The 48,928-nt window shown below is 62.9% G+C and carries 43 protein-coding genes; 17 read left to right on the top strand and 26 right to left on the bottom strand.

Going from position 1 to position 48,928, the window contains the following annotated elements:
- Positions 1-151: 151 nt before the first annotated feature.
- The 5 genes from M2S36_RS03605 to M2S36_RS03585 all read left to right on the top strand — a co-directional run bounded on the left by M2S36_RS03605 (position 152) and on the right by M2S36_RS03585 (position 3,745).
- Positions 152-1,090, top strand: coding sequence for a 2-hydroxyacid dehydrogenase (locus M2S36_RS03605; RefSeq protein WP_207829942.1), 939 nt, complete (start codon positions 152-154; stop codon positions 1,088-1,090).
- A 51-nt stretch (positions 1,091-1,141) separates the two neighbouring features.
- A complete protein-coding gene (locus M2S36_RS03600; protein WP_233693713.1) occupies positions 1,142-1,930 on the top strand; it encodes a PhzF family phenazine biosynthesis protein in 789 nt (262 codons plus the stop codon).
- Positions 1,931-2,024: 94 nt separating this feature from the next.
- Positions 2,025-2,432 carry a GFA family protein gene (locus tag M2S36_RS03595; RefSeq protein ID WP_207829946.1) on the top strand — a complete coding sequence of 136 codons (408 nt, stop codon included), beginning with the start codon at positions 2,025-2,027 and terminating at the stop codon, positions 2,430-2,432.
- A gap of 74 nt (positions 2,433-2,506) precedes the next feature.
- Positions 2,507-2,845, top strand: coding sequence for an FKBP-type peptidyl-prolyl cis-trans isomerase (locus M2S36_RS03590; protein WP_003254365.1), 339 nt, complete (start codon positions 2,507-2,509; stop codon positions 2,843-2,845).
- Positions 2,846-3,082: 237 nt separating this feature from the next.
- On the top strand, positions 3,083-3,745 hold the full coding sequence (locus M2S36_RS03585; RefSeq protein WP_233687588.1) for a histidine phosphatase family protein: 663 nt from the start codon (positions 3,083-3,085) through the stop codon (positions 3,743-3,745).
- Between the two features lie 154 nt (positions 3,746-3,899).
- Here the strand turns inward: M2S36_RS03585 and M2S36_RS03580 are convergent, their stop codons facing one another.
- The 3 genes from M2S36_RS03580 to M2S36_RS03570 all read right to left on the bottom strand — a co-directional run bounded on the left by M2S36_RS03580 (position 3,900) and on the right by M2S36_RS03570 (position 7,172).
- Positions 3,900-4,628, bottom strand: a complete 729-nt coding sequence (locus M2S36_RS03580) for an aspartate/glutamate racemase family protein (protein WP_207829951.1) — start codon at positions 4,626-4,628, stop codon at positions 3,900-3,902.
- Between the two features lie 16 nt (positions 4,629-4,644).
- On the bottom strand, positions 4,645-6,177 hold the full coding sequence (locus tag M2S36_RS03575; protein ID WP_241105883.1) for an NCS1 family nucleobase:cation symporter-1: 1,533 nt from the start codon (positions 6,175-6,177) through the stop codon (positions 4,645-4,647).
- Positions 6,178-6,734: 557 nt separating this feature from the next.
- Positions 6,735-7,172, bottom strand: coding sequence for an Lrp/AsnC family transcriptional regulator (locus M2S36_RS03570; protein ID WP_085625480.1), 438 nt, complete (start codon positions 7,170-7,172; stop codon positions 6,735-6,737).
- Between the two features lie 134 nt (positions 7,173-7,306).
- Here M2S36_RS03570 and M2S36_RS03565 point away from each other — a divergent pair, with 134 nt between their 5' ends.
- Both M2S36_RS03565 and M2S36_RS03560 read left to right on the top strand, forming a co-directional pair.
- Positions 7,307-8,203 (top strand): DMT family transporter, encoded by an 897-nt coding sequence (locus tag M2S36_RS03565; protein ID WP_333956718.1) that lies wholly within the window; start codon positions 7,307-7,309, stop codon positions 8,201-8,203.
- Positions 8,204-8,348: 145 nt separating this feature from the next.
- Positions 8,349-9,275 carry a class I SAM-dependent methyltransferase gene (locus tag M2S36_RS03560; RefSeq protein WP_087503272.1) on the top strand — a complete coding sequence of 309 codons (927 nt, stop codon included), beginning with the start codon at positions 8,349-8,351 and terminating at the stop codon, positions 9,273-9,275.
- A gap of 124 nt (positions 9,276-9,399) precedes the next feature.
- On the opposite strand, the gene M2S36_RS03555 is transcribed toward M2S36_RS03560, so the two are convergent.
- Both M2S36_RS03555 and M2S36_RS03550 read right to left on the bottom strand, forming a co-directional pair.
- A complete protein-coding gene (locus M2S36_RS03555; protein WP_046615020.1) occupies positions 9,400-10,401 on the bottom strand; it encodes a sulfate ABC transporter substrate-binding protein in 1,002 nt (333 codons plus the stop codon).
- 198 nt (positions 10,402-10,599) lie between these two features.
- Positions 10,600-11,421, bottom strand: coding sequence for an ion transporter (locus tag M2S36_RS03550; RefSeq protein ID WP_207829957.1), 822 nt, complete (start codon positions 11,419-11,421; stop codon positions 10,600-10,602).
- Positions 11,422-11,582: 161 nt separating this feature from the next.
- Between M2S36_RS03550 and M2S36_RS25045 the strand changes: the two genes are divergently transcribed.
- A complete protein-coding gene (locus M2S36_RS25045; RefSeq protein ID WP_207829959.1) occupies positions 11,583-12,353 on the top strand; it encodes an RHS repeat-associated core domain-containing protein in 771 nt (256 codons plus the stop codon).
- A gap of 15 nt (positions 12,354-12,368) precedes the next feature.
- Here M2S36_RS25045 and M2S36_RS03540 read toward each other — a convergent pair whose 3' ends face one another.
- The 6 genes from M2S36_RS03540 to gcl all read right to left on the bottom strand — a co-directional run bounded on the left by M2S36_RS03540 (position 12,369) and on the right by gcl (position 20,045).
- Complete coding sequence (locus M2S36_RS03540; RefSeq protein ID WP_207829962.1) at positions 12,369-13,244, bottom strand: urea transporter; 876 nt, start codon at positions 13,242-13,244, stop codon at positions 12,369-12,371.
- Between the two features lie 187 nt (positions 13,245-13,431).
- Entirely contained in the window at positions 13,432-14,847 is a 1,416-nt protein-coding gene (gene pyk, locus M2S36_RS03535) for a pyruvate kinase (RefSeq protein WP_233686987.1), read from the bottom strand.
- Positions 14,844-16,118 carry a glycerate kinase type-2 family protein gene (locus tag M2S36_RS03530; RefSeq protein ID WP_233686986.1) on the bottom strand — a complete coding sequence of 425 codons (1,275 nt, stop codon included), beginning with the start codon at positions 16,116-16,118 and terminating at the stop codon, positions 14,844-14,846. Before M2S36_RS03530 ends, pyk begins: the two co-directional genes overlap by 4 nt.
- 243 nt (positions 16,119-16,361) lie before the next feature.
- Entirely contained in the window at positions 16,362-17,255 is an 894-nt protein-coding gene (locus tag M2S36_RS03525; RefSeq protein WP_233686985.1) for a 2-hydroxy-3-oxopropionate reductase, read from the bottom strand.
- Between the two features lie 177 nt (positions 17,256-17,432).
- Positions 17,433-18,215 (bottom strand): hydroxypyruvate isomerase, encoded by a 783-nt coding sequence (gene hyi, locus M2S36_RS03520; RefSeq protein ID WP_333956716.1) that lies wholly within the window; start codon positions 18,213-18,215, stop codon positions 17,433-17,435.
- Positions 18,216-18,269: 54 nt separating this feature from the next.
- Entirely contained in the window at positions 18,270-20,045 is a 1,776-nt protein-coding gene (gcl, locus tag M2S36_RS03515) for a glyoxylate carboligase (protein ID WP_207829970.1), read from the bottom strand.
- A 257-nt stretch (positions 20,046-20,302) separates the two neighbouring features.
- Between gcl and M2S36_RS03510 the strand changes: the two genes are divergently transcribed.
- Entirely contained in the window at positions 20,303-20,743 is a 441-nt protein-coding gene (locus M2S36_RS03510) for a GlcG/HbpS family heme-binding protein (protein ID WP_013973539.1), read from the top strand.
- 122 nt (positions 20,744-20,865) lie between these two features.
- Here M2S36_RS03510 and M2S36_RS03505 read toward each other — a convergent pair whose 3' ends face one another.
- Positions 20,866-21,477, bottom strand: a complete 612-nt coding sequence (locus tag M2S36_RS03505; RefSeq protein WP_013973538.1) for a TetR/AcrR family transcriptional regulator — start codon at positions 21,475-21,477, stop codon at positions 20,866-20,868.
- A gap of 132 nt (positions 21,478-21,609) precedes the next feature.
- Here M2S36_RS03505 and M2S36_RS03500 point away from each other — a divergent pair, with 132 nt between their 5' ends.
- The gene (locus M2S36_RS03500; protein ID WP_207829972.1) at positions 21,610-22,524 is read left to right on the top strand and encodes a DUF808 domain-containing protein; all 915 of its coding nucleotides are present in this window, start codon (positions 21,610-21,612) and stop codon (positions 22,522-22,524) included.
- A gap of 156 nt (positions 22,525-22,680) precedes the next feature.
- On the opposite strand, the gene M2S36_RS03495 is transcribed toward M2S36_RS03500, so the two are convergent.
- Positions 22,681-24,624, bottom strand: a complete 1,944-nt coding sequence (locus M2S36_RS03495) for an LTA synthase family protein (protein ID WP_333956712.1) — start codon at positions 24,622-24,624, stop codon at positions 22,681-22,683.
- 149 nt (positions 24,625-24,773) lie between these two features.
- Between M2S36_RS03495 and M2S36_RS03490 the strand changes: the two genes are divergently transcribed.
- Complete coding sequence (locus tag M2S36_RS03490; RefSeq protein ID WP_233686983.1) at positions 24,774-25,088, top strand: hypothetical protein; 315 nt, start codon at positions 24,774-24,776, stop codon at positions 25,086-25,088.
- A gap of 65 nt (positions 25,089-25,153) precedes the next feature.
- On the opposite strand, the gene M2S36_RS03485 is transcribed toward M2S36_RS03490, so the two are convergent.
- From M2S36_RS03485 to puuE, 7 genes are all read right to left on the bottom strand, one after another.
- Positions 25,154-25,936: an outer membrane protein OmpK gene (locus M2S36_RS03485; RefSeq protein ID WP_046615028.1), complete on the bottom strand. Its 783-nt coding sequence runs from the start codon at positions 25,934-25,936 to the stop codon at positions 25,154-25,156.
- A 351-nt stretch (positions 25,937-26,287) separates the two neighbouring features.
- The gene (locus M2S36_RS03480) at positions 26,288-27,073 is read right to left on the bottom strand and encodes an outer membrane protein OmpK (RefSeq protein ID WP_075045891.1); all 786 of its coding nucleotides are present in this window, start codon (positions 27,071-27,073) and stop codon (positions 26,288-26,290) included.
- Positions 27,074-27,210: 137 nt separating this feature from the next.
- Positions 27,211-28,566: a nucleobase:cation symporter-2 family protein gene (locus tag M2S36_RS03475; protein WP_207829976.1), complete on the bottom strand. Its 1,356-nt coding sequence runs from the start codon at positions 28,564-28,566 to the stop codon at positions 27,211-27,213.
- Between the two features lie 210 nt (positions 28,567-28,776).
- Positions 28,777-30,105, bottom strand: a complete 1,329-nt coding sequence (locus M2S36_RS03470; protein WP_207829978.1) for a urate hydroxylase PuuD — start codon at positions 30,103-30,105, stop codon at positions 28,777-28,779.
- 59 nt (positions 30,106-30,164) lie between these two features.
- Positions 30,165-30,668, bottom strand: a complete 504-nt coding sequence (locus M2S36_RS03465; RefSeq protein WP_012315446.1) for an ureidoglycolate lyase — start codon at positions 30,666-30,668, stop codon at positions 30,165-30,167.
- A gap of 49 nt (positions 30,669-30,717) precedes the next feature.
- A complete protein-coding gene (gene uraD / locus M2S36_RS03460; RefSeq protein ID WP_207829980.1) occupies positions 30,718-31,233 on the bottom strand; it encodes a 2-oxo-4-hydroxy-4-carboxy-5-ureidoimidazoline decarboxylase in 516 nt (171 codons plus the stop codon).
- A complete protein-coding gene (puuE, locus tag M2S36_RS03455) occupies positions 31,233-32,159 on the bottom strand; it encodes an allantoinase PuuE (RefSeq protein ID WP_207829982.1) in 927 nt (308 codons plus the stop codon). Before puuE ends, uraD begins: the two co-directional genes overlap by 1 nt.
- A 397-nt stretch (positions 32,160-32,556) precedes the next feature.
- Between puuE and uraH the strand changes: the two genes are divergently transcribed.
- Positions 32,557-32,910 (top strand): hydroxyisourate hydrolase, encoded by a 354-nt coding sequence (gene uraH / locus M2S36_RS03450; protein WP_003259496.1) that lies wholly within the window; start codon positions 32,557-32,559, stop codon positions 32,908-32,910.
- A gap of 60 nt (positions 32,911-32,970) precedes the next feature.
- On the opposite strand, the gene M2S36_RS03445 is transcribed toward uraH, so the two are convergent.
- A complete protein-coding gene (locus M2S36_RS03445; protein ID WP_207829985.1) occupies positions 32,971-33,738 on the bottom strand; it encodes an RHS repeat-associated core domain-containing protein in 768 nt (255 codons plus the stop codon).
- Positions 33,739-33,886: 148 nt separating this feature from the next.
- On the bottom strand, positions 33,887-35,236 hold the full coding sequence (locus tag M2S36_RS03440; RefSeq protein ID WP_207829987.1) for an NCS2 family permease: 1,350 nt from the start codon (positions 35,234-35,236) through the stop codon (positions 33,887-33,889).
- 282 nt (positions 35,237-35,518) lie between these two features.
- On the opposite strand from M2S36_RS03440, the gene M2S36_RS03435 reads away from it, so the two are divergent.
- Both M2S36_RS03435 and aqpZ read left to right on the top strand, forming a co-directional pair.
- The gene (locus tag M2S36_RS03435) at positions 35,519-36,274 is read left to right on the top strand and encodes a GntR family transcriptional regulator (RefSeq protein ID WP_333956705.1); all 756 of its coding nucleotides are present in this window, start codon (positions 35,519-35,521) and stop codon (positions 36,272-36,274) included.
- Between the two features lie 232 nt (positions 36,275-36,506).
- Positions 36,507-37,205, top strand: coding sequence for an aquaporin Z (gene aqpZ / locus M2S36_RS03430; protein ID WP_063912782.1), 699 nt, complete (start codon positions 36,507-36,509; stop codon positions 37,203-37,205).
- On the opposite strand, the gene guaD is transcribed toward aqpZ, so the two are convergent.
- The 4 genes from guaD to xdhA form a co-directional block, all read right to left on the bottom strand.
- Positions 37,202-38,506 (bottom strand): guanine deaminase, encoded by a 1,305-nt coding sequence (guaD, locus tag M2S36_RS03425; RefSeq protein ID WP_233686982.1) that lies wholly within the window; start codon positions 38,504-38,506, stop codon positions 37,202-37,204. The genes aqpZ and guaD overlap by 4 nt on opposite strands.
- Positions 38,507-38,516: 10 nt before the next feature.
- Positions 38,517-39,362 carry a xanthine dehydrogenase accessory protein XdhC gene (gene xdhC / locus M2S36_RS03420; protein WP_063912780.1) on the bottom strand — a complete coding sequence of 282 codons (846 nt, stop codon included), beginning with the start codon at positions 39,360-39,362 and terminating at the stop codon, positions 38,517-38,519.
- A 118-nt stretch (positions 39,363-39,480) separates the two neighbouring features.
- Positions 39,481-41,880 carry a xanthine dehydrogenase molybdopterin binding subunit gene (xdhB, locus tag M2S36_RS03415; protein ID WP_207829993.1) on the bottom strand — a complete coding sequence of 800 codons (2,400 nt, stop codon included), beginning with the start codon at positions 41,878-41,880 and terminating at the stop codon, positions 39,481-39,483.
- Complete coding sequence (gene xdhA, locus M2S36_RS03410; RefSeq protein WP_207829995.1) at positions 41,873-43,327, bottom strand: xanthine dehydrogenase small subunit; 1,455 nt, start codon at positions 43,325-43,327, stop codon at positions 41,873-41,875. Before xdhA ends, xdhB begins: the two co-directional genes overlap by 8 nt.
- A 267-nt stretch (positions 43,328-43,594) precedes the next feature.
- Here xdhA and M2S36_RS03405 point away from each other — a divergent pair, with 267 nt between their 5' ends.
- The 3 genes from M2S36_RS03405 to zipA all read left to right on the top strand — a co-directional run bounded on the left by M2S36_RS03405 (position 43,595) and on the right by zipA (position 48,843).
- Positions 43,595-44,254 (top strand): GntR family transcriptional regulator, encoded by a 660-nt coding sequence (locus M2S36_RS03405; protein WP_063912777.1) that lies wholly within the window; start codon positions 43,595-43,597, stop codon positions 44,252-44,254.
- Positions 44,255-44,257: 3 nt separating this feature from the next.
- Complete coding sequence (gene smc, locus M2S36_RS03400) at positions 44,258-47,746, top strand: chromosome segregation protein SMC (RefSeq protein ID WP_333956704.1); 3,489 nt, start codon at positions 44,258-44,260, stop codon at positions 47,744-47,746.
- A gap of 206 nt (positions 47,747-47,952) precedes the next feature.
- Complete coding sequence (zipA, locus tag M2S36_RS03395; protein WP_063912775.1) at positions 47,953-48,843, top strand: cell division protein ZipA; 891 nt, start codon at positions 47,953-47,955, stop codon at positions 48,841-48,843.
- The last annotated feature ends 85 nt before the right edge of the window (positions 48,844-48,928 follow it).

Genomic DNA, 48,928 nt, shown 5'->3' with positions numbered 1-48,928 from the left:
CAAGAGCAAGAGCAAGAGCAAGAGCAAGAGCAAGAGCAAGAGCAAGAGCATGCGCGGAGCTAAGCAGAACAGTGCAGTTTCACCTCGTTATTTCGGTTGACTGTACTGGCCAGTGACTCCGCATAATGCCACTTCAAGAAAAGGAGGTGGCATGCACAAGACTGTCCTGGTGCTGGTGGAAACCGTCGACGACTACCTGCCCCTGCTGGAGCAGGCCGGCTACCGCTTGATCCGTGCCCCCTCGCCGCAACTTCGGGCCGAGGCCATCCAGCGCCATGCCCATGAAATCGAGGCCGTGCTCACCCGCGGCCCGCTGGGCCTGACTGGCGGCGAAATCGACGCTCTGCCCAAACTGCAGATCATCTGCGTGATCGGTGCCGGCTACGAGCAGGTCGACCTGGCCGCCGCCGCTGCGCGCGGCATCACCGTCACCAACGGCGCCGGGGCCAATGCCGAGGCGGTCGCCGACCACGCCCTTGCCCTGCTGCTGGCGCTGTTGCGCGACATTCCCCGCGCCGATGCCAGTACCCGCCGGGGCGAATGGAACCGGGTGATCAGCCCCTCGGTGAGTGGCAAGCGCCTGGGCATTCTCGGCCTTGGTGCGGTGGGGCTGGCGATCGCCAGGCGCGCCCATCTGGGCTTCGCCATGCCCGTCAGCTACCACAGCCGCACGCCGCGCCAGGATGTGCCCTACACCTGGTACGACAGCCCGCTGCACCTGGCCGATGCCGTTGACATCCTGGTGGTGGCCACCCCCGGCGGTGCCAACACTCGCCACCTGGTCGATACCCAAGTGCTCGAGGCACTGGGGGCCGAGGGCTACCTGGTGAATATCGCCCGTGCCAGCGTGGTCGACACCCAGGCCCTGGTGACCGCGCTGCAGCACGGCCGGCTGGCGGGTGCGGCACTGGATGTGTTCGATGACGAGCCGGCTGTGCCCGATGCCCTCAAGGCGCTCGGCAACACCGTCCTCACGCCCCATGTGGCCGGCCAGTCGCCGGAGGCAGCGCGCGACACGGTGGCCCTGGTGCTGCGCAACCTGCAGGCGTTCTTTGCCGGTGAAGCCGTGTTGACCCCGGTACGCCAATAACCCTTTTTCATACATTTGCCTGGCCGTGATCGGGCAACAAGGAGTGTGTGCATGCAACTCGATATCTTCCAGGTCGATGCGTTTTCCACCGAACCGTTCGGGGGCAACCCGGCGGCAGTGATCCCGCTGCAAAGCTGGCTGCCGGACGATGTGCTGCAGCGCATCGCCGAAGAGAACAACCTGTCGGAAACCGCCTACTTCGTGCGCAACGGCGAAACCTTCGACTTGCGCTGGTTCACCCCGACCGTGGAAGTCGACCTGTGCGGCCATGCCACCCTGGCCTCGGCCTATGTGCTGTTCGAACAACTGGGCGAGCAGGCGCAGGTGCTGCGCTTCAACACCCGCAGTGGCGAGCTGCGTGTCAGCCGCAATGCCGATGGGCTGCTGGCCATGGACTTCCCGGCCAAGCAGCCGGTCGCCGTGGACATCCCGCCGGGCCTGTTGCAGGCGCTGGGCCTTAGCCAGGCACAGGCGCTGTACCGCAGTGACGACTATTTGGTAGTGATCGATGACGCCCTGTTGCTCGACACCCTGAAGCCGGACTTCGTTGCGCTGTCGGCCTTCGACGTGCGCGGTATCGCCGTGACGGCGGCAGGCGGTGGCTTTGATTTCGTCACCCGCTGGTTCGGCCCGCGGGTTGGCGTGAACGAAGACCCGGTGACCGGCTCGGCGCACACCTCGCTGGCGCCGGTATGGGCCGAGCGCCTGGGTAAAAACGCGCTGCGCTGCGAGCAGGGTGGGGCGCGCAAAGGTCAGTTGCAGTGCGAAGTGCCGGGTAATGGCCGGGTGATCATCAGCGGGCGGGCGGCGTTGTACCTGCGCGGTACGGTGTACATCTGATCCCCGGGTAACTGTCTTGTGCTGCCTGTGCCGGCCTCATCGCCGGCACAGGCATCTATACTTGCTGGCCCATCCACCGCTCAAGGAGCCAGCCATGGCCCTGGAAAAACACGGCACCTGCCTGTGCGGCGCCACCCGGCTCAAGGTCACCGTCGACAACACCCATATCAGCGCCTGCCACTGCAGCATGTGCCGCAAATGGACCGGCGGCCCGTTGCTGGTGGTGCACTGCAGCCAGCCACCGGTGATCGAAGGGCGCGCCCCCAGCGTGTACGAGTCCTCCGAGTGGGCTCAGCGCGGCTTCTGCGGCCAATGCGGTACGCACCTGTACTACCGGCTCAAGGCCAATGACTTCCATGCCGTGCCGGTCGGCCTGCTCGACGGCGACCAGGAGTGGGATTTCGACCTGCAGATTTTCGTCGAAGAGAAACCCGCCTGGTACTGCTTTGCCAACCAGACCAAGGAACTGACCGGCCAGGAAGCCTTCGAGCAGCTCGGCTGATCAAGACCGGACTTGCCAAACCGTTGCGTACCTGAGAAAACGGCGGCTTTGTTTCCAGCGTTGGAGTATGCCCCGTGAGCCAAGAACTGCAGATCATCGACCTTGTGGAGGGGGATGGCAAAGCCGCCGTCAAAGGCGCCCTGATCACCACCCAATACACCGGCTGGCTGGCCGACGGCAGCGAGTTCGACTCGTCGTGGTCACGTGGCAAGCCGTTCCAGTGCGTGATCGGCACTGGCCGGGTGATCAAGGGCTGGGACCAGGGCCTGATGGGCATGCGCGTGGGCGGCAAGCGCAAGCTGCTGGTACCTGCGCATCTGGGCTATGGCGAACGCAGCGTCGGGGCGATTCCGCCGAATTCGGATTTGACCTTCGAGATCGAATTGCTGGAAGTGCTGACGCGGGACGATTGACTGGCCTATTGCAACCCGATGTTCTTGCGCCCTACACAATTCAGCAACACCCATCCTCTAGCGTAAGCCTTGCCCAGGGAACGGCATCCACCTCCAGGGAGGAACCAAACGGGTTCAGGGCACTCTCACCCTCACTCGTTGCCAAGGACGGCATTCACTACAAGGATGCCCCGCCGTGCTGTTGGCGGGGTGATGTGGCGGGTCAACCCGATTTTTCTGCCACACGAGCCTGCCTTGATGAAGTTGCCAACATTCTTCCGCCGTCGTCGTCACTGGTTGCTGAGCCTGGTGCTGACAGCCCTCGCCGTACCGCTGGCGCTGGAGGCTGTCGAAAGCCGTGCGCAGCCGGTGGATGGCACCCAGACCCTGGTATTCCTGCGCCACGCCGAGAAACCCGGCGAAGGGTTGGGCCAGTTGAACTGCCAGGGCCTCAACCGTGCGCTGGACCTGGCTAGCGTGCTTCCCGAGCGTTTTGGCAAGGCCGATTACGTGTTCGCTGCCAACCCCTCGCGGCATGTGGAGGAAGGCAGCAAGGACGAGAGCTACAGCTATATCCGCCCGCTGATGACCATCAGCCCCAGTGCCATTCGCCTGGGCTTGCCGGTAAACATCGACTACGGCGCCAACGACACTGACGAACTGGCCGAAGAGCTGCTGCGCGACAAGTACCGTAACGCGACCGTGTACACCGCCTGGTCGCACGGCTATCTCCCCGACCTGATCAATGCCGTGGCTGGCAAGGCCCTGGGTGAAGAGCGGGTGATCACCGAGGACTGGAGCGGCGACGACTTCGATACCCTCTACGTGCTGACCCTGACCTGGCACGACGGCAAGGCCAGCCTGCTTAGCCGCAACGTGCGCCAGGGCCTGAATGATGGTGCACATAGCTGCCCGACCTGATCCGCTGGTACTGCTCTGCCAGGAAGCCTGAATAATGATGCCGGCCTCTTCGCGGGTAAACCCGCTCCCACAGGTACTGCACAAGCCCCGAGAGCAATGCGGTCCCTGTGGGAGCGGGTTTACCCGCGAAGAGGCCAGGTCAGGCGAAAGATGCCTAACGCCCGAACCGCATCGGCCAACCCACCACTTTCTTCGCCCGTGGCGTGGCATAGGTACGTACCTTGGAGGTACTCAAGCCCATGCGCACCAGCGATTCGGCAATGGTCACCGCTGCGCTCACACCATCCACCACCGGCACGCCGGTGCGCTGGCGGATCTGCTCGTCCAGCCCGGCCATGCCGCCGCAACCCAGGCAGATCACCTCGGCCTTGTCCTCACGCACGGCGCGTTCTGCCTGCTCGACAATCGCCTCCACGGCGCGCTGCGGGTCGGCTTCCAGCTCCAGCACCGCCAGCCCGCTGGCCCGTACCGATGCGCAGCGCTCATACAGGCCGGAGAGCTTCAGGCGGTCTTCGATCAGCGGCACGGTGCGGTCCAGGGTGGTTACCACCGAGTAGGCATGGCCCAGGTACATCGCCGTGCTGGCGGCAGCATCGGTAATGTCCACCACTGGCACGTTCAGCAGTTCCTGCAGGCCTTCGCGGCCGTGTTCGCCATAACCCGCCTGGATCACGGCGTCATAGGGGCCCTCATAGGCCAGCACACGGTCCATCACCGCAATGGCGGCCAGGTAACTTTCGAAGTTGCCTTCCACCGACTCGGCACCGAACCACGGGGTGAGGCCGATGATCTCGGTACCGGGTGCGGCCACCGCACGGGCCTGTTCGGCAATGGCTTCGGTGATGGCTTCGGTGGTGTTGACGTTGGCGATCAGAATACGCATGGGCGGTCCTCCCTGACTAATGGCTGCTGTGGTCAACGGCGATGCACTCGCCGCTGACGTCGTGGTATTGGCGTTTGCGTGGTGCGATCAGCAGGTACAGGGCGGCGGCGATGCCGGCACCGATCAGCCAGGAGAATGGCGCCACGCTGTGGAAGTTGGGCACCAGGGCCAGGACGATGGCCAGCAGCGCGGCCGGCACGAAGGCGGCCACCGCGCGCAGGTTGATGCCCTTGGTGTAGTGGTAGGCGCCGGCCGGGTCTTCGCTGTACAGCTGCGGCACGTTGATGCAGCCTTTGCGCAGCAACCAGTAGTCGGACATGATCACCCCGTACAGCGGGCCGAGCAGGGCACCCAGGCCGGACAGGAAGTACACGATCACCAGCGGGCTGTTGTACAGGTTCCACGGCAGGATCAGCACCGCCAGGGTGGCGCTGATCAGCCCGGCGCGGCGGAAGTTCAGGTGGCGTGGTGCCAGGTTGCTGAGCACGAAGGCCGGGGCGACGAAGTTGGCCATGATGTTCACCGCCACGGTGACGATCAGGAAGGCCAGGCAGCCCAGGACCAGGAACGCTGTGCTGGGGATGGCGGCGACGATCTGGGTCGGGCTGTCGATGATCTGGCCGTTGATCCGGAACTGCGCGCCGCACAGCACCACGGTGATCATGGCGAACACCAGGATGTTCACCGGCAGGCCCCAGAAGTTGCCGACGCGGATGGTCTTGCGGCATGGCGAGGAGCGGGCGAAGTCACAGAAGTTCAGCACCAGGGTGCCGTAGATCGCCAGCCACAGTGCGCCGCCGGCAAAGATGTTGCGCCACATCTCGGAGCCGGTCAGCGGTTCGGCCACCGACCAGGCGATGCGGGCGTCGGCCTTGAAGTACATGAACACCGCCAGGGCGGCGACGGTCAGCAAAATCACCGGGCCGGCGAAGGCCTCGTAGCGGCGCACCATCTCCATGCCGTAGGCCAGGATCACCAGTTGCACCAGCCAGATCGACACGAAGCACACCCAGCCCAGGCTCGACAGGCCGAGGATGCTGTCATGGTCGTAGGCTGCCATTTGCGGCCATACGGCGGTGAGCAGCACGCGCAGCACCACCGAAGCCAGGTAAGTCTGGATGCCGAACCAGGCGATGGCGATGACCGCGCGGATCAGCGCCGGGATCTGCGCGCCGTGGATACCGAAGGCGATGCGGCTGATGACCGGGAACGGCACGCCGGTCTTCTGGCCCATGTAGCCGGAGAGGTTCATGAAGAAGTACACCAGCGCCGCGCCGATGGCCAGCGACAGCAGGATCTGCCAGCCACCCAGGCCGAGGGCGAACAAGCCCATGGCGAACGAGTAGTTGGCGATGTTGTGCACATCGTTGGTCCACAGCGCGAAGATGCTGTAGCGGCCCCAGCGACGGCCTTCGACGCGTGTCGGGGCGAGGTCGCGGTTGTGCAGGCGCGGGCTCAGGGCAAGTTCCGGCTGGTGGCCGGCAAGAGGGGAAGCGGGGTGGGTGCTGGCGACGGATAGTTCAGGGGCAAGGTCGAGGCTGGTACTCATTCCGGCGGGCTCCTGATGCACGTGACTGCGATGAGCGGGCATGCGCACGGGCTCGCCATCTCGTCGGTGCAGCGTTGGCATCTCAGGGTTTGGGGCGCGGCGGCCGATGTTGGGTCGGCGTCGCGGGTTCTTGTGTACTTATGTTTTGATTGGTTTGTATACAAAACACGAACACACAAAAGCGAGTTCCATGCCAAGGGAAAAGCAACTTTCAGCTGGTCATGATTTCTAATCTATCTATTTTAAGTATAAGTTAATGAAATAAATGGAATATAAGTTGACCAAGTGAACAGATTTAAATTCCTGGCGGGCTTATTAGTTGATCGATTGGTCAAAATTAGTTGTGGGAAGTGTGTAACGTATTGGGGCGCCATTTTGAAAAGTGCACACAAAAATGGCACCTATGGTGACATTCTTGTGTACAAAAATTAGTCAGCTTTTCCCTGTGCCGGCCGCTTCGCGGGCGCGCCCGCACCCACAGGGACCGCACAGCATCCTGGACTGTGGAGATTCTGTGGGAGCGGGCGTGCCCGCGAAGAGGCCGGCACAGGTGAAACTCAGTCCATCGGCGGCAACCGCCGCTTCACCGGGGTCTTCTTGATGATGGCGGTATTGGTCTCGGCCACCGTATAGAGGCGGTCGAGCAGGGTGTCCAGTTGCTCCATCGAGCGTACATGCAGGCGGGCAATGAAGCAGTCTTCGCCAATAACCTTGTCGCACTCGGTGAATTCGGGAATGGCGATGATCTGCCGCTCCACCTCTTGCAACTGCCCCGGTAGCGGGCGGATGCGCACGATGGCCTGCAACTGGTAGCCAAAGGCGCGCGGGTCTACCTCTACGGTGTAACCGCGCAACACGCCGCGCTCCTCCAGGCGGCGCAGGCGTTCGCTGACGCTGGGCGCCGACAGCCCGCTGATTTGCGCCAGGGCCTTGAGCGAGCGGCGCGAGTCTTCCATCAGCGCGTTGATCAGCAGTTGGTCGATGGCATCGGTCATGGTCACCTCGATAAGGTTATTCGCGTGATTTACCTTGATAGTAAAGGCAAGCACCCAGATCTTCCTTCGTTATCCGCTGGAAGGCCGGCCGGCAACCTTTGCATACTGTGTCCATCGTCAACAGGAGGTGTGAGATGGACAGTTCATTGCGTCGTGGCTCGCTGGAAATGGTTGCCGCCATGCTGATTTCCGGGACCATCGGCTGGTTCGTGCTGGTGTCCGGCCAGCCGGTGCTCGAGGTGGTGTTCTGGCGCTGCGTGTTCGGTGCCGTGACCTTGCTGGCGATTTGCGCGGGGTTCGGCTTCCTGCGGCCAGGCGTGATCAGCCGCACCGCATTCCTGCTGGCGATTGCCAGCGGTGTGGCCATCGTCGGCAACTGGGTGCTGCTGTTCGCCTCCTACTCGCGGGCGTCGATTGCCATCGGCACGGCGGTGTACAACGTGCAGCCGTTCATGCTGGTGGGGCTGGCGGCCGTGTTCCTCGGCGAGAAGATCACCCTGCCCAAGGTTACCTGGCTGAGCGTGGCATTCCTCGGCATGCTGGCGATCGTGAGTGCCCATGGTGCGGGGCAGGGTGGCGGTGAGGATTATTTGCTGGGCATTGCGCTGGCGCTGGGGGCGGCCTTCCTGTATGCCATTGCGGCATTGATCATCAAGCGCCTGAGTGGCACGCCGCCGCACCTGATCGCGCTGATCCAGGTGGCCACGGGTGTGCTGTTGCTGGCGCCGTGGGTGAAGCTGGGCGGGTTGCCGGGTGAAGTGCCGGCGCTGGCCAGCCTGGTGACCTTGGGCATGGTGCACACCGGCTTGATGTATGTGCTGCTGTACAGCGCCATCCAGCGCCTGCCCACGGCGTTGACCGGGGCGCTGTCGTTCATTTATCCGATTGCGGCGATTCTGGTGGACTGGGTGGCGTTCGGGCACCGGCTGGCGCCGCTGCAGTGGCTGGGGGTGGCGTTGATCCTGTTGGCGGCAGCGGGGATGCAGCAGGGGTGGTGGTTCCGGCCAGCGCGGGTTGTGGCCGAGGAATGAGGTGGTCTTGCCGGCCTTTTCGCGGGTAAACCCGCTCCCACAGGTGCTGCACATGCTTCGGGCCTGTGGTGATCCTGTGGGAGCGGGTTTACCCGCGAAAGGGCTCGCAAGGTAGAATGCCGCTTTTGCCTGCCTGCGACCCATGATGACTTCGCCGATCCAGACTCTGGAGCAACACCTGCTCGCCGCCCTCGACCCTGCCCCGCAGGAAACCCGCCGCCTGTTCCACGGCCGTGGTCGCTGCTGGGCGGGCCTGGAGCAGGTCACTGTCGACTGGTTGCAAGGGGTGCTGTCGGTCGCCCTGTTCCGCGAGCCGCCTGAAGGCCAGCTGGCCGAACTGGAGGCCATGCTGCGCACGCTCGCCGAGCGCCCGCAGTGGGCTGGCCAGGCCATCCTTGTCCAGCATCGCTACCTGCCCGACAGCCCGGGCCAGTGGCTGCTGGGCGAGCCGTGCCAGCAGCGCGAGGTGGTCGAGGACGGCCTGACCTACCTGCTGGACCTGGGCGTGCGGCAGAACAATGGCCTGTTCCTCGACATGCGCTATGGCCGGCGCTGGGTGCGCGAGCAGGCGGCAGGCAAGCGCGTGCTGAACCTGTTCGCCTACACCTGCGGTTTCTCGGTGGCGGCGATTGCCGGTGGCGCCGAGCAGGTGGTGAACCTGGACATGGCCAAGTCGGCGTTGTCCCGGGGCCGCGACAACCACCGCCTGAATGGCCACGATGCGTCGCGGGTGGCGTACCTGGGGCACGAGCTGTTCAAGTCGTGGGGCAAGGTGCGCAAGTACGGGCCTTACGACCTGATCATCATCGACCCGCCGACCTTCCAGCGCGGTAGTTTTGTGCTGACCCAGGATTACGCGAAGATCCTGCGGCGCTTGCCGGAGCTGTTGAGCGAGGGAGGGACGGTGCTGGCGTGCGTGAACGACCCGGGCATCGGGCCGGAGTTCCTGATCGAGGGAATGGCGGAGCAGGCGCCTTCGCTGGCATTCGTCGAGCGGCTGGAGAACCCGCCGGAATTTCCTGACGTGGACCCGGCGGGCGGCTTGAAGGCCCTGGTATTCCGCCAGGTTTGATGTTGCCCTTGCCGGCCTCTTCGCGGGCACGCCCGCTCCCACCGGTACCGTGCAAAACCTGAGGGCTGTGGGGTACCTGTGGGAGCGGCTTTAGCCGCGAAGAGGCCGGTAAGGCTTACATCAATTACTGATTGTTGGTGTAGATCTGGTCAAACACCCCACCATCATTGAAGTGGGTCTTCTGCACGGTGCGCCAGTCACCAAAGGTCTTCTCCACCGACAGGAAGTCCACTTTCGGGAAGCGGTCGGTGTACTTGGCCAGTACCGTCGCATCACGCGGGCGCAGGTAGTTCTGTGCGGCGATTTCCTGGGCGGCTGGCGACCACAGGTACTTCAGGTATTCCTCGGCCGCGGCCTGGGTGCCTTTCTTCGCCACCACCTTGTCGACCACGCTGACCGGCGGTTCGGCTTCGGCGGAAACGCTCGGGTAGACCACTTCGAACTGGTCGCGGCCAAACTCGCGGGCGATCATCTCGGCTTCGTTCTCGAAGGTCACCAGCACGTCGCCGATCTGGTTGGTCATGAACGTAGTGGTGGCGGCACGGCCACCAGTGTCCAGCACCGGCGCCTGCTTGAACAGCTTGCCGACGAAGTCCTTGGCCTTGTTTTCATCACCGCCTTGCTTGAGCACATAGCCCCAGGCCGACAGGTAGGTGTAGCGGCCGTTACCCGAGGTCTTGGGGTTGGGCACGATCACCTGTACGCCATCCTTGAGCAGGTCGGGCCAGTCTTTCAGCGCCTTGGGGTTACCCTTGCGCACGATGAACACAGTGGCCGAGGTGAACGGCGCGCTGTTGTTCGGCAGGCGGCTTACCCAGTTGTCCGGCACCAGCTTGCCGTTGTCGGCCAGGGCGTTGATGTCGGTGGCCATGTTCATGGTGATGACATCGGCCGGCAGGCCATCGATCACCGCTCGCGCCTGTTTGCTCGAACCGCCGAAGGACATCTGCACGTTGACCTTCTCGTTGTGCTCGGCTTCCCAGTGTTTCTGGAAGGCCGGGTTGTAGTCCTTGTAGAAGTCGCGCATCACGTCGTAGGACACGTTCAGCAGGGTGGGGGCAGCCTGGGCGAAATTGCCCAGGGCAAGGCCTGCGGCGAGCAGCGAGGCGGTGAAGAGTTTTTTCACGTTGCTTCCTTGTTATCGAGAAGGTGTTGGCAGTTTGCCTGCGACTATAGCGGGTGGGTTTGTAGGGTTTAAAGAACAAAAAACACTTTGGTTATGCCACTGCCAGTGCCGGCTTCTTCCGGGTGAACCCGCTCCCACAGGGACCGCACACCACCTGTGGGAGCGGGTTTACCCGTGAAAGGGCCGGTCCGGGCAACATCATTGCTTGGGAAACAGCACATTCCCACATCGGGAACAGAACGCCGCGCCATGCTCATGGTTCTTCTTGCTGCAGGTCGGGCAATCATGCTGCAGCTGCTCCCCGCGCATGGCGTTGGCCAGCTCGGCGGTAAAGATCCCGGTTGGCACGGCAATGATCGAATAACCGGTAATCATCACCAGCGATGACAGCACCTGCCCCAGCGGTGTCTTCGGCACGATGTCGCCAAAGCCCACGGTGGTGAGGGTAACGATGGCCCAGTAGATGCCCTTGGGGATGCTGGTAAAGCCATGCTCAGGCCCCTCGATCACATACATCAAGGTGCCGAACACCGTCACCAGGGTCGATACCGTCACCAGGAACACGATGATCTTCTGCTTGCTGCCGCGCAGTGCCTCCATCAGGTAATGGGCCTGCTTGAGGTACGGGCTGAGCTTGAGCACACGGAAAATCCGCAGCATCCGTATCACGCGGATGATCAGCAGGTACTGGGCGTCGCTGTAGTACAGCGCGATGATCCCCGGCAGGATCGCCAGCAAATCCACCAGGCCATAAAAGCTGAAGGCATAGCGCAGCGGTTTGGGCGAGCAGTACAGGCGGGTGAGGTACTCGGCCAGGAAGATAGCGGTAAAGCCCCACTCGATGCCGGCCAGCAGGCCGGCATAGCCCTGATGCACTTCGTCGATGCTGTCGAGGATGACGGTGACCAGGCTGGCCAGGATGATCAGCAGGAGGATCTTGTCGAAGCGGCGGCCGGCTACGGTGTCGGTCTGGAAGACCATGATGTAGAGGCGTTCGCGCAGGGATTGCGGGGTGGGCATGTGAAGAAGATTCCGGTGGCGTGAAAGTCAAGCCTAGAAGGTCTTTGCCTAGGCTAGCAACGTAACGAAGATCGGAGCCAACCTGGTAGAAATGCCAGTTTCGTTTATCTGCCCTGCGATACAGCATAAGCGTATAGGTGGCGCCGCTTTTGGAGAAGGGAATGAATGATAGGACCGGCTCGGCCCAAAGGACAATCAAGTCATCAGCCTATTCAGTCTATGGCTACTTGGGTAAAGGCATACGTGGTCATCGACTGGGTTACAACGGGCAGTTACTGGATTGCGTAGTGCAGGGGTATCTGCTAGGGAACGGGAATCGAATATACAGCCCGGTTCTGATGCGTTTCTGCAGTCCGGATGTATTGAGCCCTTTCAAGGCCGGAGGGGTAAATGCTTATGCATATTGTGGAGGCGATCCGGTCAATTTCATTGATCCCAAAGGTAGCAACCGATTTGCCAAGAACTGGACGGCTTTCGAACCGGTTTTTAAAAAAATCAACAACACGAAGTTTCGAGTTCAGGGTTTCTCCTATAACCCGGCAGCCCCTGAAGGCAAACGCATCCAGCCGTTTAGGGCAAAGTCGGTGAATGGGATTACTTGGGATCGTCCGGATCCGGATGCAGAGCTCAGTGGACAATTCTATGTAGATAAGGATCGAAGCCTGTTCATCAGTGAGAATTTTGTTCTTGCTGACGATGTTGGTACGAAACCATTGGTACCCACCGAAGAATTAATCAATCAGGGATTCACTCTGCTGGACGTCAATCCCACTCACATAGCACTACGGAAAAATGGCCAAGTGAAACCTGGCTCCAACGTGATTTTCATTAACAGCTCAGGCATGACTGATTACTCGAAACAAGACCTGACCATGCCTGGGCTGGCAGCTGCCATCCGCAAGGGGCGCCCCGGGACACCACCTCTTAGCTAGCAGCCAGCATAATGTTCAGTTGGGGATGCCTTTGCTATTGCGTCGTTCGCCAAACGGTTTGAGGTGGCAGCCCAAGTGCATCAGCCAGCAGGCGGCGACGAAGGGCGCGGTCAGGCCGGGCACCGGTAGCAGCTTGAACAGCGGTTGCAGCAGCAGGGCCAGGGCGATGGCCAGCAGCGTCAGCCACGGCTTTTCACCTTGCCTGCTGAACGCCAGCGCCGCCAGTGCTGCGTTGAAGCCATACAGGCCCAGCCAGGCAGCTTGCGTCTGGTCGGCAAGCAGTGCCACGCCGCCGCCGATGGCCGAACCGATCACTGCCCACATTGCGGCATAGGGGTTGGCGATGAACATGCCGCCGATGATCAGCAAACCGGCCAGGGGCTGGTCGAGCAGGAAGATCTGGCCCACGCCACGCGCCAGGGCATACAGCGGGTCGGCTTCGACGAAGCCGCTGGGCGAGGGGCTGGCGATCAGCAGGGTGGCCCAGCCCAGCAGCACGAAGGGTGCGGTGTAGGCGACCAGCAGTTTGCCGCCGCGCTTGCGCCACTGGTGGGTGATGATGCTGGACAGGCCGCCGGCGGCGATGATCAGTGGCGGCAGGATGGCCGACCAGGGCAGCACGGCGCTGATCAGGATGCCGATCAGCACGCCGTTGTAGCAGTACAGCCCGGCCTGGCGGTCGGCACGGTCGTAGCCGCGTGCCTGGGCGGTGAGCAGGCCGGCCAGGGCGCCGAGCAGGGCGCCGCCGACCAGGTTGGGCGCGGTCAGCAGGATGGCCAGCAGGCAGCACAGGCCGCACAGGGGATTACGCAGCAGCAGCACCTGGCTGAAGCCGTTGAGTAACGCCGTGGCCCAGTCGGGGCACGGGTTGACGAAATTTTTGGTGTACATCGGGGCAGTCAGTGAGGTTGATGGGGCGCGGTGGGCCTCTTTGGGCCTCGGGTTTTCCGCAGTTGGGTGCTACACCACCTACCCTGTGGAAGCGGGCGTGCCCGCGAATGCGTCAGCTCAGGCAACATCGTTGTCCCTGCTGGCCTCTTCGCGGGCACGCCCGCTCCCACAGGCGAGATGCGGTGATTTAGATCAAGGTCTCGATCCGCAGCGTGTTAGTCGAACCTGGCTTGCCGAAAGGCACACCGGCGGTGATCAGCAGGGTGTCGCCGCGGCTGGCCATACCTTGTGCCTGGGCAATCTCCAGCGCGGTGGAAACCACCTCGTCCACCTGGCGCAGGCGGTCGTTGACCACCGAGTGCACGCCCCACGCCACGCTCAGGCGGCGCGCGGTGGCCAGGTTCGGCGTCAGGTTGAGGATCGGTGCCCGTGGCCGCTCGCGTGCCGCGCGCAGGGTCGAGGCGCCCGACTCGCTGTAGTTGACCAGCACCGCCACCGGCAGGATTCCGCTGATACGGCGGATGGCGCAGCTGATGGCGTCCGACACGGTGGCCTCGGCCTTTGGCCGGCCAACATCGAGCTGGGCCTGGTAGTCCGGGCCGTTCTCCACCTGGCGGATGATCTTGCTCATCATCTGCACGGCTTCCAGCGGGTAGTCACCCGAGGCGGTCTCGGCCGACAGCATCACCGCATCGGCACCTTCGGCCACGGCGTTGGCCACGTCGGTGACTTCGGCGCGGGTCGGCGCCGGCGAGAAGCGCATGGATTCGAGCATCTGCGTGGCCACCACCACCGGTTTGCCCAGCTGGCGGCAAGTGCCGATGATGCGTTTCTGGATCTGCGGCACGCTTTCAGCCGGCACTTCCACGCCCAGGTCGCCACGGGCCACCATGATCGCATCCGCAAGTTCCGCGATGGCTTGCAGTTGCTCCACCGCCGATGGCTTCTCGATCTTGGCCATCAGGTAGGCACGGTCACCGATCAGCTGGCGTGCTTCAACAATGTCTTCAGGGCGCTGCACGAACGACAGGGCCACCCAGTCCACGCCCAGCTCCAGGCCGAAGGCCAGGTCGCGGCGGTCCTTTTCGGTGAGCGGGGAGAGGTCGAGCACCGCTTGCGGTACGTTGACGCCCTTGCGGTCGGACAGCTCGCCACCGTTGAGTACTTCGGTGTCGATCGCGTCGCTGTGCTTGGCGGTGACGCGCAGGCGCAGCTTGCCGTCGTCCAGCAGCAGGTCCATGCCCGGCTCGAGGGCGGCGATGATCTCAGGGTGCGGCAGGTTGACCCGGCGGCTGTCGCCCGGGGCCTTGTCCAGATCCAGGCGCAGGGCCTGGCCGCGTTGCAGCTGCACCTTGCCGTCGGCAAAGCGGCCGACGCGCAGCTTCGGCCCCTGCAGGTCCATGAGGATGCCCAGCGGGTAGTTCAGCTGCTGCTCGACTTCGCGGATCCACTGGTAGCGCAGGGCATGGTCGGCATGCTCGCCATGGCTGAAGTTGAGGCGGAAGATGTTCACCCCGGCTTCGACCAGTTGGCGGATGTCGTCGATGCCTTTGATCGCAGGGCCAAGGGTGGCGAGGATTTTGACTTTTTTATCAGGCGTCATGATTGGGCAGTCTCGAGGATCAGGATGGCGCGGAAGTCGTTGACGTTGGTGCGGGTCGGCTCGGTGACGATCAGCGCATCCAGCGCGGCGAAGTAGCCGTAGCCGTTGTTGTTGTCCAGCTCGTCGCTGGCCGACAGGCCCAGGGCTTCGGCGCGGGCGTAGCTGGCCGGGGTCATGAAGGCGCCGGCGTTTTCTTCCGAGCCATCGATGCCGTCGGTGTCACCGGCCAGGGCGTACACGCCCGGCAGGCCCTTGAGGCTTTCGGTGAGGCTGAGCAGGAACTCGGCGTTGCGCCCGCCACGGCCGTTGCCGCGCACGGTCACGGTGGTTTCGCCGCCAGACAGGATCACGCAGGGCGCTTTCAGCGGCTGGCCGTGCTGGACGATCTGCCGGGCGATACCGGCGTGCACTTTGGCCACTTCGCGCGATTCGCCTTCCAGGTCGCCGAGGATCAGTGGGCTGAACCCGGCCTGGCGGGCTTTGACTGCGGCGGCTTCAAGCGATTGCTGAGGTTTGGCGATCAGCTGGAAGTGGCTGCGGGCCAGTGCCGGGTCGTCGGCCTTGACGGTTTCCGAGGCTGGGTTGTTGAGCCAGTCGATAACGGCCTTGGGCGCTTCGATGTTGTAGCGCTTGAGGATGGCCAGGGCATCGGCCGAGGTGCTCGGGTCGGCCACGGTAGGGCCGGATGCGATCACCGTGGCGAGGTCGCCCGGCACATCGGAAATGGCATAGGTGTACACCGTGGCCGGCCAGCAGGCCTTGGCCAGGCGGCCGCCCTTGATCGCCGAGAGGTGCTTGCGCACGCAATTCATCTCGCCGATGGTGGCGCCGGATTTCAGCAGCGCCTTGTTGATCTGCTGCTTGTCGGCCAGGGTCAGGCCTTCGGCGGGCAGGGCCAGCAGCGCCGAGCCACCGCCGGACAGCAGGAAGATGACGCGGTCGTCTTCACTGAGGTTGCTGACCAGTTCCAGCACGCGCTTGGCCACGGCCAGGCCGGCGGCGTCGGGGACCGGGTGGGCGGCTTCGACCACCTCGATCTTCTGGCAGTTGGCGCCATGGCCGTAACGGGTTACGACCAGGCCAGAGACTTCGCCCTGCCAGTTTTTCTCGACCACTTCGGCCATGGCGGCTGCGGCCTTGCCGGCGCCGATGACGATGACCCGGCCGCTGCGGTCGGCGGGCAGGTAGGGTTCGAGGACTTGACGGGGGTGGGCGGCGGCGATGGCTGTGTCGAACAGCTCGCGGAGAATTTTTTGCGGATCGACCGACATGGCAGGCTCCCAATTATTGTTGTTCTGCAGAATCAAAAACGCCCCTGGAACTGCCTCCGTGCAGGCCGAACCAGGGGCGGGTGTTGCTCGGTACCACCTTTGAACCTGTGGTCGCAGGTTCAAAGGTGTTGGCTTCTTCGCGGGTAAACCCGCTCCCACAGGGGCCTCACAGAGGCTGAAGACGGCGTAAAACCTGTGGGAGCGGGTTCACCCGCGAAGAGGCCGGTGAAGGCTAAAAATTACTTACTTGTCGTCGCGGATCGAGAAGTTGGCCATGTGCTCCAGGCCTTTGATCAGCGCCGAGTGGTCCCAGTTGCCGCCACCCAGGGCCTGGCAGGTGTTGAACACTTGCTGGGCATTGGAGGTGTTGGGCAGGTTGATGCCCAGTTCCTTGGCACCTTGCAGGGCCAGGTTCAGGTCCTTCTGGTGCAGGTTGATGCGGAACCCTGGGTCGAAGGTGCCCTTGATCATGCGCTCGGCGTGCACTTCAAGGATTTTCGACGAGGCGAAGCCGCCCATCAGTGCTTCACGTACCTTGGCCGGGTCGGCGCCGTTCCTGGCGGCGAACAGCAGGGCTTCGGCAACGGCCTGGATGTTCAGGGCAACGATGATCTGGTTGGCCACCTTGGCGGTCTGGCCGTCGCCATTGCCACCGACGCGGGTGATGTTCTTGCCCATGGCTTCGAACAGCGGCAGGGTGCGCTCGAAGGCTTTCGGGCAGCCACCGACCATGATGCTCAGGGTCGCAGCCTTGGCGCCGACTTCGCCGCCGGACACCGGGGCGTCCAGGTAGGCAGCGCCGGTAGCCTTGATTTTCTCGGCAAAGGCTTTGGTAGCGGTAGGGGAGATCGAGCTCATGTCGATCACCACCTTGTTCGGACCCACGCCTTCGGCCACGCCGTTGTCACCGAACAGGACGCTCTCGACCTGTGGGGTGTCGGGGACCATGACGATGATGAACTCGGCTTCCTGGGCAACTTCTTTCGGGTTGGCCAGGGCCACGGCACCGGCGGCGATCAGGTCGACCGGGGCAGCGTCGTGGTGAGTGGAAACGAAGATGCTGTGACCTGCTTTCTGCAGGTTCTGAGCCATGGGCTTGCCCATGATGCCGGTGCCGATGAAACCGATTTTAGCCATGAGAGATTACCTCGTTGTATTTGTTGAATCTCAATGGGGCAGGCTGCACGGGCCCCCTGTGGGAGCGGGTTCACCCGCGAAGCAGGCAACGCGGTGGATGGCACCGGCTTCGCCGGTGTTCGCGGGTGAACCCGCTCCCACAGTGTCCTGCGTCTCGCAGAGGGCTGTGCTTAGCCTTCAGATTGCATTGTGCGTCTTCAGCCAGCCCAGGCCCGCTTCGGTGGTGGTCAGCGGCTTGTACTCCGCGCCCACCCAGCCCTGGTAGCCGATGCGGTCCAGGTGCTCGAACAGGAAGCGGTAGTTGATTTCGCCGGTGCCTGGCTCGTTGCGGCCGGGGTTGTCGGCCAGCTGGATGTGATTGATCAGTTTCAGGGTGGCTTCCATGGTGCGAGCCAGGTCACCTTCCATGATCTGCATGTGGTAGATGTCGTACTGCAGGAACAAGTTGTCGCTGCCCACTTCTGCCTGGATTTCCAGGGCCTGTTTGGTGGTGTTCAGGTAGAAGCCGGGGATGTCGCGGGTGTTGATCATTTCCATGACCAGGCGGATCCCGGCGGCTTTGAGCTTGTCGGCGGCGTAGCGCAGGTTTTCCACGAAGGTCTTGCGCACGGTGGCGCAGTCCGGGCCTTGTGGGCGAATGCCGGCCAGGGCGTTGACCTGGGTGTTGCCCAGTACCTTGGCGTATTCGATGGCCTTGTCGACCCCGGCGCGGAATTCTTCGACGCGGTCAGGGTGGCAGGTGATACCGCGCTCACCCTTCGACCAATCGCCCGCCGGCAGGTTGAACAGCACTTGGGTCAGGCCGTTGGCGTCCAGCTGCTGCTTGATTTCGGCTGCGCTGAAATCGTACGGGAAGAGGTATTCGACGCCGCTGAAACCAGCATCGGCGGCAGCCTTGAAGCGGGCCAGGAAGTCCTGTTCGGTGAACAGCATGGACAGGTTGGCAGCGAAGCGAGGCATGAGTTGTCTCCTTGCGATGAAGGCCCCCAGGACGTGCCTGGGGGCGTCAGGCGATCAGTCCAGTAGCGAGATGGCGGTTGGCGCGTCGTTGCCGACCAGGGCCAGGTCTTCGAACTCGTTGACCGCGTTGATCTCGGTGCCCATGGAAATGTTGGTCACACGTTCGAGAATCACTTCGACCACCACCGGCACGCGGAACTCTTCGGCCATCTTCTGGGCCTTGAGCAGGGCAGGGGCGATCTCGGCCGGCTCGAACACGCGGATGGCCTTGCAGCCCAGGCCTTCGACCACGGCAACGTGGTCGACACCGTAGGTGGCGGCGTCGGTCGAGTTGATGTTCTCGAACGCCAGTTGTACACAGTAATCCATGTCGAAGCCACGTTGCGCCTGGCGGATCAGGCCCAGGTAGGCGTTGTTCACCAGTACGTGCACGTAAGGCAGGTTGAACTGCGCACCCACCGCCAGCTCCTCGATCATGAACTGGAAGTCGTAGTCACCCGACAGCGCGACCACCTTGCGCTTCGGATCGGCTTTCACCACGCCCAGGGCGGCAGGGATGGTCCAGCCCAGCGGGCCGGCCTGGCCGCAGTTGATCCAGTGGCGTGGCTTGTACACGTGCAGGAACTGCGCGCCGGCGATCTGCGACAGGCCGATGGTGCTGACGTAGCAGGTGTCCTTGCCGAATACCTGGTTCATCTCTTCGTACACGCGCTGCGGCTTGACCGGCACGTTGTCGAAGTGGGTCTTGCGCTGCAGGCTGGCCTTGCGCTGCTGGCAGTCTTCCAGCCAGGCCTTGCGGCACTTCAGCTTGCCGGCGGCTTTCCACTCGCGGGCCACTTCGAGGAACACGTCCAGTGCCTTGCCGGCGTCGGAAACGATACCCAGGTCCGGGGTGAACACACGGCCGATCTGGGTCGGTTCGATGTCCACGTGCACGAACTTGCGGCCTTCGGTGTAGACGTCGACCGAGCCGGTGTGGCGGTTGGCCCAGCGGTTGCCGATACCGAACACCAGGTCGGATTTCAGCAGGGTGGCGTTGCCGTAGCGGTGCGAAGTCTGCAGGCCGACCATGCCGACCATCTGTGCGTGGTCGTCCGGGATGGTGCCCCAGCCCATCAGGGTCGGGATTACCGGTACGCCGGTCAGTTCGGCGAACTCGACCAGCTTGTCGCTGGCGTCGGCGTTGATGATGCCGCCACCGGCAACCAGCAGTGGGCGCTCGGCGTCATTGAGCAGGGTCAGGGCTTTCTCGGCCTGTACGCGGGTGGCGGACGGCTTGTGCACTGGCAGCGGTTCGTAGGCGTCGATGTCGAACTCGATTTCGGCCATCTGCACGTCGAACGGCAGGTCGATCAGTACCGGGCCTGGGCGGCCGGTGCGCATTTCATGGAAGGCCTTCTGGAAGGCGTAAGGCACCTGGCCTGGCTCCAGAACGGTAGTGGCCCACTTGGTGACCGGCTTGACGATGTTGGTGATGTCGACGGCCTGGAAGTCTTCCTTGTGCAGGCGGGCACGTGGAGCCTGGCCGGTGATGCAGAGAATCGGGATGGAGTCGGCGGAGGCACTGTACAGGCCGGTGACCATGTCGGTGCCGGCTGGGCCGGAGGTGCCGATGCACACGCCGATGTTGCCCGGGTTGGCACGGGTGTAACCCTCAGCCATGTGCGAGGCGCCTTCGACGTGACGAGCGAGGACGTGATCGATGCCACCGACTTTCTTCAGGGCCGAGTACAACGGGTTGATGGCAGCCCCCGGGATGCCGAACGCGGTATCTACACCTTCACGGCGCATGACCAGAACGGCTGCATCGATTGCTCTCATTTTGCTCATGGTTTGTGCCTCATCGATTTTGTAATTGTATACAACTTGCTTTGTGCCAGAGTGTATTCACGGCTGGCCGCTCAGGTCAACGGGTTTTCGTCGGCGGATGTCGCTTTCGTTCGAGCGCCCATGAAAACGGAGGTTTGCGTCATCGCATACGATCGTTTCAAAATATTGTATACAAAAACATCTTTCGTTGTGTTCTATTTGCTCTATCGGTTTTCAACTGCCCTCAGGGCTTCTCACAACAAGAAGAGGACCTTTTCATGAACGCTTTGAACCTGAAAGTCGCGGTCAGCCTGGTGAATGCCGCGCTGGCGGCGGGCCGCAAGATCAACGCCGCGCCACTGACCGTGGCGGTGCTGGATGCCGGTGGCCACTTGCTGGCGCTGCAACGCGAGGATGGCGCCAGCCTGATCCGGCCGGAGGTAGCCACCGGCAAGGCCTGGGGGGCGATTGCCCTGGGCAAGGGCTCGCGCTTGCTGGCGCTGGACGCGCAGCAACGGCCGGCGTTTTTTGCCGCGCTGAACGGGCTGGGCGAGCGGCCGGTGGTGCCGGCACCGGGTGGCGTGCTGGTGCGTGATCAGGATGGCAAGGTGCTGGGTGCGGTGGGGATCAGCGGCGATACGTCGGATATCGACGAGCAGTGCGCGATCAGTGCGATCGAGGAGGTGGGGTTGAAGGCGGATGCGGGTGTAGCAGCCTGAGTCTCTATTGCCTGTTCCGGCCTATTCGCGGGTGAACCCGCTCCCACAGGATCATCACAGGCTTGAAGCTCGTGGTGTCCCTGTGGGAGCGGGTTCACCCGCGAGGAAGCCAGCGCCGGGGCTCAGGCTACCTCGGGCTCACAGCCCTTGAGCACCATGCGGATGATGGTCTCGGCTGCCGCGTCATAATCGCTGTCGGCCAGCTTGGCCTTGCCGGTCACCGCGGAAATCTGCCAGTCGAAATCGGCATAGGTCTGGGTCGCTGCCCAGATGCTGAACATCAGGTGATGCGCGTCCACATGGGCGATCTGCCCGCGGTCGATCCAGCGCTGGATGCACTCGATGTTATGCCGCGCCTGCTCGTTCAGCTGCGCCACCTGGTTCGGCGACAGGTGCGGGGCGCCGTGCATGATCTCGCTGGCGAACACCTTGGACGCATGCGGCAGGTCGCGGGAAATGCGGATCTTCGAGCGAATGTACGCACTCAGCACTTCTTTCGGGTCGCCGTCGGCATTGAACGGGGTCGACGCCTGCATGATCGGTGCGATGATACTTTCCAGGACCTCGCGGTAGAGGTTGTCCTTGGATTTGAAGTAGTAATACACGTTCGGCTTGGGCAGGCCGGCCTTGGCCGCGATATCGCTGGTCTTGGTGGCGGCGAAGCCCTTGTCGGCGAATTCCTCGCTGGCCGCGCGCAGGATCAGTTCCTTGTTGCGCTCGCGAATGGTGCTCATGGTCAGGGATCTTCCTCGTGTCTGGCCACCTCTAAGAGGGATCGGGCATGGTAGCACCGGGCTTGACGGGCGCTCAAGGCAGCGGCTTTGGGCTAGAATCCTGGGCACTTATTCTTCTGGATGCAGGCAAACATGGCAGGAAGCAGTCTACTGGTACTGATCGACGACATTGCCACGGTGCTCGATGACGTCTCGGTGATGACCAAGGTGGCGGCGAAAAAGACCGCAGGCGTGCTCGGCGATGACCTGGCGCTGAACGCCCAGCAGGTCACCGGGGTACGTGCCGAACGCGAGATCCCGGTGGTGTGGGCGGTAGCCAAGGGCTCGATGGTGAACAAGGCCATCCTGGTGCCGGCGGCGCTGCTGATCAGTGCGTTCATCCCCTGGGCGGTGACGCCGCTGTTGATGCTGGGCGGTGCCTACCTGTGCTTCGAGGGCTTCGAGAAGCTGGCGCACAAGTTCTTGCATAGCAAGGCCGAGGATGACGCCGAACATGCAGCGCTCAAGGAGGCAGTGGCCGATGCCAATGTCGACCTGGTGGCATTCGAGAAAACCAAGATCAAGGGTGCGGTGCGTACCGACTTCATCCTGTCGGCGGAAATCATCGCCATTACCTTGGGCATTGTCGCTGACTCACCGTTGAGCCAGCAGATCATCGTGCTGTCCGGGATCGCCATTGTCATGACCATCGGCGTATACGGGCTGGTGGGTGGCATCGTCAAGCTCGATGACCTGGGGTTGTGGCTGACCCGGAAGGCGTCGCGCCTGGCCCAGGCGGTCGGTAACGGCATCCTGCGGACCGCGCCATACATGATGAAGAGCCTGTCGGTGATCGGCACGGCGGCCATGTTTCTGGTCGGTGGCGGGATTCTGGTACATGGCATCGAGCCGCTGCATCATGCCATCGAGGCGTTCAGCGAAGGGCGTGGCGGGGCATTGACCGTGGCGCTGCTCAACGGCGGTGTCGGGGTTGTGGCCGGTGCGGTGGTGCTGGCGGTGGTGGCGGTGGTCGGGAAGCTGTGGCGGTTGGTTCGGCCGGCCACCTGAGTTGCATGGCCGGGGCGTTGCCCCGGTTCGCGGGTAAACCCGCTCCCACAGGGGGGCGCATTTCTTGAGGTCGGCGCCAAGCCTGTGGGAGCGGGCAAGTCGATGCGTCGAACCGCCGCGAACACCGGCGAGGCCGGTGCCATCCACCGAGTTGGTTTACTGTTCGGCCACCGCACCTTGCTCCTGCGGCTTCCACGCCAGCAGGCCCTTGCTGAAGTCGTTGGCAGCACTCTGGTAGTAGGCAATTGCCCGGCGTACCAGCGGGTTGTCACTGTCCACTGTCGTTTCCCGGCTGTTGCCCAAGGCATCCTGGTGCACACGCATGCCGCCGCGTGGGCTGAGGATTGCCAGGTCCTTGCCGTCGAACAGCCCCAGGTGCTGGTAGTTGCCGATCAGCACGCGTGGCGGCAGCTGCTCTTCGCGCAGCAGGTCACGGCCGAAGAAGGTCGAGGTGTAGCTCAGGTTGAGCAGGCCGAGCAGGGTTGGTGCCAGGTCGATCTGGCTGGCCAGCTGTGCGTCTTCGCGCGGGGTGATCAGCTTGGGTGCGTAAATCCACAACGGGATCTGGTAATTGCTGACCGGCAGGTCTTCCACGCCGGCGCTGCCAGCGGTGTGGTCGGCGACGAACACGAACAGCGTGTTGTCGAACCATGGCTTGCCCTTGGCTTCCTGCAGGAACTGCGCAATGGCATGGTCGGTGTATTTCACCGCGCCTTCGCGGCCATCGCCCGACGGAATGTCGATGCGGCCGTCCGGGTAGGTGTAGGGACGGTGGTTGGAGGTGGTCATCAGCTGCAGGAAGAACGGCTGCTGCCTGGCATGGTCGGCATCGGCCAGTTTCAGCGTCTGCCGGTACAGGTCTTCGTCGGCCATGCCCCAGGCGTTCTTGAAGCTGATCTCGCTCTCGTCGACGCTGCTCTGGTCGACGATGCGATAACCGTTGCCGCTGAAGAAGGCGTTCATGTTGTCGAAGTAGCCGCGCCCGCCATAGACGAATACGGTGTCATAACCAACAGCCTTCAACTGCTGACCGAGGCTGCCATAGCCGCTTTCACGGCCGATGCGCTTGACGATCGAGCGGCCCGGGGTGGGCGGAATCGACAGGGTAATGGCTTCCAGGCCACGGTCGGTACGGGTCCCGGTGGCGTAGAAGTTGTTGAAGTACAGGCTGTGCTGGCGTAGCACGTCCAGGTTGGGTGTAAGGTTGCGCGGGTCGCCGTTGCTGCCCATGTACTTGGCGCTGAAGCTCTCGATGGTGACCAGGATGATGTTCGGCTTGCGTGGCTCGCCGCTGGCACTGATTTGGCGGCGAATGTCCTCGTGCTCGCTGGCTTTGAACTGCGCGTTGGGCTCGGCCAGTTCCTGGTGCATGTGCGCGCCGACTTCGCTGGCGTCGAGGCTGGCGTAGAACTGGGTGTAGTTGAGTTCGTTGTTACGGAACGCGGCAAAGAACTGGTAGGGGCCGTTGCTCGCCAGTTCGCGCTGGTAGGCATTGCCGCCTTGGCCGCGGGGGAACTGCTGGTCGACCAGCAGCATGCTCGGCCCGCCCAGCACTGCCAGTAGCGCAATACCGCCCAGGCGCTGGCGCAGGTTGGCGCCGGGCGCGGCGAGGGCCTGGGCCAGCGGTTTGCGCAGGATCAGCGCGAGCAGCACGGCAACTACGGCGATGCTGCCCAGCAGGGTAGGCAGCGGGTAGGACTCGCGGATGTTGTCCAGCACTTCCTTGGAATACACCAGGTAGTCGACGGCGATGAAATTGAAGCGTACCCCGAACTCGTCCCAGAACAGCCACTCGGCCACTGCGACGAACAGCATCACGAACAGGCTGACGATCAGCACGCCGCCCATCAGCCGGCGATGCAGGCCCGTGCGCCACAGCGCGGCCGGGCAAAGTGCCAGGTACAGCCCCAAAGGCAGGGCGGCGTAGGTGAGGAAGGTCAGGTCGTACACGGCACCACTGACGAATAACAAGAAGTAGTCGCCATGTACTTCATCCAGGTGGGTGACCAGCAATACCAGGCGGGTCAGCGCGAAGATACCAAACCATAGTGAGCAAACTAACAGAAGATACCGCCAAGGGGCGGAGAGGGAGGTACGCATTAAGTGGGCCTGTTTTCTTTTTTGAGTGCAGAAGACAAGCATCTTAATTGGCGATGTGCAAAAAAATCGTCAAGAAATAGCAGGGGCTGAACGGAATTTAGGACTTATAGTCAGTGCTTTGATTTTTCTACAGGTCGGGAGGTGAAATCATGTTTGGAAAAGTATTGACTTACGATGTCTACCACCTGGCGCTGTACCTGTGCACGGCCTTGGCCTGGGGTGCCGTAGGCCTGTGGTTGCTGTTGCGCGGGACGGGGGCGCCGGCATTGTACAAGTGCTGCGCAATGTTCGGCCTGATATTGGCGATCGGCAGCATCATGCTGGTGCTGGATATCTTGCGCGTGCTTGAACACTGGCAGGTGGAGTCGGGGCTTTTGCTGTTTGGCGTGCTGTTGCCGTGTGTACTTGCTTTGACTTTCAAGACAAGTCATGGAGGACGTAAGATTAATCTTAATAAGTTGTAGGAGAGTTCTTACAAGGATGGGCGTGACAGCGCGTGGATAACCTCGCGCTGTCACGATTCAGCACATCAGAAGTGCACTTTTACCAGGAAACTCATGGTGTTCTGGTCGGTGGTGAAGGCATCGCTGTCCTTGATGCCGTACTTGTTCTTCCAGTAGTCGTACTCCACACCCACATACAGCTGCTTCTCGCCCAGGTGCAAGGCCTTGCCCAGGTCATACTTGATCTGCGGGTTGAAGTGCAGGTTGGCCTGGTAGGTACCGCGGCGGTTCTCGTCGTTGTCGACCACCCAGTCCATGAAACCGTCGATCAGCACGTCGGACGAACCGACCGGAATGGTGTACGACCACACCGGGGTGATCTGCCACACGTTGTCGCCGGCGCGGCTGCCGTCGGTGGTGCGGTTGTAGAAGTTCAGCTGGAAGTAGTCGAAGCCAGGGATGTCCAGGTCGAAGCCAGGGCCGATCAGGTACGACTCGGTATCACCTTCGCCGAACTCGTAGGTCATCGCCAGCAGCACGTCCTTGACCGGGCCGAACGCCAGCTTCTGGTCGAAGATCTTGCCGAACGACAGGCGCGGGCTGATTTCGCCGTAGTAGGTGTTCGGGCCATTGCCCTCATCTTTCTGGCCCTGGTAGAAGATCTTGTCGACAAAGATGAAGTTATCGCCGTACTTCCAGCCATCGGCGTGCTCGAAGGTGACGGTTTGCTGGATCGACGGGTTGACCTTGAAGTTCTTGCCCCACAGGTAGGTCAGGCTGTTGTTCTGCCATTGCAGCAGGTCGCCGCCGAAGGTGGTGCCACAGGCCAGCAGGCCGCCGGCGAGGATCAGGCTGTTGATGGTACGCATTGCGAGTGTCGCTCCCTTGATTGGTCTATTGTCAGCGTTTGTTTTGGCGCTTTTTTGTCTTTCGAGTCAGCTTTTTTCGATGGGCCACAGCTGTTTGGCAAGGGTTGAGCCAACTTTCCTGGGCTGGCAAAACCTTCCTGCTCGACTTCGTTCTGAACGGATGAAAAGGGTCTTTCAGGCTGGCAACACGTTGGCCAACCGCCCGTATTCATTGACTGAGCGGTCAGTAAACGCAGGCAGAATCCCTCCTGCCCTGATCGAGGGGGCGCGCAGATTACTGGCTTGCGCGCCTTGCCTCAAGTGCTCCGTCCTGGAGCAGAGTGGAACAAACTTGTGCGTTTGGTCAGTTTTTTAGAAGTGCACCTTGATCAGGGCACTGGTGACGCTCTGGTTACTGTCGATGTTGCCTTGGCTGTCGATGCCGTACTTGTCCTTCCAGTAGCTGTATTCGATGCCCACGTACAGCTGCTTGGCGCCAAGGTTCAGGGCTTTGCCCAGGTCGTACTTGACCTGTGGGTTGAACTGCAGGTTGGCGTGGTAGGTGCCACGGCGGGTCTGGTCGTTGTCGACCACCCAGTCCATGTAACCGTCGATCAGAATGTCGGATTTGCCCACCGGGATGGTGTACGAGAAGGCCGGGGTGATCTGCCAGACGTTGTCACCGGGGCGGCTACCTTCGGTGTTACGCAGGTAGAAATTGAGAGTGAAGTAGTTGAAGCCGGGGATATCCAGGTCGAAGCCGGGGCCGATCAGGTAGGCCTCGTTGTCGCCCTCGCCACGCTCGTAGGTCATGGCCAGCAGCACATCCTTGATCGGGCCGAATGCCAGCTTTTGGTCGAAGATCTTGCCGAACGACAGGCGTGGGCTGAACTCGCCGTAGTAGCTGGTCACGCCTTTGCCCGGGTCGGGCTTGCCGTTGTAGAAGACCTTGTCGACGAACATGAAGGTGTCGCCGTACTTCCATTTGTTGGCGTGCTCGAAGGTTACCGTCTGCTGGATGCGTGGGTTGACCTTGAAGTCCTTGCCGTACAGGTAGGTCAGGCTTTCGCCATGCCACTGCAGCCATTCGCCAGCATGGGCGGGGAGGGTGGCCAGCAGGCTGCTGCCCAGCAAGAGGGACGAGGTGATGCGTTTCATGTTGTGGTTCCCGGACTTATTGTTTTTGTTGGATTTATTTGGCGCGCAGGCGCCCCGGACGGCCCATTCCGGCGGGCCGACGGTGAAGCATTTACGGCGAGGTCAAGGCGGGGGCGACAGCGCGCCGCCCCCTTTGCTCAATGCTGGTGACAGACTTCGTTGTGCACCGCGCGGTCGGCGCCACCGAGGATGTTGAACAGTACGTTCAACACCAGGGCACTGACCGTGGCCATGGCGATGCCACTGTGGGTGATGGGTTCCATCCACTGGGGCATCTGGGCGAAGAACTCCGGTCGCACCACGGGGATCAGCCCGAAGCCGACGCTCACCGCAACCAGCAGCTGGTTGCGACGGTCGCCGATGTCCGCCTCCTGGAGAATCTTGATCCCGGTGGCGGTGACCATGCCGAACATGGCGATGGACGCGCCGCCCAGTACCGCAGGCGGGATCGAGGCAATCAGGAAGGCCGCCTTGGGCAGCAGGCTGAGCAGGATCAGCAGCGCACCGGCCACGATGGTGACGTAGCGGCAGCGCACCCCGGTCATCTGCACCAGGCCGATGTTCTGGGCGAAGGAGGAGTGGGTGAAGGTGTTGAAGAAGCCGGCGATGAACGACGCACCGGCATCGCACAGCAGGCCGCGACGCAGCATCCCGGGGGTCACTTCGCGATCGGTCACCTTGCCCAGGGCCAGGAACATGCCGGTGGACTCGACGAAGATGATCACCACCACCAGGCACATGGACAGGATCGGCGCCAGGCTGAAGGTCGGCATGCCGAAGTGCAATGGGGTCACCACTTGCAGCCACGGTGCGTCGTTCAGGCCCGACAGGTCGACCATGCCGATGGAACCGGCCAGGATGTAGCCCAGGCCCATGCCCACCAGCACCGACACGTTGACCCAGAAGCCGCGCATGAAACGGTTGATCAGCAGGATTACCGCCAGCACCAGGCCGGCCACCAGCAGGTAGATCGGCGAGCCGAAGGTGTCTGCCTGGTGGCCGCCACCGGCCCAGTTGACTGCAACCGGGAACAGCGACAGGCCAATCGAGGTGATCACCGTGCCGGTGACCAGTGGCGGGAAGAAGCGTACGACCTTGGACATGAACGGCGCGATCAGCATGCCGAAGAACCCGGCGGCGATGGTCGCGCCGAAGATCCCCTGCAGGCCCACGCCGGGCATGCCGGCCATGGCCACCATGCTGCCGACGGCAGCGAAACTGGCACCCATCATCACCGGCATGCGGATGCCCACCGGGCCGATGCCGAATGACTGGATGATGGTAGCGACGCCGGCGACCAGCAGGTCGGCGTTGATCAGGAAAGCGACTTCTTCACGGGACAACCCGGCGGCCTGGCCGATGATCAACGGCACGGCGATCGCGCCGCCGTACATCAGCAGAACGTGTTGCAGGCCAACCAGGATCAGTTGGAACAGGGGCAAGGGCTCGCGCGGCGGCGCAACTGGGATGTACGCCTTGCGTGACTCGGACATGCAGCACCTCGAGTTTTGTTTTTATTCTCGGATCCAAGCGGCAGCGCCAGGCGGCAGGCTCCCGGTGAAGAGAGCCTGGGGTTCCCGCCTGACGCTGAACGCTCGATGCTTGCTTGTTGCGTGAATCTTCAAGTTCGAGGCCGGGATTGCCGGCCTCTTCGCGGGTGAACCCGCTCCCACAGGGAGCGGTGTTATCCCGACCATTGTGTTTCAGTTGACCGGGGCGCCTTTGGCGATCCAGTCGCCGACGAGCTTGCGCTCTTCGGTGGTCATCTGGGTGATGTTGCCCAGCGGCATGATCTGGCTGGCGACCGCTTGCGCCTGGATGCGCGCGGCCTGGGCCTGGATCTGTTGCGGGGTGTCGAACATCACGCCGGCAGGGGCGGCGCTGAACAGTGGGCTGGTCGGCTTCGACGAGTGGCACACGGTGCAGCGTTCCTGGATGACATTGTGGATCTTGTCGAAGCTCTCGCCGCCAGCCTGGGCCGTGGCCTGGGCAGGGGCTGCAGCCGGCGCGGCAGGCGCTGCGGCAGCCTTGGCGGCGTCCTCGGCGCGTTGCTCGGCAGCGGTCTTGCCACCTACTGCGGTCGCGGGCAGTGGCTGGTACTCGATCTTCGCCGCGGCTTGCTCAGGGCTCACGGCCATCGGTTTCGGACCGGTGACGTAGGCCAGGCAGATCATCGCCAGGGCGCCGACCGGCAGGGTCCAGGCGTACTTGTTGCTGTCGTGGCGGGTGTTGAAGTAGTGGCGGATCAGGACCGCGGCTACAGCGATACCGGCCAGGATCAGCCAGTTGTACTGGCTACCGTAGGTGCTCGGGAAGTGGTTGCTGATCATGATGAACAGCACCGGCAGGGTGAAGTAGTTGTTGTGGCGCGAGCGCAGCAGGCCCTTGGCCGGCAGTACCGGGTCGGGCGTCTGGTTGTTCTCGATAGCCGCCACCAGCTGGCGCTGGGCCGGCATGATGATGCGGAACACGTTACCGACCATGATGGTGCCGATGATTGCGCCGGTGTGCAGGTATGCACCACGACCGCTGAACACCAGGCTGAAGCCCCAGCATGCGGCGATGATCAGCACGAACAGTACGGCACCGAGCAGCGCTGGCTTCTTGCCCAGGGGCGAGTCGCACAGGAAGTCGTAGATGAACCAGCCGGCGATCAGCGAGCCGATACCGATGGCCACGCCTTCGGCACCGCTAAGGGTGCTGCCAGGGGCCAGCAGGTACAGGGCCGGGTTCCAGTAGAACACCACGCACAGCAGGGCGATACCGGACATCCAGGTGAAGTAGGCTTCCCATTTGAACCAGTGCAGGTTCTCGGGCATTTTCGGGGGGGCGAGCTTGTATTTCTCCAGGTGGTAGATACCACCGCCGTGAATTGCCCAGAGATCACCCGACAACCCATCGCGCGGGTTGCTTCGGTTCAGGTGGTTCTCCAGCCAGACGAAGTAGAACGATGCACCGATCCAGGCTACGCCGGTGATCATGTGAACCCAGCGAATGCTCAGGTTCAGCCATTCGTGAAGGTGTGCTTCCACAGTATGTACCTCTTGCCGGTCACCCGCTCGGGCAATGCCCTTGAATGACCGACCTTTTCTTATTGGTGGGGATTGAGGATCAGCATCTGTTCCTCGGTGAAGTAATGCTCGTCGCAGTTGTTGCCGGAACCACTGCGATCAACCACCAGGAAGTCATCCCGCTTTTCGATCGTCAGCACCGGGTGGTGCCAGACGCCGCGATGGTAATTAACGCCCTGCCTGCCGTTGCTGCGGAAGGCGCGGACCAAGCCTGATACAGGTGCATCGCCAACGGGCGCGACCACGATCAGAAAGGGGTTGCCGAGCAGCGGGATGAAAGCCTGGCTGCCCAGCGGATGGCGTTCCAGCATGCGCACGGTCAGCGGCATGTCCAGCGCGTCGGCGCGGAAGATGCTGATGATCGCCTTGTCTTCAGGCTCGGCGGTTTCGACCGTGGCGAGCTTGTGGAAGCGCATGGTCGAGCCGTTGTTGATCATGAAGTGGTCGCTGCCGTCGGTTTCGATCACGTCTCCGAAGGGGGCGAAGGCTTCTTTGGTCAGGGGCTCGATCATCAGGGTGCGCATGCGGATATCTCTTCTATTGTTCGTGTTCTGAATAAGGTTCGGCGGTCGCTTACAGCTGCAACAGGCGGAACAGGGCGATCAGGTTGATCTGCGCCAGGGCTTCCTTGAATTCGGCATCGGCATCGTTGTGGATGCGTTTTTCGAAGGAGGCGAGGATCTGGTGCCGGTTGCTGCCCTTGACCGCCATGATGAACGGGAACTGGAACTTGGCCTTGTAGGCATCGTTCAGTTCGGTGAAGCGGGCGAACTCTTCGGCGGTGCACTGGTGGATCCCGGCGCCTGCCTGTTCATTGGTGCTCGATTCGGTCAGCTCGCCCTGGATGGCGGCCTTGCCGGCCAGGTCCGGGTGAGCGTTGATCAGCGCCAGCTGGTCGGCGTGGTTGGCGCTGAGCAGGATGTCGCTCATGCGCTGGTGCAGCGCCTCGATCTCGTCCAGCTCGCCCAGCTGGCCCAGGTCATAGGCCCTTTCGGCGACCCACGGCGAGTGCTCGTAGATGTCGGCGAAAGCCTTGACGAAGGCGTCACGGCCCAGGGTGGATGGCTTGAGGGTGTTGAAGGCGGTCATCAGGCATTCTCTTTCTTGTACGGGTGGGTGGCGTGCCAGTGGCGGGCGATGTCCACGCGACGGGCGAACCAGACCTGGTCATGGCTTTTTGCGTAATCGACGAAGCGCTTCAGTGCGGCCAGGCGCGCCGGGCGGCCGACCAGGCGGCAGTGCAGGCCGATGGACAGCATCTTCGGTGCCTCGGCACCTTCGGCGTACAGCACATCGAAGGCGTCCTTCAGGTACTGGAAGAACTGCTCGCCGCAGTTGAAACCCTGTACCTGGGTGAAGCGCATGTCGTTGGTGTCCAGGGTGTAAGGGATCACCAGGTGCGGCTTGCCGGTAGGGTTGTTCGGCTCCCAGTAGGGCAGGTCGTCGTCATAGGTGTCGCTGTCGTACAGGAAGCCGCCTTCCTCCATCACCAGGCGACGGGTGTTCGGGCCGGTGCGGCCGGTGTACCAGCCCAGCGGGCGCTCGCCGGTGATTTCGGTGAGGATGCGGATGGCTTCGAGCATGTGCTCGCGCTCCTGGGCCTCGTCCATGTACTGGTAGTCGATCCAGCGGTAGCCGTGGCTGCAGATTTCATGGCCGGCCTGGGCCATGGCGCGGATCACGTCGGGGTGGCGCTGGGCGGCCATGGCCACGGCGAAGATGGTCAGCGGCACGCCGCTGTCCTTGAACAGCTTCAGCAGGCGCCACACACCGGCGCGGCTGCCGTATTCGTACAGCGATTCCATGCTCATGTTGCGCACGCCCTGCAGTGGCTGGGCGGCGACCATTTCAGAGAGGAATGCTTCGGATTCCTTGTCTCCGTGCAGGATGTTGCGTTCGCCACCTTCCTCGTAGTTGAGGACGAAAGACAGCGCGATGCGAGCGTTGCCCGGCCATTGCGGGTGAGGAGGGTTGTTGCCGTAACCGATCAGGTCGCGAGGGTAGTCAGCGCTCACTGCAGTCTTCCTTCTTGTGCGTTTGTGCGGGGGTGGGCGGGCCGCGTCGGGATGTCGCACCACCGGATGGGCTGATTGTATACAACTTCTGAAATCTTTTGTAAGCCTGTTTTTCCGCATTTCTTCCCTTTTGTCGCCTTGCAGCGACCTGGAAAAACAGTGCAAGAAACCTGCCTGATTGGTCAGCAAATGACATCGGGGTCGGCCAGGTGCCTGCATTTGCGACCGATGGGTCGTTTATGGGCATGAAACCTGGGTCGTGACAGAAGGGATCAAAAAATTGTGTACAATTTTGCGATGGAATGTCTTAATGGGGCATTCCCGCACATCGCAGGCCCTTTGGCGTGATGATGGCCGTGTATTTTTTGCCCACAGATTGAACAAGAGGCGACAAGCAATGGGACGTTTGACCACACACGTACTGGATGCCGCGCATGGCTGCCCGGGCAGCTCGATCAAGGTCGAGCTGTACCGTGTCGAAGGCCAGCAGCTGGAGCTGGTGAACACCGCCCTGACCAACAGCGATGGCCGCGTCGACGCGCCGCTGCTGCAGGGGGACGACTACCGCACGGGTGTTTATCAACTGCAGTTCAGTGCTGGCGACTACTATCGCGCCCGTGGCGTGCAACTGCCGGCCCAGGCGTTTCTGGATGTTGTCGTGCTGCGCTTTGGCATCGACGAGCAGCAGGAGCACTACCACGTGCCGCTGCTGATCTCGCCGTACAGCTATTCGACCTATCGTGGAAGCTAGTTGGTCGCTAGAAGAATCTTCGTAGGTCCTTTGGCCCGCTCTCACACTGGCGGGCTTTTTTTATTGTCGGATTGACGCGGTTTGTCGCGTGAAGTCTTGTGTCAGCATGCTTCCGGTCTTGTAGCTCACATGGTCCAGGACGCCTGCGCCGGCCGCGCCCGCAGCATTGAACAGGGCCCCGGTCAAGGTGCCGGGTTGACGGGTTTTGGCGAAGCCAATGAGCCAGCCTGCAGCGCTGTAACCGTAAAGGGTGGTATTGCTCTGGTCCGACCAGGTCCCGTCTATGTAGTACCGGGCCTGGCGCTCGGTCAGCGAGGCATCACCCCAGGTCGCCAGATTGAAGTTGACGCCGTTTACCGAGTCGTTGAACGGTCGTCTAGCCTGATTGGCGTTTTGCATGAGGGTGGTTCGTTCCAGGGGGAACTCGTGCTGCGGTACTGGCCCTCGCGTCAGTGCATGCTTGCCTGTCGTGTACACATCGCCGACAAACTCTGCGTTCATCTTGCCTGCTGCCGCAGCGCCGCCACCCACTGCAATCTTCAGTGCAGTTTTCACGAGCTGTCGCCATTTCCCGCTTGGGTCCCGCCAGTTGACCGGGTCGTTGCCACAGTAGGCATAGTGGTTTATCCCGCCTCGGTTGAAGGGGGCCTGGGTGTCAGGGCTGTGGAACCTCTGCAGCGTCGGGCTGTACATGCGATGGCCGTTACCCAGCGGGTAAAGACCGCTAATGACGTGTTGAATTTCGCCATTGAAACCCAGCAGGTTGTTGGCGGGCGTAGCGTGACCAAAAGGTGCATAGGCGCGGGCGGACTTTGTCGAATCTCGCATTGGGCCAGCCTCCACTCGTATTCGGTAGCATTTGTATCAAGCCCCTGCGCACCTTGCACCTGACAGAAATATCAGCCTGACGCGGTCAATGAGGTGCGCCGAGGAGGACAAAAGGGCGCCGAAGCGCCCTTGTCTGGTGCGGTGAGGGTCAGAGGAACACGAACTTGGCAATGAAGATCGCGCACAGCACCCACAGGCTGGCGGAGATTTCCTTGTACTTGCCGGTACCTGCCTTCAACGCCACATAGCTGATGAAGCCCAGGGCAATACCATCGGCGACCGAGAAGGTCAGCGGCATCATGATCACTGTGACGATCGCCGGAATGCTGTCGGTGGCTTCGTCCCAGTGGATGTGCGCCATGCTGCCCATCATCAGCATTGCCACGTAAATAAGCGCGCCGGCCGTCGCGTAGGCTGGAATCATCCCGGCCAGCGGGGCGAAGAACATCGCGGCGATGAACAGCAGGCCGACCACCACTGCAGTCAGGCCAGTACGACCGCCCGCCGCTACACCCGCAGCACTTTCCACATAGCTGGTCACCGGCGGCACGCCCACCACGGCACCGAACACGCTCGAAGCACTGTCCGCCTTCAACGCCCGCGACAGGTTTTCAATCCGCCCGTCCGGCGCCACCAGGTTGGCCCGCTGGGCCACGCCCATCAGGGTGCCAGCGGTGTCGAACATGTGCACGAACAGGAACGCCAGCACCACGCTGATCATGCTGACGTTGAACACGCCGGCCACGTCCATGGCCATCCAGGTCGGTGCCAGGCTCGGCGGCATCGACATCACACCGCCGAATTTCACCAGGCCCAGGCCCCAGCCGGCCAGGGTGACGCCGATGATGCTGATCAGGATGGCGCCGAATACCCGCTTGTAGCTGAGGATGGCGATCAGCAGGAAGCACACGGCCGCCAGCAGCGGCCCCGGCTCATGCAGCGAGCCCAGCTTGATCAGGGTGGCCGGGCTGTCGACGATGATGCCTGCCGTCTTCAGGCCGATCAGCCCGAGAAACAATCCGACGCCGGCCCCCATGGCATGGCGCAGGCTGACCGGGATGCTGTTGAGCAACCATTCGCGCACTTTCGACAAGGTCAGGAACATGAACAGCACGCCCGAGACGAATACCGCCCCCAGTGCCGTTTCCCAGTTGTAGCCCATGGTGCCGACCACGGTGTAGGTGAAGAAGGCGTTAAGCCCCATGCCCGGTGCCAGGCCCACCGGCCAGTTGGCGTACAGGCCCATCAACAGGCAGCCCAGCGCGGCGGCGATGCAGGTGGCGACAAAGGCGGCACCGTGGTCGATGCCAGCGTCGGCCATGATGTTGGGGTTGACAAAGATGATGTAGGCCATGGTGATGAAGGTGGTCACCCCGGCGATCATTTCGGTTCTGACGGTGCTGCCGTGTTGCTTGAGTTTGAAAATCCGCTCCAGCCAGCTCGTTTCGAGCGGTGGAGCGAGATCCAGCGTAGGGGCTTCGGATTTGCGGCTTTCCACAGCGGGTACTCCTCAAGTCTTTCTTGTTGTTCTGGAGCCGGGGGCCTGCGCAATGCACTTGGCGGCTCCGCGAGGGAAGGCAGACGTCTGACCTGTTTGTTGACTTGTGGGTCAAGAAGTTGCTCGGTGGATTATGCTTTTGTGTACAAAGAATGCAAATACTGTTTTATCTTTTGTGTGCGCAATGCGTCGTACAACGGCTATATAGGTAAAAGGCCACCTGCAGAAACGGCTCAGCCTGTGTACAATGGCGCCATACTTTCCTTCGTGCCTCGAGAGCCCATGAACGAACAGCTGCAACCTCTGAAGAAACCTGCGCGTACCGGCAAGGCTGGCCGCAGTGGTACCCAGGACGACATCGTCTACGCGCATATTTTCGAGGCGATCCTCGAGCAGCGTCTGGCACCGGGCACCAAGTTGAGCGAGGAAGCGCTGGGCGAGATCTTCGGCGTCAGCCGCACCATCATCCGCCGTGCCTTGTCGCGCCTGGCCCACGAAAGCGTGGTGCTGTTGCGGCCGAACCGCGGCGCGGTGGTCGCCAGCCCGACGGTGGAAGAGGCTCGCCAGGTGTTCTTCTCGCGGCGCATGGTCGAACGGGCCATTACCGAACTGGCCGTGCAGCACGCTACCGTCGAGCAGCTCAACGAGCTGCGGCAGATGGTGCGCGAGGAGCGCGACAGCTTTTCCCGTGGCGACCGCGGTGCGGGCATTCGCCTTTCCGGCGAATTCCACCTCAAGCTGGCCGAGGCCGCAGGTAATGCGCCGCTGGTCAGCTTCCAGCGCAGCCTGGTGTCGCAGACCTCGCTGATCATTGCCCAGTACGAAAGCGGCAACCGCTCGCATTGCTCGTATGACGAGCACATGCAGTTGATCGATGCCATCGAGGCGCGCGATGCCGAGCAGGCGGTGAACCTGATGATGCACCACATGGACCACATCGACAGCAAGCTGAACCTGGACGAGGAGAGTGCCTCGGACGATCTGCATGCGGTGTTCTCGCATCTGCTGAAAAAGCCCAAGGTTTCTGCCAAGGGTTGATCGTTTGCTGAAGTGAAAGTAGTGCGCCGTTGTGGGAGCGGGTTCACCCGCGAACACCGGCGCAGCCGGTGCCATGCGCCGTGTCGCCTTGTTCGCGGGTAAACCCGCTCCCACAAGCAGTACGGCCATCTCTCGCAGTTGACCAAACGTCTGCTAAATTCTTGTGAGCAAACCTTCATCAAGCAGTTGGGCTTGCGCGTCCGTTGCGTTCAACTTCTTGAGGAAAGGATTCATGAGCATGTCCCTCGGTAAACGCATGGGGGCCGAACTGGTCGGCACCTTCTGGCTGGTACTTGGTGGCTGTGGCAGTGCGGTACTCGCCGCCAGTTCCCCCGTCGGCATCGGTGTACTCGGTGTCGCCTTCGCCTTTGGCCTCACCGTGCTGACCATGGCCTTCGCCATTGGCCATATCTCCGGCTGCCACCTCAACCCCGCCGTGTCGTTCGGGCTGGTGGTGGGCGGGCGCTTCCCGGCCAAAGAGCTGCTGCCCTACGTGATCGCCCAGGTGATCGGCGCCATCCTGGCGGCGGGTGTGATCTACCTCATCGCCAGCGGCAAGGCAGGTTTCGAGCTGTCTTCGGGATTGGCCTCGAACGGCTACGCCGACCACTCGCCTGGCGGCTACACGCTCGGGGCAGGTTTTGTCAGTGAAGTGGTGATGACGGCGATGTTCCTGGTGGTGATCATGGGCGCCACCGACGCCCGGGCACCGGCGGGCTTTGCGCCTATCGCCATCGGCCTGGCCCTGACCCTGATCCACCTGATTTCGATCCCGGTGACCAACACCTCGGTCAACCCCGCGCGTAGCACGGGGCCGGCCTTGTTCGTCGGTGGCTGGGCCCTGCAACAGCTGTGGCTGTTCTGGGTGGCGCCGCTGATCGGTGCTGCAATCGGCGGCGCGCTGTACCGGGGCCTGGCAAAAGAACCTTAGCGCTGATGCACGCAACGCCCTGCGGCGTAGGTTTCGCGCACAGTGCGGTCGTCACCGAGGGTGGTGAGCACGAACAGGGTTTCTTCGATGCTGTTGGACTGCTGGATGCGGTAGTCCAGCAGTGGTGTGGCCTTGTAGTCCAGCACCACGAAGTCGGCATCGTTACCCGGGCGCAGGCTGCCGATGCGGTCGTCCAGGCGCAGCGCGCGGGCGCCGCCGAGGGTGGCCAGGTACAGTGACTTGTAAGGGTGCAGGCGCGCGCCCTGCAGTTGCATCACCTTGTACGCTTCGTTCAGGGTGTTGAGCAGCGAGAAACTGGTGCCGGCGCCAACGTCTGTGCCCAGGCCCACGTTGACCTTGAAGCGCTCGGCCTGGGGCAGGTTGAACAGGCCGCTGCCGAGGAACAGGTTGGAGGTGGGGCAGAAGGCCACGGCCGAGCCGGTTTCGGCCAGGCGCTGGCATTCGTCATCGCACAGGTGCACGCCATGGGCGAACACCGAGCGCTCGCCCAGCAGCTCGAAGTGGTCGTATACGTCGAGGTACCCCTTCTGCTCAGGGAACAGCGACTTGACCCAATCGATTTCCTTGAGGTTTTCCGACAGGTGCGTGTGCATGTACACGCCCGGGTGCTCCTTGAGCAGTTGGCCGGCCAGTGCCAGCTGTTCAGGCGTACTGGTCGGGGCGAAGCGCGGGGTGACTGCATAGTGCAGGCGGCCCTTGCCATGCCAGCGTTCGATCAGTGCCTTGCTTTCGGTATAGCCGGACTCGGCGGTGTCGGTCAGGTAGTCCGGAGCGTTGCGGTCCATCATTACCTTGCCGGCGATCAGGCGCAGGTCCAGGCGCTCGGCCTCTTCGAACAGGGCATTGACCGATTCCGGGTGCACGCTGCCGAACACCAGGGCGGTGGTGGTGCCATTGCGCAGCAGTTCCTTGAGGAAGATCTTCGCCACCTGGTCGGCGTGATCCTTGTCGGCGAACTGCTTTTCGCAAGGGAAGGTGTAGGTATTCAGCCAGTCCAGCAGCTGTTCGCCGTAGGAGCCGATCATGCCGGTCTGCGGGAAATGGATGTGAGTGTCGATGAAGCCCGGGGTGATCAGCGCGTTCTGGTAGTGCTCGACCGGGATATCGGCGTCCAGGGTCGGCAGCAGTTCGGCAGCGTGGCCAACGGCGCGGATGCGGCCATCGTCGACCACCAGCAGGCCGTCCTCGAAATATTCATGGGAAGCCTCCAGGCCCACCTCGGCCGGGTCGGCGATGCTGTGCAGGATGGCGGCACGGTAGGCTTTGCGGGTAACGGTCATAACACACTCGTCAAATGGCTTGGCTGCGCCGGGAGGGCGGCAGCAACTGGGCAATGGGGCCGGCATTGGCGGCAGCGTCGTGCTGGCCGAAGCAGGCGTTGTAGGTGGCGATGATTTCACCGGCGATGGATACGGCGATCTCGATGGGCAGCTTGCCCTTGACCTCGGCCAGGCCCATCGGGCAGCGCATGCGCGCCATCACCGCATCGTCGTAGCCGCGCTCGCGCAGGCGGTGCTCGAACTTGACCCGTTTGGTCTTCGAGCCGATCAGGCCGAACCAGGTGAAGTCGTTGCGCTTGAGAATGGCGGCAGTCAGTTCCAGGTCGAGCTGGTGGTTGTGGGTCATGACGATGCAATAGCAGCCTGGCGGTAGCTCGGCCACTTCGTCGACCGGCTCCTCGCTGACCACCTTGGTCACCCCGTCGGGGATCAGGGCAGGGAACTCCTGCTCGCGCGAATCGATCCAGCGCACCCGGCAGGGCAGCGCGGCGAGCAAGGGTACCAGAGCGCGGCCGACATGGCCCGCGCCGAACACGGCGATCTGCGCCTGCACCGCGGCCATGGGTTCGAACAGCAGCACAGTGACGCCGCCGCAGCACTGGCCAAGGCTGGCACCGAGGCTGAAGCGTTCCAGGTGCGGGGTGGTGCGGTGCTCTTCGAGCATCTGCCGGGCGATGTGCAGGGCCTTGTATTCCAGGTGGCCGCCGCCGATGGTGTCGAACAGGCCGCTGGCGCTGACGACCATTTTCGAGCCGGCATTGCGCGGGGTCGAGCCGCGTTCCTCGATGATGGTAACGAGCACGCAGGCTTCGCCACGGGACTGGTGGTCGGCGAGGGCGTTGATCCATTGGTGCATGATGCAACCTCTCTATAGTTGCGTCGCGATCCCTGTGGGAGCGGCTTCACCCGCGAATGCGGCGGTGAAGCCACTATCGCATTCGCGGGTAAACCCGCTCCCACAGGGCCCTGCATTGTCAGTGAGACACGGTTTCCAGTTCCGGCTCGGCAGGTTGCGCGGCAGCCACCGCCTTGCGCATCTGCTCGCACCCCCACAACACCCGCTCCGGCGTCGCCGGTGCATCCACCTGTGGCTGCACGCGGTAATCGGCGATGCTGGCCACGGCGTCCTTGATCGCGCACCAGGCGGCGATGCCGAGCATGAACGGCGGCTCGCCCACGGCCTTGGAGTGGAACACGGTGTCTTCGGGGTTCTTGCGGTTCTCCACCAGCTTTACCCGCAAATCCAGCGGCATGTCGGCCACTGCCGGGATCTTGTAGCTGGCCGGGCCGTTGGTCATCAGCTTGCCCTTGGCATTCCACACCAGCTCTTCGGTGGTCAGCCAGCCCATGCCCTGGATGAAGCCGCCTTCCACCTGGCCGATGTCGATGGCCGGGTTCAGCGAATCACCCACATCGTGCAGGATGTCGGCGCGCAGCATTTTGTATTCGCCGGTCAGGGTGTCGACCAGCACTTCCACGCAGGCAGCGCCGAAGGCGAAGTAATAGAACGGCCGGCCGCGCGCCTGGCTGCGGTCGTAGTAGATCTTCGGCGTGCGGTAGAAACCGGTGCTGGACAGTGACACCTGGGCGAAGTAGGCCTGCTGCACCAACTGCTCGAAGCTGACGATCTGGTCGCGCACGCGCACATGACCGTTGCGGAACTCGACGTCTTCCTCGGTCACCTGATAGTGCCGCGCAGCGAACTCGGTCAGGCGCTTCTTGAGGATTTCGGCCGCGTTCTGCGCCGCCTTGCCGTTCAGGTCGGCACCGCTGGAAGCGGCGGTCGGCGAAGTGTTGGGCACCTTGTCGGTATTGGTGGCGGTGATCTGGATGCGGCTGAAATCGACCTGGAAGATCTGCGCCACCACCTGCGCCACCTTGGTGTTCAGGCCCTGGCCCATTTCGGTGCCACCGTGGTTCAGGTGAATGCTGCCGTCGGTGTAGATATGGATCAGCGCACCGGCCTGGTTGAGGAAGGTGGCGGTGAACGAAATGCCGAACTTGACCGGCGTCAGCGCCAGGCCCTTCTTCAGGATCGGGCTGTTGGCGTTGAAGCGGCGGATCGACTCGCGGCGCTCGGCGTAGTCGCTGCTGGCCTCCAGCTCGGCGGTCATCTCTTCGAGCATGTTGTGCTCGACGGTCTGGTAGTAGTGGGTGACGTTGCGCTCGGTCTTGCCGTAATAGTTGGCCTTGCGCACCGCCAGTGGGTCGCGGCCCAGGTGGCGGGCGATGTGGTCCATCACCTGCTCGATGGCGACCATCCCCTGTGGCCCGCCGAAGCCGCGGTAGGCGGTGTTGGAGGCGGTGTTGGTCTTGCAGCGGTGGCCGTGCACGGTGGCATCGCCCAGGTAGTAGGCGTTGTCGGAGTGGAACATGGCGCGGTCGACGATCGAACCGGACAGGTCGGGCGAGTAGCCGCAGTTGCCGGCCAGGTCGAAGTTGATGCCGTGCAGGCGCCCGTCATCGTCGAAGCCCACGTCGTACTCGACGTAGAACGGGTGGCGCTTGCCGGTCATGGTCATGTCTTCGACCCGTGGCAGGCGCATCTTGGTTGGCTGGCCGGTCAGGCGCGCCACCACGGCGCACAGGCACGCCGGGCTGGCGGCCTGGGTTTCCTTGCCGCCAAAACCACCACCCATGCGGCGCATGTCCAGCACCACCTTGTTCATTGGCACGTCGAGTACTTCAGCGACCAGTTTCTGCACTTCGGTGGGGTTCTGCGTGGAGCAGTAGACGATCATGCCGCCGTCTTCGGTGGGCATCACCGAGGAAATCTGCGTCTCCAGGTAGAAGTGCTCCTGGCCACCGATGTGCAGGGTACCCTGGATGCGGTGTGGGGCACTGGCCAGGGCAGCAGCGGAATCGCCACGCTGGTGGGTGTGGCTGTCGAGCACGAAGTGCTTCTTGCGGAACGCCTCTACCACATCCAGTACCGGCTCCAGGTCTTCATACTCGACGATGGCGGCCATGGCCGCACGGCGTGCGGTGTCGAGGTCGCGGGCGGCCACGGCGAGCACCGGCTGGCCGAAGAACTCGACCTTGTCGATGGCCAGCAGCGGGTCGCCGGCCACCACCGGGCCGATGTCCTTGAGGCCGGGAATGTCTTCGTGGGTGATGGCGATGCGCACGCCCTCGAAGGCATAGCACGGCGTGGTGTCGATGCGCAGGATGCGTGCATGGGCGCGGTCGGCGGTGCGCGCATAGACGTGCAGCTGGTTGGGGAATTCCAGGCGATCGTCGATGTACACCGCCTCGCCGGACACATGCTTGTCGGCGCTGTCGTGCTTGACGCTGCGGCCGACCCCGGTGGTCAGGTCCTGGCTGAACAGTTCGGCCATCTCGGCCTGGCTCTTGGCTACGTGATGGTTAGACATAAGCGGTCACCCGGGTCTCGATGTACGGCGTTTGCTGTTCGATGAAGTACTTGCGCAGCAGGTTCTGCGCGGTCAGCAGGCGGTATTCCTTGCTGGCGCGGAAGTCGCTGAGCGGGGTGAAGTCTTCGGCCAGGGCCTGGCAGGCGCGCTCGATGGCCGCCTGGTTCCATGGCTTGCCGCGCAGCGCCGCTTCGCAGGCACGGGCCCGTTTGGGGATCGCCGCCATGCCGCCGAAGGCAATGCGCACGCCGCTGACCACGCCGTCTTCGATGCTGAGGTTGAAGGCACCGCACACGGCGGAAATGTCATCGTCCAGTCGCTTGGACACCTTATAGGCGCGGAACGCCCAGTCGCTGGTGGCGCGCGGCACGATGATCTTCTCGATGAACTCGCTGTCCTGGCGGGCAGTGATGCGGTAGTCGATGAAGTAGTCTTCCAGTGGCATCACTCGCTGACGCTCGCCCTGGCGCAGGACGATCTGCGCGTCCAGGGCAATCAGCAGGGGTGGTGAGTCGCCAATCGGCGAGGCGTTGCCGATATTGCCGCCCAGGGTGCCCTGGTTGCGGATCTGCAGCGAGGCGAAACGGTGCAGCAGGGCACCGAAGTCGGGGTATTCCTCGTTCAGCGCGCCGTAGCAGTCGGTGAGCGGGGTGGCGGCGCCGATTTCCAGGTGGCTGGCGGTTTTCTCGATGCGCTTGAGTTCGGCCACATGGCCGACGTAGATCATCACCGGCAAGGTCTTGTGGAACTGGGTGACTTCCAGGGCCAGGTCGGTGCCGCCGGCCAGCAGCCGCGCTTCGGGGTGCGAGCTGTACAGGTCGGCCAGGTCGGCCACGGTCAGTGGCACCAGGCAGCGCTTGTCGCCGCTGTTGAGCTCGCCGGTCTGGGTTGGCGCAATGGCCTTGAGGCGGCTGATGGTCTGCGCCTGCTGGGCGTCGAACTGGTCGCGGCAGGGCTGGCGGCAGCTCTGCTCGGCGGCATCGAGGATCGGCCGGTAGCCGGTGCAGCGGCACAGGTTGCCGGCCAGGGCTTCCTGGGCCTGGTGCAGGTCGGGGCCATTGCTGTTCTTCTGCAGGGCGAACAGCGACATGACGAAGCCGGGGGTACAGAAGCCGCACTGCGAGCCATGGCAATCGGCCATGGCCTGTTGCACGCTGTGCAGCTGGCCCTGGTGCTTGAGGCCCTCGACGCTGATCAGTTGCTTGCCGTGCAGCGACGAAACGAAGGTCAGGCACGAGTTGAGGCTGCGGTAGCGCAGGCTGTCATTGCCCTGGTCGTCCTGGGTCAGCTCGCCGACCACCACGGTGCAGGCGCCGCAGTCGCCACTGGCGCAGCCCTCCTTGGTGCCAGGTTTGCCCAGGTGCTCGCGCAGGTACTGCAGCACCGTCATGTTCGGGTCCAGGGCATGCTCACTACGCAATTCCTGGTTGACGAGAAACTGGATCACGGGGATGGCCTCGCAATGGTTTTATTGTTGTTGGGCGGACTCTAAGCAAGACCTGTCCTGCTGGTCAATAATTTTCTGACTCAAAGGTCAGGAAATTGCTCGTGCCGCTGCCCAACGGCTCACATTGCCATATGCCAAGCATAGATCGCGCCGGGCACGTGACTGCCTTGCAGGTCAAATAAACCGCCAGGCCCCTCTGCGCGATTACCGGCCAAGTACGCTACAATCCGCCACTTGTGCCCAGTTCAATGATTTTGAAGGAAAACCATGACGTTCAAGGCCCCGGACAGCCTCTCCGAGCAGATTGCCGATTACCTGGCCGAACGCATCATCCGTGGCGAGCTGGCGCCAGGCGAGCGTATCCAGGAGCAGAAGGTCACCCAGGCACTCAACGTCAGCCGCGGCTCGGTGCGCGAAGCGCTGCTGATCCTCGAACGCCGCCACCTGGTGGCAATCCTGCCGCGCCGTGGTGCCCACGTGACCGTGCTCGACGAGCGCAGTGTGCGCAGCCTGTGCGCACTGATGGGTGAGTTCTACATCCTGCTGGGTAACGCGGTTGCGCAAAAATGGCGCACCGATGCCGACCTGCGCCCGTTCCTGGAGATCCAGCAGCGCCTGCAGCGGGCCCATGACCAGCTGGACATCAAGGCCTTCGTCGCCGACAGCTTTGCAGTCATGCGAGCGGCCTATCCGTTCGCCGACAACCCGTTCCTGCAGGAAACCGTGGAAAACCTGCAGCCGGCCATGAGCCGTGCCTATTACCTGTCGCTGGACCAGCGCCAGGCCAACATGATCGACTACCTGGACCTGTTCGCCCGCCTGCTCGACGCAGTGGTCGCCCGTGACCTGCCGCGCATTCGCGAGGTGCTCACCGCCTACGGCCAGCGCAGCTGCGAACTGGTGCTGGCGGCGTTGGCCCGAGGCTGACCGATGCGCCTGAAGTGCATTCGCCTGGCCGGGTTCAAGTCGTTCGTCGACCCGACCACGGTCAACTTCCCCAGCAACATGGCGGCCGTGGTCGGCCCCAACGGCTGTGGCAAGTCCAACATCATCGATGCCGTGCGCTGGGTGATGGGCGAGAGTTCGGCAAAGAACCTGCGCGGCGAGTCGATGACCGATGTCATCTTCAACGGCTCCAGTGGCCGCAAGCCGGTCAGCCAGGCCAGCATCGAGCTGGTGTTCGACAACAGCGAAACCACCCTGGTCGGCGAATATGCCGCCTATGCCGAGATCTCGATCCGCCGCAAGGTCACCCGCGACGGGCAGAACAGCTACTACCTCAACGGTACCAAGTGCCGCCGGCGCGATATCACCGACATTTTCCTTGGTACCGGCCTGGGGCCGCGCAGCTACTCGATCATCGAGCAGGGCATGATCTCCAAGCTGATCGAGGCCAAGCCCGAGGAGCTGCGCAACTTCATCGAGGAAGCCGCCGGCATTTCCAAGTACAAGGAACGCCGCCGTGAAACCGAGAACCGCATCCGCCGCACCCAGGAAAACCTGGCGCGCCTGACCGACCTGCGCGAAGAGCTGGAGCGCCAGCTGGAGCGCCTGCACCGCCAGGCCCAGGCGGCCGAGAAGTACCGCGAATACAAGGCCCAGGAACGCCAGCTGAAGGCACGCCTGTCGGCCTTGCGCTGGCGCGACCTGGACGAGCGGGTGCGCCAGCGCGAGGCAGTGATCGGCGACCAGGATGTGTCCCATGAGGCGCTGGTGGCCGAGCAGCGCAATGCCGATGCCAGCATCGAGCGCCTGCGCGATGGCCATCACGAATTGTCCGAGCGCTTCAACCAGGTGCAGGGCCGCTTCTACTCGGTGGCCGGTGATATCGCCCGGGTCGAGCAGAGCATCCAGCACGGCCAGCAGCGCCTGCGCCAGTTGCAGGATGACTTCAAGGAGGCCGAGCGCACGCGCCTGGAGACCGAATCGCACCTGGGCCATGACCGTACCCTGCTGGCTACCTTGAGCGAAGAGCTGGCCATGCTCGAACCCGAGCAGGAAATGACCCTGGCCGCTGCCGAAGAAGCTGCCGCCGCCCTTGAAGAGGCCGAGCTGGGCATGCACGGCTGGCAGGAGCAGTGGGACAGCTTCAACAGCCGTTCCGCCGAGCCGCGCCGCCAGGCCGAAGTGCAGCAGGCGCGCCTGCAGCAGCTGGAAGCCAGCCTGGAGCGCCAGGCCGAGCGCCAGCGCAAGCTGGTAGAAGAGCGTGAGCTGCTGGGCAGCGACCCGCAGGATGCGGCCATGCTCGAACTGGCCGAGCAGCTGGCCAGCAGCGAAATGTTGCTGGAAGAGTTGCAGCTGTCCGAAGAGCAGGTGGTCGAGCGCCTGGAAGGCGCGCGTGAGCAATTGCAACAGGCCACCCAGGCCCAACAGCAGGCACAGGGCGACTTGCAACGCCTGGGCGGCCGCCTGGCCTCGCTCGAAGCCTTGCAGCAGGCTGCCCTGGAGCCGGGTGCAGGTGCTGCGGACTGGCTGCAGGGCCAGGGCCTGGAGCAGCAGCCGCGGCTGGCTGAAGGGTTGCGGGTAGAGCCGGGCTGGGAGCTTGCGGTAGAAACCGTGCTCGGTGCCGATCTGCAGGCTGTGCTGGTGGACGACTTCAATAACCTCGATTTTGCCGGCCTGGAGCAGGGCGAGTTGCGCTTGCTGGTGGCGAGCGGTACTGGCTCGTCGCTGCCCGGCAGCCTGCTGGAAAAGGTTGAAGGCCGTGTCGACCTGGCGCCCTGGCTGGGCCAGGTCAAGCCCGTGGAAGGCCTGGCCCAGGCGCTGGCACAGCGCGCGTCGCTCGGCGAAGGCCAGAGCCTGGTCAGTCGCGATGGCTACTGGGTTGGCCGACATTTCCTGCGGGTGCGCCGTGGCGGCGAAGCCGAAGGCGGCGTGCTGGCACGCGGCCAGGAGATCGAGCGCCTGGGCCAGGAGCAACTGGAGCAGGAAGCGGCGCTGGAGCAGTCGGAGCAGCAACTGCAGGCCCTGCGTGGGCAGCAGCTGGAGCTGGAAGAACAGCGTGAACAGCTGCGCCGTCGCACCCAGGAAGAAAACCGCCTGCACGGCGAGCTGAAGGCCAGCCTGTCGGCCAGCCGTGCGCGTGCCGAGCAGGTCGAGTTGCGCCGCCGGCGCCTGCAGGAAGAGCTGGCCGAACTGGAAGAGCAGCGTGCCTTGGAGCATGAGCAACTGGGCGAAGCCCGCTTGCTGCTGCAGGAGGCCCTGGAGCTGATGGCCCAGGACACCGAGCAGCGCGAGCAGTTGATGGCCCGCCGCGACACCCTGCGCGAAAGCCTCGATCGCGTGCGCCAGGAGGCCCGCCAGCACAAGGATCACGCCCACCAGCTGGCTGTGCGCCTGGGCTCGCTGCGTGCCCAGCACGACTCCACCCGGCAGGCCCTGGAGCGCCTTGAGCAGCAGGCCGCGCGCCTGACCGAGCGCCAGGAGCAACTGAGCCTGAACCTGGAGGAGGGCGAGGCCCCCCAGGAAGAACTGCGCCTGAAGCTGGAAGAGCTGCTGGAGCGGCGCATGAGCGTCGACGAGGAAATGCGCCAGGCCCGCCTGCACATGGATGAGGCCGACCGCGAACTGCGTGACGCCGAGAAGCGCCGCACCCAGGCCGAGCAGCAGGCTCAACTGCTGCGCGGCCAGCTGGAGCAGCTGCGCCTGGAGTGCCAAGGCCTGGATGTACGGCGCAAGACCTTGCAGGAGCAGTTGCTGGCCGATGGCTACGACCTGCAAGGCGTGCTTGCCACCCTTGAGGCCGAGGCCAGCGAGCAAGGCACCGAACAGGAGCTTGAGCAGCTCGAGGTGCGTATCCAGCGCCTGGGGGCGATCAACCTGGCGGCCATCGAAGAGTACGAACAGCAGTCCGAGCGCAAGCGTTACCTGGACGCCCAGGACGCCGACCTGGTCGAAGCGCTGGAGACCCTGGAAAACGTCATTCGCAAGATCGACAAGGAAACCCGCAACCGCTTCAAGGATACCTTTGATCAGATAAATGCCGGATTACAGGCACTTTTCCCAAAAGTTTTCGGTGGTGGCAGCGCTTATCTGGAACTGACGGGCGAAGATCTACTCGATACAGGGGTGACGATCATGGCGCGACCACCGGGCAAGAAGAACAGCACCATCCATCTGCTGTCCGGCGGCGAGAAGGCACTGACCGCATTGGCGCTGGTGTTTGCCATCTTCAAGTTGAACCCCGCACCGTTCTGCATGCTCGACGAGGTCGACGCGCCGCTGGACGATGCCAACGTCGGGCGTTATGCCCGCCTGGTCAAGGAAATGAGTGAAAGCGTGCAGTTCATCTACATCACCCATAACAAGATTGCCATGGAGATGGCGGATCAATTGATGGGGGTGACCATGCATGAACCGGGCTGTTCACGGCTGGTTGCCGTCGACGTGGAGGAGGCTATGGCCATGGTCGACGCCTGATGCTGGACGACAAGGGCACATTCTGTAGTGAAATGCCCCCGCCATGTGCGACAGACGGTGTAAAGTTGTCTTTGGTCGTGCTAGCTTAATGTCACTCGTTTTTTGCGTGGGTAAAAACGCCTGTCAGAACATAGAGTTGGCGCCACGTGTTAAAGGGCTTTGAACCCTTTGTTTTCAAGCATATTTTTATAGAGGCACGGGATTACATGGAAATCGGTCTGCGCGAGTGGCTGATCGTCATCGGCATCATTGTCATTGCCGGGATTCTTTTCGACGGCTGGCGCCGCATGCGCGGCGGAAAAGGCAAGTTGAAATTCCGTCTGGATCGCAGTTATTCCAACCTGCCGGACGAAGAGGGCAATGCCGAAGTGCTTGGCCCGTCGCGAGTGCTGGATACCCACAAGGAGCCTGAGCTGGACGAAAGCGACCTGCCGTCGCTCAGCGCTTCTGCGCGTGACCGCGAGCGCGAGCCCAAGCCGGCCAAGGCCAACAAGCGCGGCAAGCGCGCCACCGCTGCTGCGGATGCGCAGCAGGGTGACCTGAACCTGAGCGCCGAGCCACGCGAACCCGACCTGTTTGCCGAAAGCGATGACGACTTTGCCGCGGAAAATACCCGCAGCAATGGTGCGGCGCCTGCCAGCAGCAGCGTCAAGGAGCTGCCGCCGGCCGAGGAAGTGCTGGTGATCAGCGTGATCTCCCGCGACGAGGGCGGCTTCAAGGGCCCGGCGCTGCTGCAGAACATTCTGGAAAGCGGCCTGCGCTTCGGCGAAATGGACATCTTCCACCGTCACGAGAGCATGGCCGGTCACGGCGAAGTGCTGTTCTCCATGGCCAACGCTGTCAAGCCTGGCGTGTTCGACCTGGACGACATCGACCACTTCAGCACCCGTGCGGTGAGCTTCTTCCTCGGCCTGCCGGGCCCGCGTCATCCGAAGCAGGCCTTCGACGTGATGGTGGCTGCGGCGCGCAAGCTGGCCCATGAACTGAACGGTGAGCTCAAGGACGACCAGCGCAGCGTGCTGACCGCCCAGACCATCGAGCACTACCGCCAGCGCATCGTCGAGTTCGAGCGCCGTGCGCTGACCCAGAAGCGCTGACAGATCCAGACGAAAGAGCAGCCTGAGGGCGTGCTGGTCGGTTCGGGTGTTGTTATCGCCTGTTCCGGCCCCTTCGCGGGTAAAC

The organism is Pseudomonas sp. SF2, assembly GCF_036858055.1.
Classification (GTDB): domain Bacteria; phylum Pseudomonadota; class Gammaproteobacteria; order Pseudomonadales; family Pseudomonadaceae; genus Aquipseudomonas.
The sequence above is the reverse complement of the archived record's forward strand: the minus strand, read 5'-3'. Positions and strand labels throughout refer to the sequence as shown.

Excerpts from the sequence above, each read along its gene's own strand:
- M2S36_RS03505 (WP_013973538.1), bottom strand. The coding sequence starts at position 21,477 with ATGAGCACCATTCGCGAGCGCAACAAGGAACTGATCCTGCGCGCGGCC.
- aqpZ (WP_063912782.1), top strand. The coding sequence starts at position 36,507 with ATGAGCATGTCCCTCGGTAAACGCATGGGGGCCGAACTGGTCGGCACC.
- M2S36_RS03565 (WP_333956718.1), top strand. The coding sequence starts at position 7,307 with ATGGACAGTTCATTGCGTCGTGGCTCGCTGGAAATGGTTGCCGCCATG.
- M2S36_RS03510 (WP_013973539.1), top strand. The coding sequence starts at position 20,303 with ATGAACGCTTTGAACCTGAAAGTCGCGGTCAGCCTGGTGAATGCCGCG.
- uraD (WP_207829980.1), bottom strand. The coding sequence starts at position 31,233 with ATGACCGCCTTCAACACCCTCAAGCCATCCACCCTGGGCCGTGACGCC.
- M2S36_RS03495 (WP_333956712.1), bottom strand. The coding sequence starts at position 24,624 with ATGCGTACCTCCCTCTCCGCCCCTTGGCGGTATCTTCTGTTAGTTTGC.
- M2S36_RS03540 (WP_207829962.1), bottom strand. The coding sequence starts at position 13,244 with ATGTACACCAAAAATTTCGTCAACCCGTGCCCCGACTGGGCCACGGCG.
- pyk (WP_233686987.1), bottom strand. The coding sequence starts at position 14,847 with ATGACGCCTGATAAAAAAGTCAAAATCCTCGCCACCCTTGGCCCTGCG.
- xdhC (WP_063912780.1), bottom strand. The coding sequence starts at position 39,362 with ATGCACCAATGGATCAACGCCCTCGCCGACCACCAGTCCCGTGGCGAA.
- M2S36_RS03405 (WP_063912777.1), top strand. The coding sequence starts at position 43,595 with ATGACGTTCAAGGCCCCGGACAGCCTCTCCGAGCAGATTGCCGATTAC.
- zipA (WP_063912775.1), top strand. The coding sequence starts at position 47,953 with ATGGAAATCGGTCTGCGCGAGTGGCTGATCGTCATCGGCATCATTGTC.
- M2S36_RS03465 (WP_012315446.1), bottom strand. The coding sequence starts at position 30,668 with ATGCGCACCCTGATGATCGAGCCCCTGACCAAAGAAGCCTTCGCCCCC.
- M2S36_RS03595 (WP_207829946.1), top strand. The coding sequence starts at position 2,025 with ATGGCCCTGGAAAAACACGGCACCTGCCTGTGCGGCGCCACCCGGCTC.
- M2S36_RS03525 (WP_233686985.1), bottom strand. The coding sequence starts at position 17,255 with ATGGCTAAAATCGGTTTCATCGGCACCGGCATCATGGGCAAGCCCATG.
- M2S36_RS03480 (WP_075045891.1), bottom strand. The coding sequence starts at position 27,073 with ATGAAACGCATCACCTCGTCCCTCTTGCTGGGCAGCAGCCTGCTGGCC.
- hyi (WP_333956716.1), bottom strand. The coding sequence starts at position 18,215 with ATGCCTCGCTTCGCTGCCAACCTGTCCATGCTGTTCACCGAACAGGAC.
- uraH (WP_003259496.1), top strand. The coding sequence starts at position 32,557 with ATGGGACGTTTGACCACACACGTACTGGATGCCGCGCATGGCTGCCCG.
- M2S36_RS03435 (WP_333956705.1), top strand. The coding sequence starts at position 35,519 with ATGAACGAACAGCTGCAACCTCTGAAGAAACCTGCGCGTACCGGCAAG.
- M2S36_RS03490 (WP_233686983.1), top strand. The coding sequence starts at position 24,774 with ATGTTTGGAAAAGTATTGACTTACGATGTCTACCACCTGGCGCTGTAC.
- xdhB (WP_207829993.1), bottom strand. The coding sequence starts at position 41,880 with ATGTCTAACCATCACGTAGCCAAGAGCCAGGCCGAGATGGCCGAACTG.
- smc (WP_333956704.1), top strand. The coding sequence starts at position 44,258 with ATGCGCCTGAAGTGCATTCGCCTGGCCGGGTTCAAGTCGTTCGTCGAC.
- M2S36_RS03475 (WP_207829976.1), bottom strand. The coding sequence starts at position 28,566 with ATGTCCGAGTCACGCAAGGCGTACATCCCAGTTGCGCCGCCGCGCGAG.
- gcl (WP_207829970.1), bottom strand. The coding sequence starts at position 20,045 with ATGAGCAAAATGAGAGCAATCGATGCAGCCGTTCTGGTCATGCGCCGT.
- M2S36_RS03550 (WP_207829957.1), bottom strand. The coding sequence starts at position 11,421 with ATGCCCACCCCGCAATCCCTGCGCGAACGCCTCTACATCATGGTCTTC.
- guaD (WP_233686982.1), bottom strand. The coding sequence starts at position 38,506 with ATGACCGTTACCCGCAAAGCCTACCGTGCCGCCATCCTGCACAGCATC.
- M2S36_RS03570 (WP_085625480.1), bottom strand. The coding sequence starts at position 7,172 with ATGACCGATGCCATCGACCAACTGCTGATCAACGCGCTGATGGAAGAC.
- M2S36_RS03445 (WP_207829985.1), bottom strand. The coding sequence starts at position 33,738 with ATGCGAGATTCGACAAAGTCCGCCCGCGCCTATGCACCTTTTGGTCAC.
- M2S36_RS03585 (WP_233687588.1), top strand. The coding sequence starts at position 3,083 with ATGAAGTTGCCAACATTCTTCCGCCGTCGTCGTCACTGGTTGCTGAGC.
- M2S36_RS03600 (WP_233693713.1), top strand. The coding sequence starts at position 1,142 with ATGCAACTCGATATCTTCCAGGTCGATGCGTTTTCCACCGAACCGTTC.
- M2S36_RS03605 (WP_207829942.1), top strand. The coding sequence starts at position 152 with ATGCACAAGACTGTCCTGGTGCTGGTGGAAACCGTCGACGACTACCTG.
- M2S36_RS03560 (WP_087503272.1), top strand. The coding sequence starts at position 8,349 with ATGACTTCGCCGATCCAGACTCTGGAGCAACACCTGCTCGCCGCCCTC.
- M2S36_RS03500 (WP_207829972.1), top strand. The coding sequence starts at position 21,610 with ATGGCAGGAAGCAGTCTACTGGTACTGATCGACGACATTGCCACGGTG.
- M2S36_RS25045 (WP_207829959.1), top strand. The coding sequence starts at position 11,583 with ATGAATGATAGGACCGGCTCGGCCCAAAGGACAATCAAGTCATCAGCC.
- M2S36_RS03575 (WP_241105883.1), bottom strand. The coding sequence starts at position 6,177 with ATGAGTACCAGCCTCGACCTTGCCCCTGAACTATCCGTCGCCAGCACC.
- M2S36_RS03530 (WP_233686986.1), bottom strand. The coding sequence starts at position 16,118 with ATGTCGGTCGATCCGCAAAAAATTCTCCGCGAGCTGTTCGACACAGCC.
- M2S36_RS03485 (WP_046615028.1), bottom strand. The coding sequence starts at position 25,936 with ATGCGTACCATCAACAGCCTGATCCTCGCCGGCGGCCTGCTGGCCTGT.
- M2S36_RS03580 (WP_207829951.1), bottom strand. The coding sequence starts at position 4,628 with ATGCGTATTCTGATCGCCAACGTCAACACCACCGAAGCCATCACCGAA.